53 protein-coding genes and 2 pseudogenes (2 of these 55 cut by a window edge) are annotated in these 55,355 nt (G+C 63.0%); 27 read left to right on the forward strand and 28 right to left on the reverse strand.

All coding sequences use genetic code 11. The features are described from left to right. Together X760_RS79100 and X760_RS55175 are read left to right on the forward strand one after the other, a co-directional pair. A protein-coding gene (locus X760_RS79100; RefSeq protein ID WP_348633220.1) for an OmpA family protein crosses the window boundary here: on the forward strand, nucleotides 1–1,227 show its 3' portion. Its footprint begins 57 nt before the window's first position; only the last 1,227 of its 1,284 coding nucleotides appear in the window; its start codon lies beyond the left edge, outside the window; the stop codon is at nucleotides 1,225–1,227. Nucleotides 1,228–1,464: 237 nt separating this feature from the next. Continuing rightward, nucleotides 1,465–1,980 (forward strand): TIGR00645 family protein, encoded by a 516-nt coding sequence (locus X760_RS55175; protein ID WP_023719323.1) that lies wholly within the window; start codon nucleotides 1,465–1,467, stop codon nucleotides 1,978–1,980. Between the two features lie 54 nt (nucleotides 1,981–2,034). On the opposite strand, the gene X760_RS55180 is transcribed toward X760_RS55175, so the two are convergent. Continuing rightward, complete coding sequence (locus X760_RS55180) at nucleotides 2,035–2,901, reverse strand: NAD(P)-dependent oxidoreductase (RefSeq protein WP_023719324.1); 867 nt, start codon at nucleotides 2,899–2,901, stop codon at nucleotides 2,035–2,037. A 198-nt stretch (nucleotides 2,902–3,099) separates the two neighbouring features. On the opposite strand from X760_RS55180, the gene X760_RS55185 reads away from it, so the two are divergent. Both X760_RS55185 and X760_RS55190 read left to right on the forward strand, forming a co-directional pair. Next, nucleotides 3,100–3,366, forward strand: coding sequence for a type II toxin-antitoxin system VapB family antitoxin (locus X760_RS55185; protein ID WP_023719325.1), 267 nt, complete (start codon nucleotides 3,100–3,102; stop codon nucleotides 3,364–3,366). Beyond that, a complete protein-coding gene (locus X760_RS55190; protein ID WP_023719326.1) occupies nucleotides 3,363–3,752 on the forward strand; it encodes a type II toxin-antitoxin system VapC family toxin in 390 nt (129 codons plus the stop codon). Before X760_RS55185 ends, X760_RS55190 begins: the two co-directional genes overlap by 4 nt. Nucleotides 3,753–3,759: 7 nt before the next feature. Here the strand turns inward: X760_RS55190 and X760_RS55195 are convergent, their stop codons facing one another. Together X760_RS55195 and X760_RS55200 are read right to left on the reverse strand one after the other, a co-directional pair. After that, complete coding sequence (locus X760_RS55195) at nucleotides 3,760–4,392, reverse strand: helix-turn-helix transcriptional regulator (RefSeq protein WP_023719327.1); 633 nt, start codon at nucleotides 4,390–4,392, stop codon at nucleotides 3,760–3,762. A 7-nt stretch (nucleotides 4,393–4,399) separates the two neighbouring features. After that, nucleotides 4,400–5,272 carry a S1C family serine protease gene (locus tag X760_RS55200; protein WP_023719328.1) on the reverse strand — a complete coding sequence of 291 codons (873 nt, stop codon included), beginning with the start codon at nucleotides 5,270–5,272 and terminating at the stop codon, nucleotides 4,400–4,402. Nucleotides 5,273–5,447: 175 nt separating this feature from the next. Here X760_RS55200 and X760_RS55205 point away from each other — a divergent pair, with 175 nt between their 5' ends. Beyond that, nucleotides 5,448–6,398, forward strand: a complete 951-nt coding sequence (locus X760_RS55205) for a trypsin-like peptidase domain-containing protein (protein WP_023719329.1) — start codon at nucleotides 5,448–5,450, stop codon at nucleotides 6,396–6,398. On the opposite strand, the gene X760_RS55210 is transcribed toward X760_RS55205, so the two are convergent. Then, entirely contained in the window at nucleotides 6,395–6,820 is a 426-nt protein-coding gene (locus X760_RS55210) for a VOC family protein (protein WP_023719330.1), read from the reverse strand. The genes X760_RS55205 and X760_RS55210 overlap by 4 nt on opposite strands. 66 nt (nucleotides 6,821–6,886) lie before the next feature. Between X760_RS55210 and X760_RS55215 the strand changes: the two genes are divergently transcribed. Next, nucleotides 6,887–7,486: a TetR/AcrR family transcriptional regulator gene (locus tag X760_RS55215; protein ID WP_023719331.1), complete on the forward strand. Its 600-nt coding sequence runs from the start codon at nucleotides 6,887–6,889 to the stop codon at nucleotides 7,484–7,486. Here the strand turns inward: X760_RS55215 and X760_RS55220 are convergent. Continuing rightward, the gene (locus X760_RS55220) at nucleotides 7,446–8,402 is read right to left on the reverse strand and encodes a LysR family transcriptional regulator (protein ID WP_023719332.1); all 957 of its coding nucleotides are present in this window, start codon (nucleotides 8,400–8,402) and stop codon (nucleotides 7,446–7,448) included. The two genes, X760_RS55215 and X760_RS55220, sit on opposite strands and share 41 nt — an antisense overlap. A 109-nt stretch (nucleotides 8,403–8,511) precedes the next feature. Here X760_RS55220 and X760_RS55225 point away from each other — a divergent pair, with 109 nt between their 5' ends. The 4 genes and pseudogenes from X760_RS55225 to X760_RS55235 all read left to right on the forward strand — a co-directional run bounded on the left by X760_RS55225 (nucleotide 8,512) and on the right by X760_RS55235 (nucleotide 13,238). Next, complete coding sequence (locus X760_RS55225) at nucleotides 8,512–9,156, forward strand: FMN-dependent NADH-azoreductase (RefSeq protein ID WP_023719333.1); 645 nt, start codon at nucleotides 8,512–8,514, stop codon at nucleotides 9,154–9,156. A gap of 129 nt (nucleotides 9,157–9,285) precedes the next feature. Continuing rightward, nucleotides 9,286–9,723 (forward strand): hypothetical protein, encoded by a 438-nt coding sequence (locus tag X760_RS78865; protein ID WP_280940420.1) that lies wholly within the window; start codon nucleotides 9,286–9,288, stop codon nucleotides 9,721–9,723. After that, on the forward strand, nucleotides 9,702–10,670 hold the full coding sequence (locus X760_RS55230; RefSeq protein ID WP_280940421.1) for a 3' terminal RNA ribose 2'-O-methyltransferase Hen1: 969 nt from the start codon (nucleotides 9,702–9,704) through the stop codon (nucleotides 10,668–10,670). The genes X760_RS78865 and X760_RS55230 overlap by 22 nt, the downstream gene beginning before the upstream one ends. Then, nucleotides 10,667–13,238 (forward strand): annotated as a pseudogene (locus X760_RS55235) (polynucleotide kinase-phosphatase). Before X760_RS55230 ends, X760_RS55235 begins: the two are co-directional and overlap by 4 nt. A gap of 7 nt (nucleotides 13,239–13,245) precedes the next feature. Here X760_RS55235 and X760_RS55240 read toward each other — a convergent pair. Both X760_RS55240 and X760_RS55245 read right to left on the reverse strand, forming a co-directional pair. Further along, nucleotides 13,246–13,536, reverse strand: coding sequence for an HlyU family transcriptional regulator (locus X760_RS55240; RefSeq protein WP_023719334.1), 291 nt, complete (start codon nucleotides 13,534–13,536; stop codon nucleotides 13,246–13,248). A 113-nt stretch (nucleotides 13,537–13,649) separates the two neighbouring features. After that, complete coding sequence (locus X760_RS55245) at nucleotides 13,650–14,333, reverse strand: PadR family transcriptional regulator (protein WP_023719335.1); 684 nt, start codon at nucleotides 14,331–14,333, stop codon at nucleotides 13,650–13,652. Nucleotides 14,334–14,605: 272 nt separating this feature from the next. Here X760_RS55245 and X760_RS55250 point away from each other — a divergent pair, with 272 nt between their 5' ends. Continuing rightward, complete coding sequence (locus tag X760_RS55250) at nucleotides 14,606–14,863, forward strand: DUF2798 domain-containing protein (RefSeq protein ID WP_023719336.1); 258 nt, start codon at nucleotides 14,606–14,608, stop codon at nucleotides 14,861–14,863. Nucleotides 14,864–14,925: 62 nt separating this feature from the next. On the opposite strand, the gene X760_RS55255 is transcribed toward X760_RS55250, so the two are convergent. The 5 genes from X760_RS55255 to X760_RS55275 all read right to left on the reverse strand — a co-directional run bounded on the left by X760_RS55255 (nucleotide 14,926) and on the right by X760_RS55275 (nucleotide 20,946). Then, nucleotides 14,926–15,306: a DCC1-like thiol-disulfide oxidoreductase family protein gene (locus X760_RS55255; protein WP_031194130.1), complete on the reverse strand. Its 381-nt coding sequence runs from the start codon at nucleotides 15,304–15,306 to the stop codon at nucleotides 14,926–14,928. Between the two features lie 236 nt (nucleotides 15,307–15,542). Beyond that, complete coding sequence (locus X760_RS55260; protein WP_023719338.1) at nucleotides 15,543–15,836, reverse strand: GYD domain-containing protein; 294 nt, start codon at nucleotides 15,834–15,836, stop codon at nucleotides 15,543–15,545. Between the two features lie 205 nt (nucleotides 15,837–16,041). Next, nucleotides 16,042–18,063: an RNA polymerase sigma factor RpoD gene (rpoD, locus tag X760_RS55265; RefSeq protein WP_023719339.1), complete on the reverse strand. Its 2,022-nt coding sequence runs from the start codon at nucleotides 18,061–18,063 to the stop codon at nucleotides 16,042–16,044. A gap of 373 nt (nucleotides 18,064–18,436) precedes the next feature. Beyond that, complete coding sequence (gene dnaG, locus X760_RS55270) at nucleotides 18,437–20,398, reverse strand: DNA primase (protein ID WP_023719340.1); 1,962 nt, start codon at nucleotides 20,396–20,398, stop codon at nucleotides 18,437–18,439. A 158-nt stretch (nucleotides 20,399–20,556) separates the two neighbouring features. Beyond that, a complete protein-coding gene (locus tag X760_RS55275; RefSeq protein WP_023719341.1) occupies nucleotides 20,557–20,946 on the reverse strand; it encodes an RcnB family protein in 390 nt (129 codons plus the stop codon). A gap of 378 nt (nucleotides 20,947–21,324) precedes the next feature. Here X760_RS55275 and X760_RS55280 point away from each other — a divergent pair, with 378 nt between their 5' ends. The 3 genes from X760_RS55280 (at nucleotide 21,325) to X760_RS55290 (ending at nucleotide 24,632) form a co-directional block, all read left to right on the forward strand. Beyond that, the gene (locus X760_RS55280) at nucleotides 21,325–22,989 is read left to right on the forward strand and encodes a Na/Pi cotransporter family protein (protein WP_023719342.1); all 1,665 of its coding nucleotides are present in this window, start codon (nucleotides 21,325–21,327) and stop codon (nucleotides 22,987–22,989) included. A gap of 123 nt (nucleotides 22,990–23,112) precedes the next feature. Further along, nucleotides 23,113–23,322, forward strand: a complete 210-nt coding sequence (locus tag X760_RS55285; RefSeq protein WP_023678301.1) for a DUF2061 domain-containing protein — start codon at nucleotides 23,113–23,115, stop codon at nucleotides 23,320–23,322. Nucleotides 23,323–23,450: 128 nt separating this feature from the next. Beyond that, complete coding sequence (locus tag X760_RS55290; RefSeq protein ID WP_023719343.1) at nucleotides 23,451–24,632, forward strand: MFS transporter; 1,182 nt, start codon at nucleotides 23,451–23,453, stop codon at nucleotides 24,630–24,632. A gap of 2 nt (nucleotides 24,633–24,634) precedes the next feature. Here X760_RS55290 and X760_RS55295 read toward each other — a convergent pair whose 3' ends face one another. The 3 genes from X760_RS55295 to X760_RS55305 all read right to left on the reverse strand — a co-directional run bounded on the left by X760_RS55295 (nucleotide 24,635) and on the right by X760_RS55305 (nucleotide 27,031). After that, on the reverse strand, nucleotides 24,635–25,192 hold the full coding sequence (locus tag X760_RS55295; protein WP_023719344.1) for a GNAT family N-acetyltransferase: 558 nt from the start codon (nucleotides 25,190–25,192) through the stop codon (nucleotides 24,635–24,637). A 209-nt stretch (nucleotides 25,193–25,401) separates the two neighbouring features. Further along, nucleotides 25,402–26,484 carry an arginase family protein gene (locus X760_RS55300; protein WP_084642694.1) on the reverse strand — a complete coding sequence of 361 codons (1,083 nt, stop codon included), beginning with the start codon at nucleotides 26,482–26,484 and terminating at the stop codon, nucleotides 25,402–25,404. Nucleotides 26,485–26,581: 97 nt separating this feature from the next. Beyond that, nucleotides 26,582–27,031 carry a GatB/YqeY domain-containing protein gene (locus tag X760_RS55305; RefSeq protein ID WP_023719346.1) on the reverse strand — a complete coding sequence of 150 codons (450 nt, stop codon included), beginning with the start codon at nucleotides 27,029–27,031 and terminating at the stop codon, nucleotides 26,582–26,584. A 307-nt stretch (nucleotides 27,032–27,338) separates the two neighbouring features. Between X760_RS55305 and carA the strand changes: the two genes are divergently transcribed. The 3 genes from carA (at nucleotide 27,339) to X760_RS77985 (ending at nucleotide 29,330) form a co-directional block, all read left to right on the forward strand. Then, complete coding sequence (gene carA / locus X760_RS55310; protein WP_084642696.1) at nucleotides 27,339–28,553, forward strand: glutamine-hydrolyzing carbamoyl-phosphate synthase small subunit; 1,215 nt, start codon at nucleotides 27,339–27,341, stop codon at nucleotides 28,551–28,553. 346 nt (nucleotides 28,554–28,899) lie between these two features. Continuing rightward, nucleotides 28,900–29,061 carry a hypothetical protein gene (locus X760_RS77980; RefSeq protein ID WP_023719348.1) on the forward strand — a complete coding sequence of 54 codons (162 nt, stop codon included), beginning with the start codon at nucleotides 28,900–28,902 and terminating at the stop codon, nucleotides 29,059–29,061. 20 nt (nucleotides 29,062–29,081) lie between these two features. After that, nucleotides 29,082–29,330 (forward strand): helix-turn-helix transcriptional regulator, encoded by a 249-nt coding sequence (locus X760_RS77985; protein ID WP_245278595.1) that lies wholly within the window; start codon nucleotides 29,082–29,084, stop codon nucleotides 29,328–29,330. On the opposite strand, the gene X760_RS55315 is transcribed toward X760_RS77985, so the two are convergent. The 3 genes from X760_RS55315 to X760_RS55325 form a co-directional block, all read right to left on the reverse strand. Then, nucleotides 29,258–30,052: an alpha/beta hydrolase gene (locus X760_RS55315; protein WP_023719349.1), complete on the reverse strand. Its 795-nt coding sequence runs from the start codon at nucleotides 30,050–30,052 to the stop codon at nucleotides 29,258–29,260. The two genes, X760_RS77985 and X760_RS55315, sit on opposite strands and share 73 nt — an antisense overlap. Nucleotides 30,053–30,477: 425 nt before the next feature. Continuing rightward, complete coding sequence (locus X760_RS55320; protein WP_023719350.1) at nucleotides 30,478–31,743, reverse strand: tetracycline resistance MFS efflux pump; 1,266 nt, start codon at nucleotides 31,741–31,743, stop codon at nucleotides 30,478–30,480. 152 nt (nucleotides 31,744–31,895) lie between these two features. Then, complete coding sequence (locus X760_RS55325) at nucleotides 31,896–32,816, reverse strand: neutral zinc metallopeptidase (RefSeq protein ID WP_023719351.1); 921 nt, start codon at nucleotides 32,814–32,816, stop codon at nucleotides 31,896–31,898. 206 nt (nucleotides 32,817–33,022) lie between these two features. On the opposite strand from X760_RS55325, the gene X760_RS55330 reads away from it, so the two are divergent. Continuing rightward, nucleotides 33,023–35,071, forward strand: a complete 2,049-nt coding sequence (locus tag X760_RS55330) for a hypothetical protein (RefSeq protein ID WP_023719352.1) — start codon at nucleotides 33,023–33,025, stop codon at nucleotides 35,069–35,071. A 34-nt stretch (nucleotides 35,072–35,105) separates the two neighbouring features. Here X760_RS55330 and mntR read toward each other — a convergent pair whose 3' ends face one another. Then, on the reverse strand, nucleotides 35,106–35,561 hold the full coding sequence (gene mntR / locus X760_RS55335; protein WP_023678308.1) for a manganese-binding transcriptional regulator MntR: 456 nt from the start codon (nucleotides 35,559–35,561) through the stop codon (nucleotides 35,106–35,108). Between the two features lie 236 nt (nucleotides 35,562–35,797). Here mntR and X760_RS55340 point away from each other — a divergent pair, with 236 nt between their 5' ends. Together X760_RS55340 and X760_RS55345 are read left to right on the forward strand one after the other, a co-directional pair. Next, nucleotides 35,798–37,126 carry an Nramp family divalent metal transporter gene (locus X760_RS55340; protein ID WP_023719353.1) on the forward strand — a complete coding sequence of 443 codons (1,329 nt, stop codon included), beginning with the start codon at nucleotides 35,798–35,800 and terminating at the stop codon, nucleotides 37,124–37,126. Between the two features lie 151 nt (nucleotides 37,127–37,277). Then, nucleotides 37,278–37,931 (forward strand): dihydrofolate reductase family protein, encoded by a 654-nt coding sequence (locus tag X760_RS55345; protein WP_023719354.1) that lies wholly within the window; start codon nucleotides 37,278–37,280, stop codon nucleotides 37,929–37,931. A gap of 55 nt (nucleotides 37,932–37,986) precedes the next feature. Here the strand turns inward: X760_RS55345 and X760_RS55350 are convergent, their stop codons facing one another. Next, nucleotides 37,987–38,856 (reverse strand): LysR family transcriptional regulator, encoded by an 870-nt coding sequence (locus tag X760_RS55350; protein ID WP_023719355.1) that lies wholly within the window; start codon nucleotides 38,854–38,856, stop codon nucleotides 37,987–37,989. Between the two features lie 92 nt (nucleotides 38,857–38,948). Here X760_RS55350 and X760_RS55355 point away from each other — a divergent pair, with 92 nt between their 5' ends. Further along, the gene (locus tag X760_RS55355; protein WP_023719356.1) at nucleotides 38,949–39,548 is read left to right on the forward strand and encodes a LysE family translocator; all 600 of its coding nucleotides are present in this window, start codon (nucleotides 38,949–38,951) and stop codon (nucleotides 39,546–39,548) included. A gap of 11 nt (nucleotides 39,549–39,559) precedes the next feature. On the opposite strand, the gene X760_RS55360 is transcribed toward X760_RS55355, so the two are convergent. Continuing rightward, nucleotides 39,560–40,351, reverse strand: coding sequence for an SDR family oxidoreductase (locus tag X760_RS55360; RefSeq protein ID WP_023719357.1), 792 nt, complete (start codon nucleotides 40,349–40,351; stop codon nucleotides 39,560–39,562). Between the two features lie 195 nt (nucleotides 40,352–40,546). Between X760_RS55360 and X760_RS55365 the strand changes: the two genes are divergently transcribed. Continuing rightward, complete coding sequence (locus X760_RS55365; RefSeq protein ID WP_023719358.1) at nucleotides 40,547–41,005, forward strand: MarR family winged helix-turn-helix transcriptional regulator; 459 nt, start codon at nucleotides 40,547–40,549, stop codon at nucleotides 41,003–41,005. A gap of 38 nt (nucleotides 41,006–41,043) precedes the next feature. Here the strand turns inward: X760_RS55365 and X760_RS55370 are convergent, their stop codons facing one another. Then, nucleotides 41,044–42,222 (reverse strand): MFS transporter, encoded by a 1,179-nt coding sequence (locus tag X760_RS55370; RefSeq protein ID WP_023719359.1) that lies wholly within the window; start codon nucleotides 42,220–42,222, stop codon nucleotides 41,044–41,046. A 182-nt stretch (nucleotides 42,223–42,404) separates the two neighbouring features. Here X760_RS55370 and X760_RS55375 point away from each other — a divergent pair, with 182 nt between their 5' ends. Together X760_RS55375 and X760_RS55380 are read left to right on the forward strand one after the other, a co-directional pair. After that, the gene (locus X760_RS55375) at nucleotides 42,405–42,761 is read left to right on the forward strand and encodes a helix-turn-helix transcriptional regulator (RefSeq protein ID WP_023719360.1); all 357 of its coding nucleotides are present in this window, start codon (nucleotides 42,405–42,407) and stop codon (nucleotides 42,759–42,761) included. A 90-nt stretch (nucleotides 42,762–42,851) separates the two neighbouring features. Then, nucleotides 42,852–43,598 carry a metallophosphoesterase family protein gene (locus X760_RS55380; protein WP_023719361.1) on the forward strand — a complete coding sequence of 249 codons (747 nt, stop codon included), beginning with the start codon at nucleotides 42,852–42,854 and terminating at the stop codon, nucleotides 43,596–43,598. Between the two features lie 80 nt (nucleotides 43,599–43,678). On the opposite strand, the gene X760_RS73725 is transcribed toward X760_RS55380, so the two are convergent. Beyond that, nucleotides 43,679–46,090, reverse strand: a complete 2,412-nt coding sequence (locus tag X760_RS73725) for a DNA/RNA non-specific endonuclease (protein ID WP_023719362.1) — start codon at nucleotides 46,088–46,090, stop codon at nucleotides 43,679–43,681. A gap of 85 nt (nucleotides 46,091–46,175) precedes the next feature. On the opposite strand from X760_RS73725, the gene X760_RS55385 reads away from it, so the two are divergent. Further along, nucleotides 46,176–47,243 carry an SH3 domain-containing protein gene (locus X760_RS55385; RefSeq protein WP_348633221.1) on the forward strand — a complete coding sequence of 356 codons (1,068 nt, stop codon included), beginning with the start codon at nucleotides 46,176–46,178 and terminating at the stop codon, nucleotides 47,241–47,243. Nucleotides 47,244–47,468: 225 nt separating this feature from the next. Then, nucleotides 47,469–50,946, forward strand: a pseudogene (carB, locus tag X760_RS55390) (carbamoyl-phosphate synthase large subunit). A gap of 118 nt (nucleotides 50,947–51,064) precedes the next feature. Here carB and X760_RS55395 read toward each other — a convergent pair. From X760_RS55395 to X760_RS55415, 5 genes are all read right to left on the reverse strand, one after another. After that, on the reverse strand, nucleotides 51,065–52,219 hold the full coding sequence (locus tag X760_RS55395) for a branched-chain amino acid ABC transporter substrate-binding protein (RefSeq protein WP_051409674.1): 1,155 nt from the start codon (nucleotides 52,217–52,219) through the stop codon (nucleotides 51,065–51,067). Nucleotides 52,220–52,369: 150 nt separating this feature from the next. Continuing rightward, entirely contained in the window at nucleotides 52,370–52,834 is a 465-nt protein-coding gene (locus X760_RS55400) for a hypothetical protein (RefSeq protein ID WP_023719365.1), read from the reverse strand. Beyond that, on the reverse strand, nucleotides 52,835–53,218 hold the full coding sequence (locus tag X760_RS55405; protein ID WP_023719366.1) for a DUF6152 family protein: 384 nt from the start codon (nucleotides 53,216–53,218) through the stop codon (nucleotides 52,835–52,837). Between the two features lie 346 nt (nucleotides 53,219–53,564). Continuing rightward, nucleotides 53,565–54,053, reverse strand: coding sequence for a GNAT family N-acetyltransferase (locus X760_RS55410; protein ID WP_023719367.1), 489 nt, complete (start codon nucleotides 54,051–54,053; stop codon nucleotides 53,565–53,567). Next, entirely contained in the window at nucleotides 54,046–54,867 is an 822-nt protein-coding gene (locus X760_RS55415; protein WP_023719368.1) for a lytic transglycosylase domain-containing protein, read from the reverse strand. The genes X760_RS55410 and X760_RS55415 overlap by 8 nt, the downstream gene beginning before the upstream one ends. 161 nt (nucleotides 54,868–55,028) lie before the next feature. Here X760_RS55415 and X760_RS55420 point away from each other — a divergent pair, with 161 nt between their 5' ends. Further along, a protein-coding gene (locus tag X760_RS55420) for a methylated-DNA--[protein]-cysteine S-methyltransferase (protein WP_023719369.1) crosses the window boundary here: on the forward strand, nucleotides 55,029–55,355 show its 5' portion. 243 nt of this gene lie beyond the right edge of the window; only the first 327 of its 570 coding nucleotides appear in the window; the start codon lies at nucleotides 55,029–55,031; its stop codon lies off the right edge, out of view.

The following is a 55,355-nucleotide window of genomic DNA, read 5'->3' on the forward strand; positions in this document are numbered from 1 at the left end:
GCACCCGCCGAGGGTGGGCCCCCTGCTTCGGGCGAAGCCGCGGCCAACCCGAACGAGGCGCCCATACTGGACAGTCAGAAGGATGTCAGGCGCAGGCACGGCAAGGACCAAGGCGGCCAAAACGCGGGTCGCCAAAATGGCGGCAAAACGGGTGGTCAGGAAGGCAACCAGCCCGTCGAGGAGAACGGCAACCAGGCGGAAGTCTCGAAACCGGCTCCGGTCGACCAGGGGCCGCCCCCGACCGACGACCGGGCAGCGCAGCAGGAGATCAAACCTGAAAAGATCGCTCCCGTGACCGAGGAAAAAGGCAAGCGCGTCGAGCGCTCAGCCGATTTCGAGGATGTTCGTCGTCGTCGGCGCCCGCAAGGCACCAATGTCCTCAGGGAATTCGGCGACCGCGTCATCCTCCAGTTCAACAACCAGACGTTCGTCGAAAGCAGCGACGCCCCGCGTATGCACCGCGGCGCCAGGAATGTCTATTATGAGGACCTGTCGGGCGATCGCACCCGGGAAATCGTGGAGCGTGACAACGGTTTCCGGATCGTCACCATCCGCAACCGCTACGGCGACGTGATCCAGCGTTCACGCATCGCGCCTGACGGACGCGAATATGTGCTGAGCTATGTCGACGAGCGGAACTATGACGATGATGCAGACTGGCGCGACCCGGGCGACGACCTGCCGCCGATGCGCCTTACCATCCCGCAAGAGGAATACATTCTGGATTCCGAAGAGGTCGAGGATCCGGACGACTACTACACCTTCCTCGAACGACCGCCGGTGGAGAAGGTCCAGCGCCTCTATTCGATCGACGAGGTCAAACGCTCGGCCCGCGTGCGCGACATTGCCCGCCGCATCGACCTCGATACGCTCAACTTCGAATTCGGTTCGGCTTCGATTTCCGACACCGAGGTCCAGAAGCTGGAGGGTGTTGCCAACGCCATGGACAAGCTGCTGAAGAAAAACCCGGCCGAGACCTTCCTGATCGAAGGCCACACGGATGCAGTCGGCAAGCCGGAAGCGAACCTTGCATTGTCCGACCGCCGCGCCGAGGCAGTCGCCGAAGCCTTGACCAATGCCTTCGGCATCCCGCCGGAGAACCTGACGACACAGGGCTATGGCGAGGAGTATCTCAAGGTAGACACGTCGGGACCCAACCGTGAGAACCGCCGCGTCGCCATCCGCCGCATCACCTCGCTGGTGGCGCCGGTGGCCAGCGCCCAATAAGCGGAATGTGAACCGCGCGATCCGATCAACCATTGAATCGCGCGGTCACCAATCTTGAAACGCGAGGTCACCAATCCCAAATTTTGGAAAGGGCGTCCCTGCCCCGTCCCGACTCCAGCGGGACACACGAGCCCCGCCGGTTCCCCTCCCCGGCGGGGTTTCGTTTTTTAGAACCTTGCAAACCGCCGCAGCCTGCCCGAAATACGGCACTCCGACAACGGAGCCCGGAATCGCCGCATGAAGCGCCTCGAACTCGCCATCGAATCGATCATTCTCGCCTCGCGCTGGCTGCTGGTCGTCTTCTATCTCGGACTGGGCGCGGCGCTTGCCATCTATGCCGTGTCCTTCGGCAAGAAGCTGTTCGAGTTCGTCTCCGTGGCCTTCACGCTCGACGACACCGATACCATCCTGAAGATCCTCGGCCTCATCGACGCCGCGCTGGTCGCCTCACTGGTGGTGATGGTGATCATCTCGGGCTACGAAAACTTCGTAAGCCGCTTCGATGAAAATGACGGCAAGGTGCATTGGCTGGGCACGATCGATGTCGGCTCGCTGAAGGTCAAGGTCGCCTCGACAATCGTCGCCATCTCCTCGATCCACCTCTTGCAGGTTTTCCTGAACTCGGTCTCCTACACGACCGACCAGCTGATGTGGCTGACCATCATTCATCTGGCCTTCGTTCTGTCGGCACTGATGCTTGCCTATATCGACCGGCTGATGGGTCTTGGCAAAGCCAAGAAAGCCGAAGGCTGAGCACGCGTCTGTGCCGGTCTTTAAGAGATACGCCTGTCAGCTAGATGCTTTCCGTCAGTAAATACCTTTGATTTTGGTATCAGTCCGCTCGAACACCTCGTCCGGCACAAAAAAGTCGCCGGCGAGCGGGCCTGTCGCGCCCGGCGCATAGGCTGAGAAATCGCTGACGCCTTCGGCGCGCAGCACTTCTTCGTCGATGTAGAAATTACCGGTTGCCCCGCGCGACGGCCTGACCAGGATGGCGTGTGCGGCATCGGCCATGATGTCGGGCGAACGGCTCATCGCCGCCACCGTCGCCCCGCCCAGGAGGTTGCGCACCGCCGCCGTGTCGATGGTCGAGATCGGCCAGAGCGAATTGACCGCAATGCCATCCCTGGCGAACTCGGCGCTCATGCCCAGCGTGCACATCGACATGCCGAACTTCGCCATCGTGTAGGCGACATGGTTCTTGAACCACTTGGCCTTCATGTCGAGCGGCGGCGCCAGATTCAAAATGTGAGGATTTTCCGCCAACCTCAAGTGTGGAATGCACATTTTGGAGACGAGAAAAGTACCGCGCGTGTTGATCTGGTGCATCAGGTCGTAGCGTTTCATGTCGGTCTCCAGCGTGCCGGTGAGTTGGATGGCGCTGGCATTGTTGATGCAGATATCGATGCCGCCGAACGTCTCCACGGTCTTGGCGATGGCTTCGGCGACCTGCGCTTCATCGCGGATGTCGCACAGCGCCGGCAGCGCCTTGCCGCCGGCCCGCTCGATCTCTTGCGCCGCTGTGTAGATCGTCCCCGGCAGCTTCGGATGCGGCTCGGCGGTCTTGGCCGCGATCGTCACATTGGCGCCGTCGCGCGCGGCGCGCAGCGCAATCGCCAGCCCGATGCCGCGTGACCCGCCAGACATGAACAGCGTCTTTCCCTTGAGCGACATCCTCGCCCCTCCCTGTGCTACTCTCTTTTCTACCATCTTTTCTCCTTGCGATCCTTGCCTGCACCGCCGGCGGATACAAGCGCCCTTAACCCGCAGCGGTGGTGTGACGCTACGGAGGGTCGTGGATTTCGCGGGAGCGCGCGTTGAATCTGTCGGGCAAGTTGGTATATATTCTATACGAAAAGGGAGAATATATAAATGGCCTTATCGATCAAGAATATGGCGGTCGAGCAACTGGCACGTGAGCTCGCCCGCCGGCGCCAGGTATCGGTGACGGAGGCCATCCGTCAAAGCCTCGAGCGCGAGGTTGCGCGCGAGCGGCTTGTGCCGCGCGACGAGACCGGTGACCTTTTTCAACGTCTGATGGCGATTGCGGAACGAGCTGCACGAATACCGGAGCGCAAAGACGCGATGAGCGACGATGAAATTCTCGGTTATGACGAACTGGGTATCCCGACGCGATGATCATCGATTCCTCGGCGCTGGTCGCCATTTTACGCACGGAGCCGGGCTACGACCGCTTCGTTTTGGCGATCACCCAGGCTGAAAGACGTTTGCTTCCGGCACCGACACTGCTTGAAACGACAATGGTGCTCGTCGGCCGCTGGCAGGACCAGATTATCGATCGCTTCGAAACTTTTTTGCGCACCGCCTCGATCGAGACGATCCCCTTCACGGCCGACCACGCCGCGGTCGCTCGTCAGGCGTTCCTGCGCTATGGCAAGGGCCGGCATCCGGCCGCCCTCAACTTCGGCGACTGCATTGCCTATGCTGCGGCACGTATCGAAGCCATGCCGTTGCTGTTCAAGGGTGACGATTTCCGGCTGACCGACATCGAACCGGCTGTTTGATCCACGGCTAGACCAGCACCAGGCCCTGCCGCATGGCGATGGCGATCGCATCGGTGCGGTTGGCGGCACCGAGCTTCGTCAGGATCGCTGCGACGTGGAATTTCGCCGTATGCACGGAGATGTTCAGCCGCCGCGCGATGACCTTGTTGGGCGCGCCTTCGGCGAGCAGTGCCAGCACCTCGCTTTCGCGCGGCGAAAGCGTCGGCCGGACGATTTGCTCGTTACTCGGTTCCTCGTCGAACCGGTCGCTGTCATGAAAGGTAAAATCGTGCCCGTCTGACAGAGCGTGGCTGTCACGCGAAATCCGGTAGCCAGCCGCCGCCAGCCGCGCCGCAGCGGCGATCAGCACGTCGTCCGCTGCCACCGGCAGCACGGCAAACACTGTATCGGCCGGCCGCTCCCCGGCCGCTCGCGACGATAGCAGCACTCGAGGCATAGCGGCGTCGACGAGCCCGCCTTGCACCCCATGATCATCGACGATGGCGACATCCGCCGCCCAACGCCCGTCGACTTCGCCCGCCAGAAAAGGCTGCAGGTCATCGGTCGCAGCGAGAGCCGCGGACAGACTTCGCGCGCGCTCGACGTCACGGAGCACGATCAGCACCGTCAGCCGTCTGCCAGCGACCTCACCGCTTACCATCTATCCCTCAGCTCAGTGGTTTTTCACCGATGGTCAGTGAGACCTCACGGTTCTCGCCGCCGCGCACCACGCCGAGTGTCACCAAGGCACCGGCGCTGTCCGGCCCGAGCTTGCGGATCAGCTCGCGCGGGCCATGCACCGTCTCTGCGTTCCACGATACGATGATGTCGCCGAGACTGAGACCGGCGGCTTTCGCCGGGCCGCTATCGTCAAGGCTCATCACCATGGCGCCCTGTGTATCACCATTGCGGACCGGATGCAGGCCGGCACCAAGATAGCCCCTCGCCACATGACCCTTCTCGCGCAGCGTCGTGACTGCCCGCTCGATCGTTTCGTAAGGCATGACCAGCGCCCGCCGGCGTGGCCCGAACAGCAGCATGCCGATCAGTCCGCCCTTGGCGTCGAGCACAGGGCCGCCCTCGAAACGGCCGCCGGCATTGACGGCAAGGTTGATGCGCCGGTCGATCGTGCCGCCGCGCATTGAACGCCAGGCCGGGCCGACCTCGCCGACCGTGCCGAAGGTAGCGAGCGAGGTGCCGTCGCTATTGCCCGCGACGATCGCCAGATTGCCCGGCCGCACTGCATCCGCCTTCACCAGGGACGGCACGCTTGGTGCGCCGGTGGGTTTCAAAACGGCCGTGCCGGTGGACGGGTCGCGGCCGACCAGCTCGGCCTTGACGGTTTCGCCCGAAGGAAACGTCAGCTCGATCTCCTCGCCGGCCTCGACCGCCTCCTCGGCAGTGACGAAATAGCCGTCCTGCCAGTGGAAAGCGGTAGACGTGCGGTGGTGGTGCGTCGCGAAGCTGGCCGTCGCTGGAGCCGCGGCTGCGGCGATGTCGGCAATGGCGTCGGAAAATGTGCTCAGATTGAAATCGCTCATGACTTGTCTCCTGGGTTCCTCGTGACCCAGATATCGCCCGGCAGGGCGTTGGCGGATACTCGCCTGACGGCTAGTTGGGCGTTTGACTGGCCATCTGGTCAGGTCGCGGCCGGTCCGGCCGCTCCGCACATATAGGCATTGTTCATCTTGTTCCAAAAGCTACGGAGCCCCGCAGATGGCCCTGCCCGCCCAGCAATTGCAATATGACGATGCCCTTCTCGATGCCTATTCGGCGACGGTCGCCGATGCCGTCGACCGCATCGGGCCCGCCGTCTGCCGCATCGAGCGTGTCGGTGGCCCGGGCGGCCATGGCTCAGGCTTCGTCATCGCGCCGGACGGGCTGGTCGTCACCAACTTCCACGTCGTCGGCGATGCGCGCAGTGTGCGCGTGTCGATGCCGGACGGCGCCTCCAGGGAAGGCCGCGTGCTCGGCCGCGACCCCGACACCGACATTGCGCTGGTGCGCGCCGACGGCAACTTTGCCGACGTTGCGCCGCTTGGCGATTCCAAGCGTTTGAGGCGCGGCCAGATTGCAATTGCCATCGGCAACCCGCTCGGCTTCGAATGGACCGTCACCACCGGCGTCGTCTCGGCGCTCGGCCGCTCGATGCGTGCCTCCACCGGCCGGCTGATCGACGACGTCATCCAGACTGACGCCGCGCTCAACCCCGGCAATTCCGGCGGACCGCTGGTGTCCTCGGCCGGCGAGGTGATCGGCGTCAACACCGCGATGATCCACGGAGCGCAAGGCATCGCGTTCGCGGTTGCCTCCAACACCGCCAATTTCGTCATCTCGGAGATCATCCGCTTCGGCCGCGTGCGCCGCGCCTTCATCGGCGTTTCCGCCGACACCACCAACCTGCCGCGCCGCGCAGCACTCTTGTCGCAAGTGTCGAGCAGCACGGCGGTGCGCCTGCGCAGCGTCGAGAAGAACAGCCCGGCGGACAAGGCCGGCCTCAGGGAAGGCGACATTATTGCCGCCATCGACGGCCGCCCGGTCACCGGCGTCGACGATCTTGTGCGCATGCTCGACGCCGAGCGCATCGGCCGCGAGACACTGTGCACGGTGGTGCGCCGCTCCGGCATTGCCCAGGTCACGGTGATGCCGTTGGCGAGGGCAAGCTAGCTCGCTGCAGCACCCTGCGCATATTGCGCCAGGAATTCCGGGCTCGGCGGGATCGGCCTGATCACGTCGATCAGCACGCCGTTGGGATCCTTGGTGATGAAATGGCGCTGGCCGAAGGGTTCGTCGCGCAGCGTTAGCAGGATCGGCAGGCCGGCGGCGGTGATCCACTCATAGACGGCATCCGGGTCCCTGACCTCGAAATTGATCAGCACGCCAGACGCGCGGCCCCGCCCCTCCTCCGGGATCGTCTCATGATCGCCCTGGACGATGCCGAGGTTGACGCGGCGATCTTCGGCTGAGCGCAGATGGATGTACCAGTCGGCCTCGAACAGCGGCTTGAAGCCGAAATGCGCGACATAAAAGGCTGCAGTGCCGGCAACATCGCCCGTCATCAGCACCGGATAATAGCTCGTCGTCCTCATCTTTCCTTCTCCCGGCGAACAACATACAATCTGCATGTAAATGTAACTAACATACAGGCTGAATGTATGCAACAGCGATCCGCTCGCCGCTCCAACCGTGATCGCACCGAAGCGACACGCGCCGAGCTCATCGCCGCGGCGCGAAAACTGTTCACCGAAAAATCCTATGCCGAGACCAGCACACCCGAGATCGTCGCCGCTGCCGGCGTAACGCGCGGCGCGCTTTATCATCACTTTGCAGACAAGCAGGCGCTGTTTGCCGCTGTGGTCGAACAGGAGGCGCAAGCCGTGGCGGAAGAGATCGAACGCGCGTCGCCGCCTTCGCTATTTGCCCGCGATGCGCTGATTGCCGGCTCGGATGCCTATCTGGCTGCCATGCGCGCCCCCGGCCGAACTCGGCTCTTGCTGCTTGATGGCCCCGCCGTGCTCGGCCGCGCCGCCATGGATGCGATCGACAATCGCCATGGCAACCGTTCGCTGCGTGAGGGCCTTGTTGCCGCGATGCGCTCGCACTCTATGACGAGATTGCCTGTGGAAGCTCTGACCGCTTTGCTCGCCGCTGCCTTCGACCGCGCAGCGCTCGCCATTGAAGCTGGAGCATCGATCGAGGACTATCGCGCCGTTCTCATCGCGCTGATCGACGGTCTGTCTCCGGCTCCTCCTTAGGCACCTCACCCGGCTCGAATTCGTTGAAACAACCAAGCTGGCGCTTGAACTGATCGATCAGCCAGGCGGCCGCCGGTTTCGGGCTGCGATCGGCGCGGTGCATGGCATAAAGCGGCGAGCGGACTTCGCTGTAAGGCTCGAGATCGAGTTCGACGAGCCGGCCGTTCGCCAGATCATCGGCAATCAGCCATCGCGGCAGCCCGCCCCAGCCCAGCCCCTCGCGCATCAGCACGTGCTTGGTGCGCACATCCGTCAGCCGCCAAGTGCGGTAGGCGAAGACGCCATAGTCGCGCCCGCGCGTACGCTCGGACTGGTCCGAGACGACCAGTTGGATGTGTTCGCGGACATCCTCCAGCGCCACTGGTCTGGGCAGCAGCGCCAGCGGGTGATCAGGCGCTGCGGCCGGCACCAGGGAGAAGAAACCGATGCGCAGCAGATTCACGTCCGCCTCGCCCAGAAGCCCTCCGATGCCGAGATCGGCCTGTCCGCGGACAACATGATCGAGGATAAGGCCAAGCGAGCCGATATGCAGACGCAGTGTCACGGCCGGAAACTGCACCTCGAATGCCTTTAGCACCCGAACCAGCACCGGCGACGGTAGCGTCACGTCGACCGACAGCGCAACTTCCGCCTCCAATCCCTGCCGATATCCGTCGATACGCGAGCGGATGCGTTGCAGCACGCCGACCATGCGCCGCGCATCTTCCAGCGTCGCCTTGCCGACATCGGTCAGTTGCGGCTCACGCGTGCCCTCACGCTCAAACAGCTTCAGCCCAAGCTGCGCTTCGAGGTTGGCAATGGCGTAGCTGATGACCGACTGCGCGCGGTTGAGCTTACGGCCGGCAGCCGAGAAGGAACCGGTGTCGGCCACCGCAACCAGGATCTGCAGTTGGTCAAGCGTCGGGTTGGGCTGCATCTTTCAATCCACAATTTAGATGGATCATATACAAAATATACCAGTTTTTCAAATGGGTCTGCGCACACATATTTGCCGGGAGATTTTAATCCAACCCTGGAGAGTCACCATGTCCATCCTTCTTGTCACATCCAGCCCACGCGGCGCCGCCTCGCACTCGACCCGCGTCGCCAACGAACTCGCCGACAAACTGCTTGCCGCCGATCCTTCGGCCAAGCTTGTCGCCCGCGACCTCGTCGCCAACCCGCTGCCGCATATCGACCCCGACTATTCGACCGGCATCTATACGCCGGCCGAAGCGCGCACCCAGCGCCAGGCTGAGGTCGTCGGCGTTTCCGATACTGTACTGGACGAGCTGTTTGCGGCCGACACCGTCATTCTCGCCACTGGCTTCATCAACTTCAACATCTCGTCGACGCTGAAATCCTGGGTCGACCACGTCGCCCGCTCCGGCAAAACCTTTGCTTATGGCGATGCTGGCCCGAAAGGCCTCGTCACCGGCAAGAAAGTCTATATCGTGCTGGCCTCGGGCGGCATCTATTCCGAAGGTGCAGCCGTGCAGTTCGATCATGCCATTCCCTACCTGCGCAGCGTGCTCGGCTTTCTCGGCATGACCGATGTGGAGGTCATCCGCATCGAAGGAGTCGGCATGGGCGCCGATGCGGTAGCAGCAGCGCTGGCCAAGGCCTCGACCAAGGTCGACGCCATTGTGGCTGCAACCGGAAGCGCCGAGCGCGTCGCCGCCGCGGCGTAAAGCCAGCATCGTTTGAATTGAACAAGGGCAGGCGCTCGGTGCCTGCCCTTGCTGTCGTTGGCGACAACCTATTGTGGTGGGCCAACAACTGCCATTGGTTATTCCGCTTGTCTGCGCTATCGGTCGCGGATGTTCCTGTCCGTTGCCACAACGCACCGTCCGGCCACCGATCTCGGTTTCCTGCTGCACAAGCATCCCGATCGTTTGCACGAGACCGACCTCTCCTTTGGCAAAGGGTGGCTATTCTATCCCGAAGCGACCGAAGAGCGTTGCGAGGCAGCACTCCTGCTCGATGTCGACCCGATAGGGCTAGTGCGCGGCAAGGGGCGGGCGGAAGGCTTGCTGGACCAATATGTGAACGACCGGCCTTACGCGGCATCGTCTTTCCTGTCCGTGGCGCTAAACAAAATGCTGCGGACGGCGATGACCGGAATGTCAAAGGAGCGCCAGGAACTGGCTAGCGGCGAACTGCCGCTGGAGGCAGTCGTGACTCCACTGCCGATGCGCGCGGCGGTGAGGCTCTGGTTCGAAGCCTGTTCGAACCCTTGGGCTGGACAGTCGATCTGACGCCAATCGAGGGAATCGGGTCTGGTGCAGGCGAGTCCCGGTACGGCCATCTGAAGCTGACCGGCACGGGCCGGCTCAGCGCCTTGTTGAACCACCTCTACGTACTGATCCCGGTGATGGACGATGCCAAGCATTATTGGGTCGGCGAAGCAGAGGTCGACAAGCTGCTGTCCAAGGGAGAGGGCTGGCTGGAAAAACATCCCGCCAAGGACCTGATAGTTCGCCGATACTTGCGCAACCGCGGTGCCTTGGCCCGCATCGCTCTGGAACGACTGGTTCCTGAAACGGCCAGGGAGACTTTGCCGCCCGAACTGCGTGTCACACCTGAGGAAGCGCTGGAGACGCCGATCCGGCTCAACGATCTGCGCATGGAAGCTGTTGTCCGAGCCATCCAGGCAACGGGTGCAACCACGGTTGCGGACCTGGGATGCGGCGAAGGCAAGCTACTTTATCGGCTCGTGCGCGAGCGATGGGTCCATAAGCTGTTCGGGTTGGATCCAGCGGCACGCGAACTGGAATGGGCTGCAAAGCGTCTCAAGCTGAACGAGTTTGGCGGGCCGCCGGGGGGCCGGGTTACGCTGCTGCACGGATCTCTGACATACCGGGACGGCCGCTGGGCGGCAGCCGACGTCGCCGTGCTGGTCGAGGTCATCGAGCATCTCGACGAGGACAGGCTGCCCCTGGTCGAACGCATCGTTTTCGGCGAGACGGCGCCTAAATCCGTCATCGTGACCACTCCGAACGCGGACTACAACGCTCTGTTTCCCAGATTGGCCCCTGGCGCATTTCGCCATCCCGATCACCGTTTCGAATGGAGCCGGGCTCAGTTCGAAACCTGGGCGGCCAAAATCGGTGAGATCTATGGCTATGCAGCCACCTTCAGCGGTATCGGAGCCCAGGATTCTACCCTCGGCGCGCCCACGCAGATGGCGGTGTTCACCCGATGAGAGAACTGGACAAGACCGATCTCGCCATTCCTGACTTTGCCCTCGTCGTGCTGATCGGCTCGACCGGATCGGGCAAGTCGACTTTCGCGGCCAGGCATTTTCTGCCGACCGAGATCATCTCCTCGGATCAGTGCCGGGCGCTGGTCTCCGACGATGAGACCGACCAGGACGTCTCTGCAGATGCCTTCGATCTGGTGCGCGAAATAGCCGGCAAGCGGCTTAAACACCGCAGGCTGGCCGTCATCGACGCCACCAACGTGCGAGCCGCCGACCGCAAGGCCTGGATTGAGCTGGCGCGCAAGTGGCACGCTTTGCCCGTCGCCGTGGTCCTCGATCCAGGCGTCGAGGTGTGCGTCGCACGCAATGCGGTGCGAGCCGACCGGCCGGTCGGCGCCGGGGTCGCCCAGCGCATGACAACCGAGATCCGCAAGGGTCTTGGCGGCCTGCAACGCGAGGGCTTCCGCCAGGTCTGGACGCTTACCAGCGAGGCCAGCATCGACGCGGCCGAGGTGTCGCGGCAGCCGCTATGGACCGACAAGCGCGACGACCACGGCCCGTTCGATATCATTGGCGACATCCACGGCTGTTCGGATGAACTTCAGATGCTGCTCGCTCGACTGGGCTACAGCGTCGCCTGGTCTGAACATCAGGGCGACCGAACGGCCACTGTGATCCCGCCGCAGGGCCGCAAGATCGTCTTTGTCGGCGACCTCGTCGATCGCGGCCCCAACTCGCCCGACGTACTGCGCATCGCCATGAGCATGGTCGCGGCCGGGACCGCCTATTGTGTCCAGGGCAACCATGAACGCAAACTCGGCCGCTGGCTGGAAGGTCGCAAGGTCACGGTCGCCCACGGCCTCGAGCAGACGATAGACCAGTTGAACACGCAGGACCGCGGCCTGCGAGAGGCGCTGCCGGCCTTTCTCGACGGCCTGCGCAGCCACGTCTGGCTGGACGGCGGACACCTCGCCGTCGCCCACGCCGGTCTCAAGGAGGAAATGATCGGACGCGGCTCCGGCGCCGTGCGCGAGTTCGCTCTGTACGGCGAGACCACAGGCGAGACTGACGAGTTCGGGCTGCCCGTCCGCGCGGACTGGGCCGCAGCCTACCGTGGCAAGACAGCCGTAATTTATGGACATACGCCAACGCTGTCGGCCGAGTGGGTCAACAACACCCTGTGTATCGACACTGGATGCGTGTTCGGCGGCAAGCTGACGGCCTTACGCTGGCCGGAACGCGAACTGGTAGAGGTGCCGGCAATCCAGACATGGTCGGAGCCGATACGTCCGCTGGGCGGGTCCTGTCTGGGCAAATCGGCACAGGCCGACGCCGACGGCGTGCTCGATTACCAGGATGTCTCCGGTCGCCGCTGGATCGAGACCGGGCTGAGGGGCCGGATTGTGGTGGCCGAGGAGAACGCCTCGGCGGCACTGGAAGTGATGAGCCGCTTCGCGCTGTCGCCGCAATGGCTGATCTATCTGCCGCCGACCATGTCGCCGTCCGAGACCAGCAGCCAACACGGCTGGCTGGAACGTCCGGAAGATGCCTTCGCTTATTTCCGCGAACGCGACGTCGCCCAGGTCGTGTGCGAGGAAAAGCATATGGGTTCGCGGGCGGTGGTCGCGCTGTGCCGGAACGCGCAGGCGGCGCGCAGCCGGGATCCCGGGCGACGAGACCGGCGCAATCTGGACCCGCACCGGACGTTCCTTTTTCAACGACGGCACCATGACGGAAGGCCTGCTCGCTCGTCTCCGGGTCGAGGTCGACGCGGCGGATCTGTGGACGGAATTGAACAGCGACTGGCTGCTGCTGGACACCGAGATAATGCCTTGGTCGGCAAAGGCCGGCAGCCTGATCGAAAGCCAGTATGCGCCGGTGGCGACATCCTCAGCCGCCGGTTTCAAGGTCAGCCGCGAGGCGCTAGCCCGTGCGATGGCGCGCGGCGTCGATGCGGCCGGCCTGAACGCACGCCTTGAAGACCGGGCCGCCCGTGCGGCTAAATACGCCACGGCCTGGGCGCCTTACGTGTGGCCGGTCTCCTGCGTCGACGACCTTAAGGTCGCGCCTTTCCACCTGCTCGCCAGCGAGGGACGTGTTTGGTTTGACCAGGATCATGTCTGGCACATGTCGCTCGCGGACCGTCTGGCTGCCCATGTTGGCGTGGTCACGCCGACCCGATGGCGTACGGTTGATCTGGCCGACGGCAGCGCGTGTGCGGAGGCTATTGCCTGGTGGGAGGCGCTGACTGGCTCCGGCGGCGAAGGCATGGTGGTCAAACCACGCGACTTCGTCAGCCGTGGCAAGAAGGGACTCATCCAGCCGGCGCTGAAGGTCCGCGGCCCGGAATATTTGCGCATCATCTATGGTCCCGAATATGACGCGCCGGACAATCTCATCCGCCTGCGAGAACGCGGCCTGAGCGGCAAGCGCAGCCTGGCACTCAGGGAGTTCGCGCTCGGTCACGAGGCGCTGACGCGATTTGTCGCCAAGCAGCCGCTACGCCGCGTTCACGAGTGTGTCTTCGCCGTGCTGGCGCTGGAAAGCGAGCCAATCGACCCAAGGCTGTAATAACGATCTACCCGAAGATCTTCTCGCCTTGCTCATCGACCAGCTGGATGCCCTTCTTGATCGAGATGTCGACAGCGTCATCAAGCCCGGCAAAGCGATCGGCGCGGATGAATTTGTGCTCCTTCATCACGCCGTCGATCTCCTTCGAAACCACGCCGCAGGTCTGGTACTGGCCCTCCGCCTTGTAGGGCGTGGCGCTGATCAAAAATCCCTTGTGCTCGATTTGCTTTACCGGCGCCGCTGTCTTTGGCTCAGCGGCTTCGTTGCCGCCGCCGAAAAGACGCTTCAGAAAAGACATGGGGTATCCTCCAACGGCAATCATCCTGCACCACATAGCGTGGTGCAGGATGATTTTCAGTACCGGTCCTTGGCCGAGCGGGCAAGGGCCGCAGCTGGCTTGGCACTCAGGGGTCAGTCGCGCGACAGCGCTTCCAGGGCCTCTGCGGCAGCTTCCAATATGCTGATTGCCTCGGCCTGCTTTGCTTCAGGCGCATCTACGATTTCGCCGAGCGCGGCGCGCAGCCGGTGGCGCACGGCGCGGAATTCGTCGCGCTTTTCCGAGCGGCCGCGGCCGCGCCGGCCACCGTCGCCGTCATCGTTCCAGCCGAACCACTCGCGCGCCTTCGCCATCTTGCGGCCGAAGCGCTCGAGATGGTCGAGCACGTGGTCGATCATCTCGCGATTTTCGTTGAGATGCGCCTGCCCTGCCTCGGTGATCGAAAACACCTTCTTGTTGCCTTCCGCCGCAGAAACGGCATAGCCGGCCTCTTCCAGGAAGGTCAGCGTCGGATAGACGACGCCGGGGCTCGGGCTGTAGACGCCGCTGGTGCGCTCCTCCAGCGCCTTGATGATGTCGTAGCCGTGCCGCGGCGCCTCGGCCAGCAGCGACAGCGTGATCAGCTTGAGATCGCCGTCAGCCAGCATACGCCCGGCGCGGAACATGTCGCCTGGTCCGCCGCGTCCGCCGCCGCCTCTCATGCCATGCCCGAACGGGCCGAACCCGCCGCGTCCGCCGAACTTGCCGGCCATATGCATGAAAACGCGCTCGGCGTGTTCGCCAAAACGATGATGCCCGAAATGATTGTCTTTGTGCATTGTCTGCTCCTTGAGTTATGTCTTACGATATATCTCAATTAGGTGCTCGCCACGATCGAGTCAAGATATATCTTACGATGTATCTGAAAATGCGCCAGCAGGATTGATTTCGCCGGCAAGGGCAGCTAGGAAGCGCGTGAGGGTCGAAGACCCCTCCGTAAGCGTCTGACGTGAAGCAACGCATCCACCCCGGTCGTTTCCGGGCAATTACGCCGGAAGACCGGCGAATGGATGCCAATGCGACGGACCGGATGCTTCAGGGAAAAATCCAAATGACCATGAAAACCCCGCGCAGGAAGCTGCCTGCGCGCTATGCCGCCGTCCTCGGCCCGCTGGTGCTGTCGTTGCTGATGACGTTCATCGTGTCGTTCATCTCGACACTGAAAAGCCTTGGCTTCCAGCCCGACCTGCCGGCCACCTGGCTGACGGCTTGGGGCCTGTCCTGGATGGTGGCCTTTCCGACGCTGCTGCTGTTGCTGCCGGCGGTGCGCCGCATCGTTGGCTGGCTTTGCGAGCCCGTGGCTCGATAGCAGGCTGCGCCAAGGGCCCGAAGCAACTTACGGGTCTTTCAGTGCGAAGTGAACGGACACTATCACCAACGGCCTTTGCGGCGGTTCCAGGCATAGAGCAGATCGGCGAAGCGATCATAGGCATAGCGCGTCAACGGCAGCGTGGCGGGATTGCCAAACAGCGTCGCCAACCAGCCCTCGCCCGGCGTTATCAGCCAAACCGCAACGGCAACATCGGCGCCGACCAGCAATTTGCCACCGGCGTCGGTCGCATGCAGCCGGCGCCGGATATCCTCCAGCCCGATGCCGTAGCGGGCCAGCGCCGTCGGTTCGGCATTGATGTCGCGAAATTCGATCCGCCCCGCCTTGACCGCCTCGATCAGCCGCCGCTTCTGCCGGCTGATGCCGGCATCGCAGACCGGACAGCGCGTATTGTACCAGACGGTCAGCAGAGGCTTGGCCATGGTTCGCAACACCAGCGGAGGACGCGCGACGACTATCCAGCAAATGCCGTTGCGCCGCAACGTGACGCGACACCGCGGAATGTCCCGGCTTCGGCTAATGCACGTCGCCCCAAAAACATGTCCTCGGGCCTGGCCCGAGGGTGCGCGGCGGTTTGCCATACCGACCTGTTTAAAAAGAAGAGCGTAAAGCGCGTCGCAAGAGGCCGTTCAAGCGCGACGCGCTTCAGGCACGGCACTCAGCCGAGCGAGGTAATGATCTCGCGATAGGCATCCTCCGGGAAAGCCTTGAGTGTCCGCGTCCTGACGTTTCCGCCCGCCGCCAGCATCAGCGAGAAACGAGCTAGTACGGCATCGTCGGGGGCTTCGACCACCGCCACCATGTCGCAATCCCCCATGGTGAGATAAAATGCCTTGAAGGACCCGCCCATGTCTCCCAACAGCTTCTTGGCGGCATCGAGCCGCTTCGGCGACTCGCGCACGTTTTTGGCGCCTTGCTCCGTCCAGTTGATCAGCACGATGTAAGTTGTCATGGCACACCTCCCTCCGGGGCCACGGAGCACGGCGTCACAGCCGGGGCGGGCATCCGGGTTTGTCGCCCAGAAAATGCATCCGTCGCGGAATTATCCTCTCGTAGGGCACGACCCGCAAGAGCGGCGCGTCCAATCGTGATCGCCTGTGCCCAAACGGAAAAGGACGCCACCGGCGCCCTTTAAACTGCTTATCCGTCACCCAGACTCAGCTGTCGAGGAAGCTTCTGAGCTTGCGCGACCGGCTCGGGTGCTTGAGCTTGCGCAGCGCCTTGGCTTCGATCTGGCGGATGCGCTCGCGGGTGACCGAGAACTGCTGGCCGACCTCCTCAAGCGTGTGGTCGGTGTTCATGCCGATGCCAAAGCGCATTCTGAGCACGCGCTCTTCGCGCGGCGTCAGCGAGGCCAGCACGCGCGTCGTCGTCTCGCGCAAATTGGCCTGGATCGCCGCGTCGATCGGCAGGATCGCCATCTTGTCCTCGATGAAATCGCCGAGATGCGAATCCTCCTCGTCGCCGACCGGCGTTTCGAGCGAGATCGGCTCCTTGGCGATCTTCAGCACCTTGCGCACTTTTTCCAGCGGCATTGCGAGCTTTTCCGCCAGTTCTTCCGGCGTCGGCTCACGGCCGATCTCATGCAGCATCTGACGCGAGGTGCGTACGATCTTGTTGATCGTTTCGATCATGTGCACCGGAATGCGGATGGTGCGCGCCTGGTCGGCGATCGAACGGGTGATCGCCTGCCGGATCCACCATGTCGCGTAGGTCGAGAACTTGTAGCCGCGGCGGTATTCGAATTTGTCGACCGCCTTCATCAGGCCGATATTGCCTTCCTGGATCAGGTCGAGGAACTGCAGGCCGCGATTGGTGTATTTCTTGGCGATGGAGATGACGAGACGCAGATTGGCCTCGACCATTTCCTTCTTGGCGATCGCGGCTTCGCGCTCGCCCTTCTGCACCTGGTTGACGATCTTGCGGAATTCCTGGATCGAAATCGCCGTCTCGGTGGCGAGGTTCTGGATCTCGGCGCGCAGGTCGCGGATGGCGTCCTTCTCGTTCTTGGTGAACTCCTTCCAGCCGCGCGAGGTCAGATTGCCGATCGAACGCGTCCAGTTCGGATCGAGCTCCGAGCCCTGATATTCCTTGAGGAACTCCTCGCGGCGCACGCCATAGCTTTCGGCCAGCCGCAACAGCTTGCCCTCGTTCTGCACCAGGCGCTTGTTGATGTCGTAGAGCTGCTCGACCAGCGCCTCGATGCGCGCCGTGTTCAAGGACAGCGACTTCACCGCCTTGATCAGCTGGTCCTTCAGCTCCTTGAGCCGACGGTCCTGGCTTGGCGACAGCGTGCCGGCGGCGGCCAGCCGGTTCTCGACCTGCTGGTCCTGCAGCTTGCGCAGCTTCTTATAGGTGTCGGCAATGACGTCGAGCGTCTCCATCACCTGCGGGCGCAGTTCCGCTTCCATCGCCGCCAGCGACAGGCTCGCCTCGTCATCGTCCTCCTCGTCGTCGTCCACCAGGCCACGGGTGTCGCCGCCGACATTGGTGATGTCGTCCTCGTCCTCGCGCGAACGGCGCGGCTTTTCCTCGGTCTTGGCTTCCTCGATACGCTCGACCACCGGCGCCTGCTTGGCCTCCGGCCCGGCATAGGTCGCCTCGAGGTCGATGATCTCGCGCAGCAGGATCTTCGATTCGTTGAGCTCGTCGCGCCAGATGATGATGGCCTGGAAGGTCAGCGGACTTTCGCAGAGGCCCGCGATCATCGTCTCGCGGCCGGCCTCGATGCGCTTGGCGATCGCGATTTCGCCCTCGCGCGACAGAAGCTCCACCGAGCCCATCTCGCGCAGATACATGCGAACCGGATCGTCGGTGCGGTCGGTCGGCTCTTTTTTGGTCGTGGTGGCGGCGACGGCGGTGCCGGTCTGCTCGGCCAGCTCGTTGGCATCCTCCTCGGCGTCAGCGGCGGTATCGGCGGCTTCGGGCTCCTCGCCCTGCTCGTCGTCCTCGACCACGTTGATGCCCATGTCGGAAAGCATGGCCATCGTGTCCTCGATCTGCTCGGAGGTCACTTCCTCCGAGGGCAGCACCGAATTCAGCTCGTCCATGGTGACATAGCCGCGCTTCTTGGCGGCCTTGATCATCTTCTTGACAGCATCGTCGGAAAGGTCGAGCAGAGGGCCATCGGTCGCGGCCTCGCGTTCGGTCTCGACTTCTTCCTTTTCTTTTGTCGCCATAGTCTTTATTTTCTCCAAGCGGCTGAGTATCAAAGCCGCGTAAGCTGCCGGTCCGGTCAAATTGGATGCGCTCTTTCCAGAACGCGCTTTACCGGGCCAGTAACTGCATCTCTCGTTAAGTCCAGATTAACCCTGATATCTGTGGCAAGCTGACTGCCTGTCCAGTGATCAGTACCTTACATCGCTGCATTCCCGTCGATGCCGGGGCGGGTTAACGTTTCGAATCGACCTGATTCCGCCATTCTGCCGGAAGGTCAAGCGCCTCTCGCATGATTCGCATGAAAAAAGCGAATCAATTACCCGACTTAGAGCGCCGCACGCTTGATTCGACGCGCAAGCACGTCCTTACATTCAGTCTTCTGGAGGCTTCGATCTAAACGCGCCCAGCCCTGCCCGACGATACGCCAAACCCTTCGATCAGCGCTTCCGTTGCCTGCACATCACGAAATTGCGCCTGGATTTCGACCAGGTGCCGGTAGTTTTCGTCCGTGGGGTCGCTGGCGAGCGCTGCTTCCGCCTGCTTCAGCTCCTTATGTAAGGTGCGCGCGCTGCGCTGCAAGTGGAGGGCCTGGCTGAACGCATCGCGGGCATCGTCGAGTGCCGCCGTTTCCAGCGCCGGCCATTGCCGCGCACGTTTGATCAGCGCCACCGCACGCTGCCAGATCTCGCCGCAGCCGGCCCGCTCGATCGTCGCGATCACCGCGTCGCGGTCATTGGCCATATCATGCGCCATGGCGTCGAGGATCGCCGCATGCAGCCGCTTCAGATCGGAGTTGGCGAGATCGAGGAACTCGACATGGGCGAAATTCTCGTCGATCAGCACGGGATGGTTGACGAGGGCGGCAATGATCGTCGCCTCGCGTACCGACATGCCCTCGCCGCCGCGCTTGACCAACGCCGAGCGACCGAGGCTTTCGGTGATCGCGGTGCGCCCACCGGCATTGCCGCCGCGCGCAAACTGTCCGCCGGGTGCTGAACCCTTGCCCTGGAAACGTTCGCCGGGCCGTCCGTCCTGACGCCCCTGGCGTCCGCGCTGGGCACCGAAGAAGCTCTGCACCCGCTCGCGCATTTCCTGTTGGTAGTGATAGCGAAGGCTCTCGTCGCGGATACGGCTGGTCAGTTCGCGCAGCGTCTTTTCGAGCTCGGCTCGCCGTTCCGGCGTGTCGAAGATGCCGCCGGCCGTCTCGCGCATCCACAAGAGGTCGGCCAGCGGCCGCGCCTCGGAAAGCACGGCGCGGAACGCATCCGGTCCGTCACCCTTGACCAGATCGTCGGGATCCTTGCCCTCCGGCAGCAGGGCGAAGCGAACCGAGCGGCCCGCCTGGACCGCCGGCAGCGCCATGTCGGCGGCGCGCCATGCTGCCTTCAACCCGGCGTGGTCGCCGTCGAAGCACAGCACCGGCTCGCCGGCCATGCGCCATAGAAGTTCGAGCTGGTTTTCAGTCAATGCGGTGCCGAGCGGCGCCACCACGTTTTCGAAGCCGGCCTGCGCCAGCGCGATCACATCCATGTAGCCTTCGACGGCAATGACCGTGCCGCCCTTGGCCAGCGCCCCCTTTCCCAGCACTTGGCGTGCACGAGCGAAATTGTAGAGCACGTTGCCCTTGTGGAAGAGCTCCGTATCGGGCGAGTTCATATATTTGGCCAGCGCATCCGGCGCTAGCGCCCGCCCGCCGAAGGCGATGATCTTGCCCCTGGAATCCGGGATCGGGAACATAATGCGGTCGCGGAACCAATCGTAGGAAACCGGGACGTCGTCGCCATGGCGCACCAGCCCGCACGCCTCGATGTCGGCCTTGGGGACGCCCTTGGCGGCAAGATGCTCCTTCAGCGCGTTGCGGCTGTCGGGCGCATAGCCGAGGCGGAAGGACTGCTGCGTCGCCGGTGTCAGTCCCCGGTCGCGCAGATAGGCGCGGGCCTTTGCGCCTTCCGGTCCCTGCAGCCGTTCCTGGAAGAACACCGTCGCCATCTCCATGACATCGGTCAGGCTGGCGCGTTCCTTTTCGCGCCGTTCCTCATCGGCGTCGCGAACCGGCATCGGCACGCCGGCCATGTCGGCGATCTTCTCGACGGCCTCGGGAAAGCTCATCCCGTCGAGTTCGGTCAAGAACTTGAAATGGTCGCCCGAAACCGAGCAGCCGAAACAGTGATAGCGGCCCTTCTTGTCCTCGCAATGGAAGGACGGGCTCTTCTCGCCATGGAACGGACAGCACGCCCAATAATCACCGCGCGGCGCGTTTGTCTTTTTCCTGTCCCACGCGACGCGCTGGCCGATCACCGAAGAAATCGGCACGCGGTCGCGGATCTCGTCGAGGAAAGCAGGCGGAAAGCGCATGAGGGACAGCTCGTTTGGCCTCCATATAATCACACGGGCCAAGCCCGACGACTCCTAATGCGGAACCATACCCGGTTTTCACAGGCCAAAAAGAGAAGGCGGCCTGCGGGCCGCCTTCTCGATCTAATCCGGCGCAGCGCCGGTCAGCCGTTCCGCACCTACTGCGCGGCGATAGCGCCGAAGATCAGGCCCGAGAGGTTGCTGACCAGCAGATAGTCGTTGCCGACCCGGATCCACTCCTGGCCGGGACCGGGACGGCGCAAGCCGTAGTGGCGATAGTCGCGGATCGGCTGGTGACGCTTCCAGCTGGAATATCTCTGGCCGTTGCGCCAATGGCTGCGCTTCACCACGATCTTTTTCGTCACTACGACGCGCTTGTTCACCTCGACATGCTTGTTCACGTCGACATGCCTGCCGGGCTTTTGCCAGTCGACCTGGCTATAACTCGATTGCGGTGCGTTTGGTGGGTTCAATGGTGCAGCCTGGCCCTGCAAGGCCGTTGCAGCCAGCATCGAGAAGGCAATGGCGGAAAGAACGATGCGTTTCATAGCGGGTACTCCTTGGTTGTCGATGCCTCTGGAATAGAGCCGGAAGGATGAACCGAAACTGAACGCAGAGATTACGTTTTCGTAATGATTTCCTACATTTAGCACGCCTAATTCAGCACTACCTTTAAAGCGGCTGTCCGAGCACGGACGCATGACCCTCCGTAACTCCGCGGGCAATGCAACCATTTTGCCGGCCATCCATTTCCGACACGCCCCGTCGCGGGGCAACACTCGTCCGAACCGGGCAAAATTTATTATTCGGCTAAAATAAATCGGAGTAATATCAACCTCTGCAATGTCCACGATTCGCGCCCACTTTTGCCCTCGTGACGTCACGGCGCCCGCGTCGCTGATACCGGTCGGGTTGCGGGGTCGGGCATGAGCGGCTCGGTCGTTTTGCTGCACCTTGCCGGTGCGGTCGCACTGATGCTGTTTGCCACCCGTTTGGTGAAGACCGGCGTCGAGCGCGCCTATGGCGATGTGCTGCGCCACAAACTGCGCGCCACCATGCGCAATCCCTTCATGGCGGTTCTGGCCGGCTGCGGCCTGGCGGTCGCGCTGCAAAGCTCGACCGCCGTTACCTTGCTGGTCGGCTCATTCGCCGGCTCCGGCATTGTCAGCGGCATGTCGGGCCAGCTTGCGGTGCGCGGTGCCGAGATCGGCTCGGCGCTGGTGGTCAAGCTGCTTACCTTCGATCTGTCGCTGCTGGTACCGGTCTGCCTGGTCGCCGGCACCGTCATGTTCATGGCCACCGAGCGGCGCGACTGGCGCCAGTTCGGCCGCATCCTGGTCGGCATCGGCCTGCTGCTTCTGTCGCTGGAGATGATCGGCCAGGCGTCGGAGCCGCTGCGCCAGAGCACGCTGATGCCGCTCATCGTCGATTACTTCTCCGGCGATCCGGTCACCGCCTACCTTCTGGCGGCGTTGGTCACCTGGCTGTTCCATTCCTCGATCGCCGCGGTGCTGCTTATGGTGACGCTCGCCGGCCGCGGTTTCATCCCGCCCGAACTCGGCATCGTGCTGGTGCTCGGCGTCAATCTCGGCTCTTCGATCATCGCGCCGCTTCTAACCCGCAACGCAGAACCCGGCGTTCGCATCGTGCCGATCGGCAATCTCCTGATGCGCGGCATGGGCTCTCTGATCATGCTGATCCTGTTCCTGACGTTCAAGCCGCCAGTCGCCTTCTTGGGCAGCACCGTGCCCGAGCAGATCGTCAATGCCCACATCGTCTTCAACATCCTGATCCTGATCGCCGGCCTGCCGCTGGCGCGCCTGGTCTATCGTGCCTCGGAAAAGATCGTGGCGCTGGGCACCAGGCCCCAGCCCGCCAACGCGCTCGACGTCATCGAGCTTTCGGCGCTCAACGAAAGTGCGCTCGACGTGCCGAGCCAAGCACTCGCCAATGCCACCCGCGAGGTAGTGCGGGTCTGCGAGACGGTCGAGATCATGCTGAAACGGATCATCGAACTCTATGAGAGCGCCGACGCCGACAAGATCAGTGCGCTGGCCGCGCTCGACGACCGTGTCGACAGGAAGCACGCGGCGATCAAGCTCTATCTCGCCAAGGTCACCAAGAACCCGCTGAGCGAGGACGAGGCCCTGCGTTGCCAGGAGTTGATCGGCGCCTGCGTCAAGCTGGAGCAGGTCGGCGACATCATCGTGCGCAACATGCTGGTCCATGTGAAGAAGAAATTCGAGCGCGGACTGGAGTTCACGCCGGAAGGCTGGCGCGAGCTTTGCGCCTTCCACGCCTTGGTGCTTGCCAATGCCAGGCTGGCCTTCAACGTCCTGGTGTCCCGCGATCCGGAGACCGCTCGCCAGTTGGTGCTGGAAAAGGACCGGCTGCGCGACCGCGAGAAGGAAACCAGCCAGAGCCATTTCGTGCGGCTGCGCGACGGCACCGCCAAGAGCGTCGAGACCAGCTCCATCCATCTCGACACCATTCGCGACCTCAAGCAGATCAACTCGCTGCTCGCCTCGATGGCCTATCCCGTGCTTGAGGAACGCGGCCTGCTAACCGGTTCGCGGCTGAAGGCCGGATAGATTGCGTCCACAGGCCGGTAGCTTCAGAAGCTCGCCTATGCTGTGAGCCAATGCGCAAAATTACCTTTGCGCCACCTCCTGTCTGTCGGCTAAAGATCGCCAGATCTACCGGAAGGAAAGTAGATGGACACCCATTCTCGCAGCTTCGCCAAGGCGCTTTCCTGGCGTGTCACCGGTACCATCGACACGATGATCATTTCGCTCGTCGTGACGGGAAGCATCAAGCTCGCTGCGGCCATCGGCCTGACCGAGGTCGTCACCAAGTCGCTGCTCTACTACCTTCATGAGCGGGCGTGGCTGAAAATTCCTTACGGAAGGAAGGCGGCCGCGTAGCTCTTGCCGCCGCGGCCGGCACCTGACCGGTGACAAAGAAAATCTAAAGCGGCGTCGCCAATTTCTGAATTGCCCGGTGCCCTTATCCGTGGTTTGAGGTCACCTTATCCGAGGATCGCCTTCCCGCCATGCTTCCCCTCATTGCCCTGTTCATTGCCGCCTTCGCCTTCGGCACCACCGAATTCGTCATCGCCGGCGTGCTGCCGCAGGTGGCGGATGGCCTTGGCGTCGCGATCCCGACCGCCGGCTATCTCGTTTCCGGCTATGCCGGCGGCATTGCAGTCGGCGGCCCGCTGCTGGCGCTCGCCACCAAAAGGTTCTCCCGCAAGGCCCTGCTGCTTGGACTGACTGCAGCCTTTACCATCGGCCAGGCGGCCTGCGCGCTGGCGCCCGACTTCGCCTCGATGCTGCTGTTGCGGATTGCGGTGGCCGTGGCACACGGCGCCTATTTCGGCGTTGCCATGGTGGTGGCCGTCGGCCTCGTGCGCGAAGACCAGCGCGGCATGGCGGTGGCGCTGATCCTGTCCGGCCTCACCGTATCGAATGTCATCGGCGTTCCGGCCGGCACGGCAATCGGCAACATCTGGGGATGGCGTGCGACATTCTGGGTGATGTGCGCTCTCGGCGTGGTGGCCTTCGCCGCCATCGGCGCCCTGCTGCCGCGCAAGACAGGATCGTCGAGCCCGTCCGTCAGCCTTGGCAGCGAGGTACGCGTGCTCGCACGCCAGCAGGTCTGGACCTCGCTCATCATGATGCTGATGCTGATGATCGGCCAGTTCGGCCTGTTCACCTACATCACGCCGACGCTGCTTGAGGTCACCGGCCTCGACGAGAAATGGATACCTTGGGTGCTCCTGCTCAACGGTGTCGGCGCTACAATCGGCGTCTTCGTCGGCGGGCGCCTCGCCGACTGGAAGCTGATGCCGTCGCTCATCGCAATGCTATTCCTGCAGGCGGCGATGCTCGCCTCGATCTACGCCGTCAGTCCTTACCCACTGCCGATGGTGATGGCGATCTTCGTCTGGGGCGGCCTCAACTTCGCCATCGGCACGCCGATCCAGACCCGCATCCTGACCTGGACCGCGGACGCCTCCAATCTCGCCTCGTCGCTCATTCCGTCAGGCTTCAATGTCGGCATCGCGCTCGCCGCATCGCTCGGCGCGGCGATGCTCAATGCCGGCTATGGCTATCGCAGCTTGCCGGTGGTTGGCGCGATCGCCATGCTGGTCGCGGTCGCGGTTGCGCTTGCCTCGCATGTCTGGGAATGGCGGAGCCGGGCGGCGCCGCCGCTGCCGGCTGCCGCCGAATAGGGCTACAGATCGATCCGGTAACGCAGGCTTTCCGCGCCGCCATAGGAAGCATCCTCGAAGAAACGCCCGACGAGCCCGCCGCCATTGGCCAGAACGACCTTCTGCGAGGGCACATTGTGAGGCTTGCAGGTGATTTCGACGAAGGGCAGGCCAACCGCCCTCGCCTCCTCCAGCATGAGCCGCAGCGCCTCCGTCGCATAGCCGCATCCCCGTTTCCACGGCACCACCGCATAGCCGATGTGGCCGAGCACGTGCGATGGCAGCGCCGCGGTTCCGGGCTGCCAGCGCAAGCCGATCGAGCCTGAGACTTCCCCGTCCCAGATCCAGCGCCGAAATCCAGGCAGCCGCGGCACCGTCGAACCGTCCGGCAAGACGATCGGCGGTCCCTTGCCATCAGGATCGTCGAGATCGGCAAGGAAAGTCGCTGGATCCTTTTCGATAGCCGCAAGCTGCTCGCGCGTCGCGTCGAGCAGCCGCACATTGTCCGGCGACCAGCCGCGCTCGAGGGCCGCCTTGTAGGACGGCAGGTGTTCAAACGCCGGTTTGACGAGTTCGATCATGAGCGCGAGCTTTTGGCTGTCGGCCCTCAAAGGCGGGCTTGCGGCTGTAGCGACTACGACAAAACTGCCCCGCCATCGACCGTAATTCCCAAGTTTTCCGCATTGCGCCCATGTCGCGCAATGATTGCGACCGGGCGCATAAGGCTGGCTCCGCTTGGATGAGGCAAGCCGGCCAATTGCCCGCGAACGACCGTGAGATGGATCTCGAACTAGCCAAGGGCGTCTGCAAGCATCTCATTCAAGCGTGCGAATGCTGCGGACTCGTCTGGCGCATGGGCCGGATTAACTTCTGTGATGGTCAGGCCGCGCCATTGCGGCAGGGCTGTCAGTTGCTTTAGCACAAAGGCGACTTGCTCCAGTTTGAGACCGTCGCAACGGCGCACATTCTCCGCAATCGGAAAATCGATAAAGGAGAGCACATCGACATCGAAGTGGATAAGCACGCAGTCAAAGCGCGCCGCCCATTCGGCCGCGCGCGCCGACGCCGCCTCGATGTCACTCAAAGCTTTCTCACGCGATATGATCTTGATCGCGTGATTTCCGATCACGGCCGCTTCGGGCGGGGTGATGTTCTCGATGCCGAAATAGAGGAGTTGCTGAGGCACGAGCATCGGGCGGGTCGGGCCGAGCCTCGCGAGCGAAGGCTCGCATCCATGGATATTGAGCAGATGGGCGACGCCGGTCCAGTCCAAGGCGCCGTCGCTCGTGTCAGGTGTGTTGAGATCGGCGTCGAAGTCAATGTAAACGAGTCCGATCCGCGCGCCGGCCGCATTCGCCCCGGCGACCGTCCCCAGTTCCACAGTACAATCGCCACCTAAAACAAGCACGTCTTCCTGCGCTGCGATCGCCGTCGCTACGTGGCTTGCGACCAACTCACAGGCGTCGCGCACTGCTTCCAGGTTCATAGCCTGCGACCGCGAAGGGTCCGGTCGCCATCGGAACGATGCAACATCGCCACGATCCCTGATGGATCTGCCTCGGTTCGTGATCGCTTCTGCGAGCCCATTTCGCCGAAAGGCCGCGGGGGCCTGTTCCTGACCCGGCGAATAGGCGCCGGCACTCGTGGCCGCACCGACAATATTCAACAAACGCGCCGCCAAATCGAAGCTCCATTTTCGCATGATCTTCTCGCAAACGTGTCCGGAGGGAGGAAGGTTCCTCCTCGACTTGAGAGGTTGCCGCCCGGCATCGGCACGAGGCCTAACAAGCAAAAAGCTCGCCGCATCGATGCCGTCGTGAGACGCCAGACGTCGAACATACAGGTTCATTCGCGCGGCCGTGGCGATGAACATGTCGGTGCGAACTGCCGTCCGCTCCGCCCGCTCCTAGCCTGGCTCCTCGCGATGGTCTCTTCGAGTCTCATGAGCACCGCTAAGGCGCGAAAAATCCCTACTGAAGCAGGCTCTTGACGATGCCGCTCGCCTTGGAGAAATCCATCTGGCCAGCATATTTCTCCTTGAGCGCCGCCATCACCTTGCCCATCTCCTTGACGCCGCTGGCACCTGTCTCGGCGATAGCGGAACGGACGGCGCTTTCTGTCTCGGCCTGGCCCAGTTGCGTCGGCAGGAAGTCGCGGATGATCGCCATCTCGTCGCGCTCCTGCGCGGCAAGTTCCGGCCGCTTGCCGTCATCGAACGCCTTGGCCGATTCCTCGCGCTGCTTCACCATCTTGGCCAGGATCTGCAGGATCTCGTCGTCGCTGGCCGGCTCCTTGCCGGCGCCGCGATTGGCGATGTCGCGATCATGAATGGCCGCCTGGATCAGCCGCAATGTCGGCAGCCGGCGCTTGTCCTGTGCCTTCATCGCGCTCTTCAGGGATTCGGCGATTTTGCCTCGCATGGTGCTTTCTCCTTCGAATGCGGCGGACAATAGCCGTGCCGAAAGCCCAAGGCAAATTCAAGTCTGTCCGGCAAATCCCTGATATTGTTCGACGAAATAAATCCAGGCACGTACGGCGCGGCATCATTGACCGCCTTGGCGCCTTCCCCTATGTACTGTGCCTTGCATGAATTGAATTCTAGTGCACGTCGCCCAAAAGTGCGTAGCGGTTTTGGGGCAACGACATGCAGCGCGCCGAGGCTGTGAGATTGCCGCTTCGCGCTTTTTGTTGCGCCGATTGAGGAGCGCAGCCTTTAGGAGTGCCGCCATGGCAACGATGACCGCCGCATCGACCCCCCCTTGGGCCACCGAGAAGCCGACCGCCCTGCTGGTGCTGGCCGACGGCACCGTCATCGAGGGCCGTGGTCTGGGCGCTTCCGGCTCCGCCGTTGCCGAGGTCTGCTTCAACACCGCGCTGACCGGCTATCAGGAGATCCTCACCGACCCCTCCTATGCCGGCCAGATCGTCACTTTCACCTTTCCGCATATCGGCAATATCGGCACCAATAACGAAGACATCGAGGATCTCAATCCGCTGGCCCGCGCCGGCGCCGTCGGCGCCGTGTTCAAGGCCGATGTCACCAACCCGTCGAATTACCGCGCCGGAACCGGTCTCGACCAGTGGCTGAAGAAGCGCGGCATCGTTGCACTTTCGGGCATCGACACGCGCGCGCTGACCGCGCTGATCCGCGAAAAGGGCATGCCCAATGCCGTTATCGCGCACGCCCCAGACGGTATCTTCGACATCGAAGACCTCAAGCGCCGCGCCGCCGCATGGTCGGGGCTTATCGGGCTTGATCTGGCCAAGGAGGTCACCTCCGGCCAATCCTCGGTCTGGCGCGAGACACCCTGGGCCTGGAACGAGGGCTTTGGCGAACAGGCCGACCCGTCGATGCACGTCGTTGCCATCGATTATGGCGTCAAGCGCAACATATTGCGCCTGCTTGCCGGCCTCGGCGCCAGGGTCACCGTGGTGCCGGCCAAGACCGGCGCCGAGGAGATCCTGGCGATGCGGCCCGATGGCATCTTTCTATCCAACGGCCCCGGCGATCCGGAAGCCACCGGCCACTACGCCGTTCCGGTCATCCAGGATCTGTTGAAGACCGATATCCCGCTGTTCGGCATCTGCCTCGGCCACCAGATGCTGGCGCTGGCGCTGGGCGGCAAGACCGCAAAAATGCATCAGGGCCACCACGGCGCTAATCATCCGGTCAAGGACCACACCACCGGCAAAGTCGAGATCGTCTCGATGAACCACGGCTTTGCCGTCGACGCCGACTCATTGCCGAGCGGCGTCGAGGAAACCCATGTCTCGCTATTCGACGGTTCGAATTGCGGCATCGCGCTCACCGGCAAGCCGGTCTTCTCGGTCCAGCATCATCCGGAAGCCTCGCCCGGCCCGCAGGATTCGCACTATCTGTTCCGCCGCTTCGTCAACCTGATCCGCGAAAAGCGTGGCGAACCGGCACTGGCCGAGCGCTGACCAAGCCGATGCATCAGCTATAACATATCGGCGGCGCGTGATCTGGACAACTTGCCTCCGGACGTCCGCGAGCAGGTCTCAGAAAGTCTGATTTCTTACGCAGTCGGCGGTCGCGGAGATACCAAGCGCCTCGTCGGCAGGGAAGGTTACAGACTTCGGATCGGTCGCTACCGAGTCATGTTTGACGAAGACCGCGCCACGATCCTTGCGGTCTATGTCGGCAAACGCGAAACGACAACCTACCCGTCGGCCATAGTAGGACAGAACACCATGAACGCCCCGCAAATCATCAAGACCCCAACCGGTGAGGAGCTGGTCGCTATCCCAAGGGGACTACGAGATCCTTTTGCGTGCCGCCGAAGAAGCTCTGGAAGACGCTGCCGATGCGGCGATCTACGACGAGCGTAAGGCCGATCTCCGAGCGGAAAAGGCACTGCCCGCGGACGTGACCATGGACATCTTGCGGGCTCCAGCCGGCTCAAGGCGCTGCGCAACCGGCGGCGGCTGACGCAAGCCGATTTGGCGGCCATGATCGGCGTCAGCCAGGGTTTTCTGTCGCACCTGGGGTCCAATCGCCGCAAACCATCGGCGCAGACAGGTGCAATGCTGGTCAAGGCGCTCGACATTCCAAGCGAATGGATTGAGCACCAGGTGATGCTACACTGGTTTGCGGCTTCTTCTCCCTTGGTTTTAGCTGATCCCGGTCATGGCGCGCCGGCGCCGGCGCGCTTCTCGATCAGTTCGGCAACCGCATCAGGATTGTCGGCCAGCACATAGTGGCTCGCATCGGGGATCTCGGCGCGCTCGACATGGCTCATGCCCTTGGCGCGGTAGCCGGCGAGGAAGGTCGGCAGCAGCGCAACAAAGGGGGACTTCTGGCCGAAGGCGATGACGAGCGGAACGGTGCTCGGCGCCGTCTGGGCGGCGTTCCATTCGGCATCGCTGGGGAAGGCGCGGTAGATCTCGAACGCGGCATGCAGTTGAGGCGCTCGATAGATGCGAAAATAGTATTTGCGTTCCTGCCTGGTGAATTTGCCGAAGTCGAGGAACCAGCCAAGCACGGCGGCCTGCCGACCGGGAACCACCTTTTCGGCGAGGCCGCCGGGCGCCTGGATGAAACCGATATGCCACGTGCCTGATATCGCCTTGTCCCAGCCGTCGATGCCGGGCATCGGAACATCGAGGATCATCGCACCGCGCAGCGTGTCGGGAAAGCGCCTGAGATAGGCATAGGTGACGATGCCGCCAAGGTCGTGACCCACCACATAGGGTTTTTCCAGATGCAGAGCGTCGGCAAGCCCATGGATCTGCGCCGCAAGATTGGCGGCTTCATAGCCGCCCCTGGCAGGCTCCGAGCGGCCTATGCCAGGCAGGTCGACGGCAACGACGGTGAAGCGTTGCGCCAGTCTCGGCATGACGGCCTGGTATTCGTTCCAATCTTCCGGAAATCCATGCACCAGGATAAGGGCTGGTCCGTGCCCGCCACGCAGGTAGTGCATGCTGCTGCCGTTCACCGCGGCTTGGCCGAGGTGAACCCGGGCGGCACCTGACCTGCCCGTCCAGCAGGCGCCGCATGAGCCGCCACTACAACGAGCACCGCGCAGACAGCCACAGCCATGAGCGCCGCGCGATGAAGTATCCGGTTCAACATGTTGCTCTCCTCTCGTCTTCGATCCAGGCCCCGCGTTTGTTGCTTCTGACGTAAACTAGGGCGGGAGTTCGAATGGTCAGAGTTACAAAATGCGGCGCGAATGCCTCGAGGCCGGACTGCGCGATTACCGGAGTTGCGTTGTTGCCCTCATTCCTATCGCCTTTTTTCAATGAAGCCATTAAAACCGGTCGAAGAACCAGTGTGACGGGCATTTCGTTGGCCGGATCTGTCTCCACAGCCCGTCCTTGGTCAGGGCGATGCGGCCGTCATGGCTCATATCTGTGCTCCGTCTTCAGCAACGCCGGACGTGACGTTTCTGAGCGCCGCCGGCTTGGCTACTTTCGTGACGAAGACGATGAGCGCCAGCGTCAGGAAAATCGCGCCGAGCAGGTAGGGTGCGCCGCCGAAGGTCACGGGCGCGTTCGGCCCCGTGAACCAGGAAAAGATCGCCGTATAAAGCAGCGGCGTGATGATCGAGGTGATCGAGAAGATCGACGTCATCGCGCCCTGGAGTTCGCCTTGTGCCGAAGGCGGCACCTTGGCGGCGGCAAGGCTCCTGAGCGGCGGATCGGCCAACGCCTCGAGGCAGCCGACGACGATCACTGCATAGATCATCCAGCCTTGCGACGCGAATGCGTAGCCGAAGGCGCTGAGTGCCGTAAATGCCAGACCGATTACCGCCGTCTTCCACTCACCGAGCTTGGGGATCACGCGCGGCAGGACCGTCGCCATGACGATAGCCCCGCACAGGCCGAAGGCACCGAGCGAGAAGCCGATCTGTTGTTCGCTCCAGCCATAGCGATAACTGGAGACGAACGACCAGACCGCAGGATACATCATGTGCCCCAGCGTCATCAGAAAGAAGACAAGCCCGATCCAGCCGATGCCTTCGTAGTTGCGCATCTGGACGAGCGTGCCGACCGGGTTCGCGCGTTTCCACTCGAAGCGGCGACGATGCTTGCTATCAAGCGTTTCCGGCAACAGAAACAGCGCGATCAAAAAGTTTACGAAGGCAAGCCCGGCAGCGAAATAGAACGGCACGCGCGGCCCGAACGTGCCGAGCAACCCGCCCAGAACCGGCCCGATGACGAAGCCGACGCCGAAAGCGATGCCAAGCAGGCCGAAATTCTTCGCACGGTTCTCGTCGGTCGAGATATCGGCGATGAATGCCGATGTCGTGGAATAGCTGGCGCCGGAAATGCCGGCCAGCACACGCCCGATGAACAGCATCGGATAGGACCAGGCGATGGCACAGATCAGATTGTCGATGGAAAACGTCAGCACGGAGGCGAGCAGAATCGGCCGTCGTCCGAACCGGTCGCTCAACCCGCCCATCACTGGTGCGAAAATGAACTGCATCGCCGCATAGGCGAAGAACAGCCAGCCGCCCTCGATAGCCGCCTCACTGATGCCGACGCCGGTCAATTCTCTGAGATAGGCCGGCAGCACCGGCATGATGATGCCGAAGCCGATGATGTCGAGCAGCAGGGTGGTGAAAACAAGCGCAAGGCCCCGCCTGGCGGTTTTGGGGTCTATCATGATGGTATCTCCTCGGGCCGCCCGGGGCGAAGGCGAACGCACCTTATAGGCGAACACATCGCTGGGAACAATGAGGGAACGGGCAGGGTGTTTTCATCCTGACATCCCCTGACTGCTATCCAGTCTCTCGGATTCGCGAGAAAACCGTCGGCTCAGATCGGATTGTTGAACGTGTCGCAGTCCGAAAGCTTGCCGTTCTGGAAGCCTCGCGCCAGCCAGGCCTGCCGCTGCTGCGACGTGCCGTGGTTGAAGCTTTCCGGCACGACGTAGCCCTGCATCTTCTTCTGCAGCGTGTCGTCGCCGATCTGCTTTGCGGCGTTCAATGCCTCCGCCATGTCGCCCTGTTCCAAAATGCCCTTCTGGCCGGTGAAATGTGCCCAGATGCCGGCAAAGCAGTCGGCCTGCAGCTCGACCTGCACCGACATGTGGTTGGCGTCGGCCTCGCTCATATTCTGCCGCATCTGGTTGAATTTGGGCAGGATGCCGACGAGGTTCTGCACGTGATGGCCGACCTCATGCGCAATAACATAGGCCTGTGCGAAATCGCCCGAGGCACCGAACTGCTGATCGAGTTGCTGGAAGAAGGTGGTATCGAGATAGACCTTGCGATCGTTGGGACAGTAGAATGGTCCGGCCGCTGACGAGGCCGAACCGCAGGCGGAGCGAATCTGGCCGCTGAACAGGACCAGTTTTGGATCTTGATAGGTCAGGCCCTCGGACTGGAAAATACCAGTCCAGGTATCCTCGGTCTCGGCCAGCACGGTCGACACGAACTGCTTCATCTCGTCGGAGGCCGGCGCACCGGTACCGCCGCCTTGCTCGCCGCTATTGTCGGTGATCTGGCCGCCGCCGCCGGGCTGCAAGCCGCTGTTATCGAGGATCTGACTCGGGTCGAAGCCGAAATACCACCCTGCCAGGAAAATCAATCCTACGATGATGATGCCCGACATGCCGCCGCCGCCGGCGCGACCTCCGATCGGGATGCGAAACTGCCCCGGCCCGCCGCCAAGCCCGCCGCTCTGGCCGCGCTCGTCCTCGACGTTGTCACTCTGACGACGGCCCTTCCAGAGCATGGCAACCCCCGTGATGCATGTTTGCAATCAACCCGCCGATGTCCTGGCCGGTTCCAACCCAGCAAACAATTATCCCAATGGTTACGCCAAGTCACAGTATTTTTCGCGCTAATAAGCAATGCCGGCTGACGCGGGTCTGCTCTGGCTTAGACGTCGCAAGGTCTGTAGCATCCACCGTGGCTGTGGAAGCGAGGGGGCGCTTGCGGATGATCGGGCGGGTTCTGTTGCTGTTTGCGGCATTGTCTTGCCTAGGCCCCGTGCCGGCCAGCGCCGTCACTCTCGATTCCAGTGTCGCAATCACCGATCCCGAGACCTTGCAGGCGCTCGAGCGCGGCGGGCTATCGATCAGCCGTCTGCTTGGGCCAGCGCTCGGACTGACACGCGACGTCGACAATCGCGGGCTGTTTTCGGTGCGCGCGCTGAGCCCGGTCCGCAACGCCGTCAAACAGCAGATCGTAGACGAACCAAGGAACAGCCCCGACTCCTATGTAACCGCTCTGGCAAACTCGAAAGACATCACCCAGAAGTTCAATCCGAAATACATCGACGACGACGGTTCGACGCTGGACCTGACCGGCATCGTCAATCGCATGGATCGCGGCTATCTCGGCCACACCGAATGCGGCGAGATCAGGCTGATCTACCGCTTCCACTATTCGGTCGAGGAGAAGCCTGGGCAACGCATCTCGTCGCGCCTGCCGCTGACCCTGAGCCTGGTCTTCAACGCCATACCGGCTTCGGCACAGATTCGCGCCTCGAAGGACCGTCCGCGCTCGGCTAACGGTTCCTGCGCGGACGTGGCGAAGCGCTGGCTTGTCGCCGGGCAGAAGAATCTGGAGCCGGATCAACTGGCGGCCTGGCTGCGCTCGGAAGAAGGCCCGCTTTCCAGCGCGATGTTGAATTCTTCGCAGATCATGCGGCTCGAGCTCAACATGCAGGTCGTGCGCCTATCGGCTTCGAGCCGGCGCGATTTCGGCGGCCACGCTGAGTATCTGTTGAAGATATTCAAGTGGGACCCGGCCAAAGCCATTTTCCAGGAAGCGAAAATGGAGAACCAGATCGACCGCAAGCTGGTGCTGGCCGACAGGCAAACCTTCGAAAGATGGCTGCTCACCGATCGCAACATCTATGATCTCGACCGTGGCCGCCTGGTGATCGACGAAAAATTCCTCGCGACCACCGCGGTTTCGGTGGCACCCGGCGGTATGAGCCGGTCGCAAAACAATTTGGCTTTTGGGCTGCTCGACGACGATGCTATCGACAAAGCGCTCAAGGACTATGTCGCAAAGGGCAATACGCTTCGCACCGTCAAATCGGTGGCCGGCTTCAATCTGCGCCTCAACGAGATGACCTGCACCGGCTGTCACCAGACGCACGGCATCGCCGGGTTCCATTACACCGGCGCCGACCCGGCCAGCGAACCGCGCCGCAACGCGGTGTTCGTGCCGGGCTCGGCTGTGTTTTTTGCCGACCTGCCGCGCCGCCGCGCCATTGTCGAGTCGTTCGCCGCTGGCAGACACCCGGATTTCAGCCGCGGCTTTGCCGGCCGTCCGGAGGCAAAATACGCCGAAGCGCTGAAAGGCACCGATCTCTACAATGGATGGGGCTCGATCTGCTATCGCGGCGCCGACCCAAGTTTCGTGGACTGGACCTGCGACGAAGGCCTGCGTTGCGCCGGGGTCCACGAGAGCGCCATCCATCCGGGCTTTGGTACCTGCGTCAGCGAGGCCGGCACCGCAGTCGGCGATCCGGTGGAGTTCGGCGAGATCAGGATGTCGAAATGGGGCAACGACCAATATTGCCGTCTGTCACCGGCAACCGCGAAGGCCTGCGCCATCGACCCGGCCAGGGACAGAAAACCGCCGATAAAGCTCGCCGGCTATGGCGCGGCGCGCCAGCGTTACGATAATCCCGAGCAGAAGACTGGCGGCTTTCCCGGCGGCATGCTGCGCAAGGCGACCTGCGAAAAGCTGCCCGACGAGGCAAGCTGCGGCCGCCTCGCCAAGACCGGCTTCAACGACTGCATAGGCTCCGGCAAGGACCACGAATTCTGCACCAGGGAATTCACCAAGACCGCTGGCCTGCGTGCTTGCGACAAGGCCCATCCCTGCCGCGAGGACTATATCTGCACCGCCGGTTTTGACGATCTGCCGGAAGCAAAGCCCGGCAAGGGCACTTGCATCCCACCCTATTTCATCTTCCAGTTTCGCGTCGATGGTCACCCGCGCAACTGGGTGCAGGATACGAACGAGTGAGCAGGTCAGTCGCACTGCATATCGCTTCGATCAATCAGCGGGCGGCGATTATTGCCTTGCGAAAGGCTTCGAGCGTCTCGGCGCTGACATGGTGCTCGATGCCTTCGGCGTCGATGCGCGCCGTCTCGGCGCTGACGCCGAGCGAGCGCAGGAAAGCCTCGACCGTCTGGTGGCGAATGCGGCTCTCTTCCGCAACCTTCCGCCCGGCATCGGTCAGGAACACGCCGCGATAGGGTTTCCGGGAGACCAGCCCGTCTGCGCACAGCCGCGTCAGCATTTTCGCCACCGTCGGCTGGGCGACGCCGAGCCGTGCCGCGATGTCGACCTGGCGCGCCTCGTTGCCGTCCTCGATCAGGTCGGCGATGAGCTCGACATAATCCTCGACCAGCGCGCTGCGGCGCGCTTCACGCGTCTGCCGGAACCCTTCCGAGTGGATTTCTGCGTCAGGCAGCGGCTTTTCGCGAGGAACCGGTCTTTTCTTCAGCGCCAATACGCGCTCCTCCCGGCAGTTTGAATCGGCATTGCAGTCATAACACGGAACCCTATTGGTTCTGGCCGTTTATTTCCATTCGGTGGCCGGCGCAACCGGCGTTCACTGCCGTTCCGGTCGCACCGTCAAGTGGGCACACGAAAAAGCATGAACAATGAAATATAGCATATTGCATAATGTTCAGCCGTGGCATAGATAAGGAGACAACATCGATCGTTCCAGTGGAAAGCCATTTCATGTCGGAAGCCGAAGCCACCTCAGCCCCCCGATCCATGTGGCGATTTGCCCGCCCGGAAGACGACGAGCAGCCCAGCCTTCGCGAAGTCAACGCAACGATCGCGGTGCCGCACTCGGGGATCTGGCTTCGCCGGCTGTTCGCCTTCGTGGGGCCGGGCTACATGGTTTCGGTCGGCTACATGGATCCGGGCAATTGGGCGACCGACCTCGCCGGCGGTGCCCAGTTCGGTTACACGCTGCTATTCATTATCATGTTGTCGAACCTGATGGCGATCCTGCTGCAGGCGCTCGCCGCCCGGCTCGGCATCGCCACCGGCCGTGACCTTGCGCAGGCGTGCCGCGCCTATTACCCGCGGCCGGTCAATTTCATGCTGTGGGTCGCTTGCGAACTGGCCATCATAGCGTGCGACCTGGCCGAGGTCATTGGCACGGCGATCGCCTTGCAACTGCTGTTCGGGATTCCGCTGATCGGCGGCGCCATCATCACCGCGCTCGATGCCTTCCTGCTGTTGTTGCTGATGAACAAGGGCTTCCGTTTCCTCGAGGCCTTCATCATAGCGCTTTTGATTATCATCTTCGGCTGCTTCGCCATTCAGATCTTTGCCGCCGCGCCGCCGGTCGGCTCCATCCTGCACGCCATGTTCGTGCCGTCGTCCGAGATCGTCACCAATCCGGCGATGCTTTACATTGCCATCGGCATCATCGGCGCCACGGTGATGCCGCACAATCTCTACCTGCACTCCTCGATCGTNGACGCCATCAAATGGGCGACGACCGACTCGACCATCGCGCTGATACTGGCGCTGTTCGTCAATGCTTCCATCCTGATCGTGTCGGCGGTGGCGTTCCACGGCACCGGTCATCATGACGTCGCCGAGATCGGCCAGGCCTTCGAGCTGCTGTCGCCGCTACTCGGCCTCGGCATTGCTTCCATTCTGTTTGCCGTGGCGCTGCTTGCCTCCGGCCTGAACTCGACGGTGACGGCGACGCTGGCCGGCCAGATCGTGATGGAAGGCTTCTTGCGGCTGCGCATCCCGCAATGGGCGCGCCGCCTGCTGACGCGCGGCATCGCCATCATCCCGGTGGTGGTCGTCACCGCCCTCTATGGCGAGAAGGGCACCGGCCAGTTGCTGGTCTTCAGCCAGGTGATCCTGTCGATGCAGCTTCCCTTCGCGGTCGTCCCGCTGGTGCAGTTCGTCTCGGACAAGCGCAAAATGGGCAATTTCGCCATTTCCCGCGCCGTCGCCGTGCTGGCCTGGGTGGTTGCCGCCCTCATCCTGGTGCTCAACTTCAAGCTGCTCTACGATACGGTCGTCGGTCTGGGCTGAGCGTCTGCTCCAAACTGACGCAACTAAGGTCGGCAGTCATCCGCCCTTCCAGCCCTGGAAATTTGCCGGCCGCTGTCGGACAAATGTCCGTTCGCCCGTCCTTGGCTCGAAGTCCGGCCATGACGGCACGGATCAGGGAAAGGGAGCTCCAATGAGGAAGATCATTGCCGCAACATTCGTCAGCCTCGACGGCGTCATGCAAGCGCCCGGCGGCCCGCACGAGGACCCGGTCGGCGGCTTCAAGTTCGGCGGCTGGACGTTCCACTACTGGGACGATGTGATGGGCGCCTCCATGGGCGAGACGTTTTCAAAACCGTTCGCGCTGCTTCTCGGCCGCAAAACCTACGACATCTTCGCCGCCCACTGGCCTTATCAGAAGAATGACCCGATCGCCGACAGCTTCAACGCCGTCACCAAATATGTGGCGACGCACAGGCCAGATACGCTGTCCTGGCAAAACAGCCAGCCGCTCGGCAGCGACGTCGTGGCGACATTGCGCCGGATGAAGCAGGAGGACGGCCCGGACCTGCTCATTCAGGGATCGAGCGAACTGATCCAGACCTTGCTCGCCAATGACCTGATCGACGAGATCAGCCTGCTGATTTTCCCGCTGGTGCTGGGCAAGGGCAAAAAACTGTTCGGCAGCGGCACAATACCTGCCGCCTTCAAGCTGACCCGCTCGCAGGCATCGACCACCGGTGTCATCATGGCGAGCTATGAACGCTCCGGCGAGATCAAGACCGGGTCCTTTGCCACGGAGCAGCCGTCCGAAGCCGAGATCGAGCGGCGCAAGAACTGGAAATAGAGGCTGCCGAGGCGATCAAGGACGGCTGAACACTGGCCGTCCTTTTTGCTGTTTTCTAAGCCGCCTCCCGTCGCCGTGCCAACCCATCGCGGAGGTGGCCTGCGAACGCCAGTGCAGCCGGCGCAAGGCCGTGCTTCGGCAAATGCAGATTGATCGAAAAATTCGGCAATGACGGCAGTTCCGGATCGTTGGCCAAAATATCAAGGTCGGCAGGCACGGTCGATGCCAACCAGGTGGTGACGGCCAAGTCCGAACGCACCGTCGCTGTCGTCGCGTCGATGCTGCCGTTTTCGAATACGGTGCGCCATTCCAGCCCGTGCTCGTTAAGCGCCTCCAGCACCACCGGGCGGAACGCACAGGTCTCGGCCACCATCGAAACCGGCAAGGGGCGCTTGCTGCGAGCCCCGCCGCCTTTGGCGCCGACCCAAACCAGCCGGTCGACAACAAGGCATTCGCCGGCCGACCGACCGATCGGCTCCTCGATCACCGCGAGCTCTATCGTGCCGGCCGCCAAGGCCGCAGCCAACTCCGGCGACGAAGCACAGATCAGCGAAATCTCGACCTGCGGATACGCCTCGGCATAGGCCTTGAGCACCGGCGCAAGCAAGGTGCCGACAAGGTCATACGGCACGCCAAGCCGCACCTGACCGGCAACCGCATCGCCCGCCATCTCCGCCAGGATCTCGTCATTGAGGGAAAGCAGGCGCTTGCCCTTGCCGAATAATCGCTCGCCGGATCGGGTCAACCGCAATCCACGCCGGTCGCGCTCGAACAGCCTGCAGCCGAGAACCTCTTCCAAACGCTTGATCTGCTGGCTGACGGCACCTTGCGTCAAATGCAGCGCATTCGCTGCTGCCGTCATGCTGGCCTTATCGGCAACGGTGACGAAGGTTCGGATCAAGGCGGTATCGAGATTGCGAGCCATCTGACTATTATGCTTCTTAATAGCGACCATCGCAAACATTGCATTTACTGATGAGCCAAAAGACCTACCGTGCAGGCTTCAAAGGAAGCAGCATGCTTGAAACCATCCTTCCCCTCGTGCTGTTCGCGCTGGTCTCAACCTCAACGCCCGGCATGGCCACGACCTTGTCGACGGCGTCCGGCGCGCAGTTCGGCTTTCGCCGCTCTATACCGCTGATGGCCGGAAGTGCGGCCGGCCTGGCCACGGTGGCTGCGGCAGGTGCTGCCGGGCTCGCCGGTCTGCTGGCCGCCGCCCCTTCTTTGCAACTGGCAATGAAAATAGCCGGTACCCTCTATCTGGTATGGCTTGCCCTCAAGATCGGCCGCAGCGGCCCGCCCAATCTGGACGTGACCATGGCAAAGCCGAACAGCTTTTTGGGCGGCGCCGGCCTGCAATGGATGAACCCAAAGGGCTGGGCCATGGGGCTGGGAGCGGCGGCATCTTTTGCCGCGCTCGCCAGCGGGCCACTGCAGCTCGCCTTGCTGCTCGGCACGGTCTTCGGCCTTGCCGCGGCGCTATCGCTGGCGGCGTGGTGCGTGGCGGGCACGCTGCTCGCCCGGTTGCTGCGAACCGAGCGGCAGTGGCGCATCCTCAACGCCGTGCTTGGCTTGCTGCTGGCCGCCTCGATCATTCCGATGTGGCGGACAGCGTAAGACCAGTTATTTCAGGCAGCGTAGCGTGCCGCCGGCTTGCCGGCCAGCAGGCTACCGAAGAAGCCTTGTCGGACGCCAAGAAAGGCATCCACCCCGGCAACATCGGCAAGACCCGGTGCCGTGAACGCTTCACCCTTGGCCAGGCCGGCAAGCGCGGCATCGACCAGATCGTCCGCAGTCATGACAATCTCTTGGGGCACATTGGCAATATCGCTTCCGGCGACTTCCCAGAACTCGGTCCGCGTAGCCCCCGGCAGCACGACCTGTACGGCTACACTGCTGTCGGCGACTTCCCGCTGCAGGGCCTCGGTGAAGTTGACGACATAGGCCTTGGTGCCGCTATAGATGCCGCCGAACGAGGTGTCGAAGGCCAGCACCGAGGCGATGTTGACGATGGCGCCGCGGTTGCGCGCCAATAGTCCCGGCAGCACCGCGCGCGTCAGCCGGGTCAGCGCCACCACATTGACCTTGATCATGCGCTCGGCGACATCGGCGTCGGCCGTTGCCACCACCTGCGCGCCGCCAAGGCCGGCATTGTTGACCAGCAGCGTCACGCTGTCGTCGGTTGATATCGCCTGTTCGACCCGTCGCAGATCGGCGTCGTCGGCCAAGTCGGCGCTGATGACGCTGACCTTGATGCCATACGCGTAGCGGAGCCTCTCCGCCAATTCCTCCAACCGGTCGGCGCGCCGCGCCACCAGCACCAGATCGTAACCTTGGCCGGCGAGCCGGTCCGCATAGATCGCGCCGATGCCCGACGAGGCACCGGTGACGACCGCCGTGCCTTTGTTCTGTTCGCTCATTGTCTTGTTCCTTCTGGTTCGATTCCAATGCCGGTGCCGCAGGGCAACACCCTTGCTTCGACCGGCAGGCTAATTAAAGGCATATGCCACTATTCGTACGTAGGCATATGCCACCATCTTGTCAATCCGCGGAGTAAGGACTATTTCTGGTTCGCATCAAGGGTCCCTTCCGGTCCCCTCATCGGAAATCCGCCAATGTCCCGAACCACCCTGCCCGGCCTGGTGTTTTGCAACAACGCCATGCTGCGCCGCGCGACGCGGAAACTCGGCCAGTTCTATGACGATGTGCTCGCACCCTCGGGCATTAAGGCCACGCAGCAGGGCCTGCTCTATCAAATCCACGTCGGCAATGAACCGACGATGGGTGCCATTGCCGCGGCCCTCGTCATGGACCTGTCGGCCCTCGGTCATACGCTGAAGCCGCTGATCCGGGACGGTTATGTCGAGGCCTTCGCCGACCCTGCCGACCGCCGCATCAGGCGCGTCAGGCTGACACCGCAGGGCCGGACCAAGCTCGAAGAAGCTCTGAAGCTGTGGCAAGTCGCCCAGCAGCGCTTCGAGGAGATGTTTGGAAAAGAGCAGGCGGCAAGCCTGCGAGCGGCGCTGGACGAAATCGCCGCGTTGGATTTTGACGCAGGGCCGGCCGCGAGTTGAATTATCGGCGGCCGGCAGCCAAGCTTTGCTAACAAGCCTTATTCGGCCGGCATCGCCACCGGACGTGCGGCCAGGTGTCCCGCCAGCATCACGCCCAAACCAATGATCGGGAATGCCGCCGCGACCACGCCGAGGTCGGCCGGTGCGCCATAGCGCAGCACCGCGGCGCCAACCACGGCACCCAGTGCGACGCCGAGATAGAGTGCCGAAGCGTTCAGCGACAGCACGATGGGCGCGGCATCGGGCGCCAGCTTGATGATGCGGCTGGCTTGCGCCGGCGGGAATGCCCAGCCGACGATGCCCCACGGCACCATCATGGCCATCAGTGCCGGCCCGGCGATCTCGCGCGGCAGGAATGTCGGGATCAGCGAAAACGTGACCAGCATGGCGGCACTCAGCGCCAGTGACCAGCAGACGGTGCGCGTCGCGCCGAAACGGTCGGCGGCCTGCCCACCGCCGATATTGCCGATGACCGCGCCAACGCCGAAGGCGAGCAGCATTCCGGGTAGCGCGATCGGGCTCAGGCCGCCGCCTTCGATGGCGAGCGGCGCGACAAAGGCAAAGACAGTGAAGGCGCCGATCAGTGCCAGGATCGTCGTCACCAGGATGGGCATGACGCCGGGGCGGAGTGCCGCTGCCAGCCGCATCCGGAGCGGTAGCCTGGTGCCGACGATGCCGCGCGGCAGCCGGTACCACAGGATCGCGCCGGCGAGCGCGCCAAGGCCGGCAATGGCAAAGAAGGTGCCGCGCCAGCCGGCAACCGTCGCAACAAGCGCGCCAAGCGGCGCGCCGACCGCCACCGCAACCGTGGTGCCGCCGACGACCACGGCAATGGCGCGGGCGCGGTGATGATCGTCGACAAGCGCAACGGCCGTTCCCTGCGCGGTCGCCGCGAACAGGCCTGACGACAGCGCCATGACGATGCGCGCGATCAACAGCAATTCGAAGGAGGAACTCAGCGCCGCGGCGACGTTGCCCAACACGAAGAACACCAGCGTCCACAGGATGACGCGGCGCCGGTCCCATTCGCCAGTCAGCGTTGCCAGGATCGGCGTGCCGATCGCATAGGCGAGCGCAAACGCCGTGATCAGCGTGCCGGCGAGCGGAACGGAGATGGCGGCATCCTTTGCAATGTCGGGCAAAAGGCTGGAGATGACGAAACCTTCGGTCGAAATCGTGAATGATCCGAGCGCAAGCCAGATGAGGCGCTTATCCATGGCAATTTCCTTAGTTCAAAGGTCATTGAACAATTGGACATAACAGGGCATGATGTCAATGAGCTTGTGCAGACTAATCGAACCCTACTGACAGCCCTGTGTCAGGACAGGCCCGAATACCACCAGAACCGCGAAGGATCAGATGCGTTGAAATCGGCCCCGAATGTGCTTAATTCCTGGTCATGACCTTGCCCCATCCCACCGCCGACCAGATCAGCCTGCCGAACGTGCTTGCCGTGCTCGGCGACCCGACGCGACTGGCCATCGTGCGCTATCTCGCGAGCAAGGAGGGCGTGCCGCTGAATTGCAGCCGGTTCCTCGACCTCTGCTCGAAGACCAATCTGAGCTACCATTTGGCCAAGCTGCGTGAGGCCGGCGTTACCCGCACCGAGGCGGTTGGCACCAGCCGGCTGATCACGCTGCGCCGTGACGATCTCGACCGCCGCTTCCCGGGCCTGCTCGACAGCGTGATTGCCGCGGCCGGCGACGATGCATCGTTGCCGGCGGTCGGCGGCCATGAGATCGAAGTCCGCGCCTAGAGCGACCCCGAAGCTGCATTCCGCTCTCGCCCGCTTCGCGAGGTGAGGAAGATAATTGTCCTCCAGCCATTCCAACAAACGGAGCCTGCCATGCGCATCGCCGTCCTCGCCGACATCCACGGCAATGTCCTGGCGCTCGACGCCGTGCTCGATGATCTGCGGCGACGCGGCGGCGCCGACCTCATCGTCAATCTCGGCGATTGCGTTTCCGGCCCGCTGTGGCCGCGCGAGACCATGGAGCGGCTCGAGGCACTCGACCTGCCGACGGTGCGCGGCAACCACGACCGCCGCGTTGCCTACGACACCGCCGACGAGACCATGTGGCCTTCCGACCGCTACGCGCATGAACGGCTGACGGCAGCCCAGCGCGAGGCGCTGTTCGCGCTGCCCGTCACGCTGGAGGTGGCGCCTGGCGTGCTCGCCTTCCATGCCCGGCCCGACCACGATGAAAAATACCTGGCTGACGCGATAGTCGACGGCCGGCTGGTGCGCGCCCCACTGGCCGCCATCGAACGGCGACTCGGCGCGATCGATCCCGCCTGCCGCATCATGCTTTGCGGCCACAGCCATCGTAGCGAGCTGGTCCGCATTCCCGGCGGTCCGGTCATTTTCAATCCAGGCAGCATCGGTTGCCCGGCCTATCACGACGATACGCCGCCGGCGCATGTCTCCGAACAAGGCTCGCCGCACGCCCGCTACGGCATCATCGACCTGCATCCCGATCGTTTCGAGGCCATCGCCGTCGACTATGACCACGAGGGGGCGGCGCGTCGGGCCGAGCAGGCTGGACGGCCCGAATGGGCTCACGCGCTGCGCACCGGCTTCATGCCGGGCTGAGCTTGCTCATGCCAGGCTGAACGGATGACCGCCTTCGAGCGGCAGGCAAGCAGCCTCGATGGCCGCGACCGGTCCAATCTTCACTTGTCGGACGCGGATCGCTTCGATCGCCTGGCAGGACGTCGGGTTCTGGCCGCCGAAGTCTTGGCCGCCGAAGTCTTGGCCGATGAAGCCTTTGGCCGTGAGGTCTTGGGCGCCAGTTGCGTTGGGTTGAAAGTCTGTGCAGGAGCCGATTCGGATCCGGCCCGAATGTCGGCGTCGCGCACCTGCTGGCCAAAGTTCAGGCCGGTCAGTTCTTCAATCTCGGCCACCGTCGAAAGGAACTCCGATACCCTGGCAATTTCAAGCGGGTCGTCGAATGCCTCGGCACGCCCACCGAACGCTTCGGGCATCACTTCCAAAACCGGCTTCTGGTCCGCCAGCAGCGCGATGGCGCGCAGGCCAGTTTGATCGGACCACAGCGCGATCTTCCAGAACTTGAGCGGAATATGGCTGTCGAAGCGGTAAGGAGGATCGTCCTCGCGGAACACTGGGCCTGCAAACACCGTGACACGGCCTCGCGTCGTATAGGCGTTGCGCAGCACATAGGTTTCCACCGCGCGCCATCTCAGTTTCCCCTTGGAGCCGGGATGGTCAAGCGAGCTTCCCTGATTGAAAAAGCCGACTTGCGGCGCAGCATTGGGATAGAAGAACGTGTCCCGTTCTGCCGCGACCGCCTCCTGATCCACTCCCCATGCAGGGTCGCCGCGAAGCGTAATATGGCCCTTCTGGAACATTCGAGCTATTCGTTCCTTGGATTTTGGGACGGGAAATCCAGGCACATTCTGGCTCGAATAGAATTCCTGGGTCATCTGCTCGCCAGGGTCGATGCGACGGTCGGGCCGGAAAGCGTCGCTGGCTTCCGAACCGGAAATCGACTCTACCCCCAATTCGACAAGCGACGGGTTGTCGATGACGGTCTTGTCCTCACGATTGACCGCCTTGGTGCGGGATCCATCGATATTGCAGGCTGTGACGAAGGCAAGCCTGCGATCGGCGTTCATCAAGATCGAAAAATGATGATAGCGCAATTCGTGTGGGTCCTCGCCCGGTTTGGCAAGGAGGTTTTTGGCCAACCGGTAGGGTGAATTGGCAACCGTCGGCATTGGCAGGACAAAGCCCGCTATGAAGCCGGGTTCATACCCTCCGCGATCGTCGAAATCCTCCGTTTTCCAACCCGCGGCCTCGGCGATGGCCACCTTCGCGGGTTCGCTTGCCGGGCCTTTGCCGTCGTTTCGTCTTGCATCGCCTCCGTCGCGGTCGATCAAGGGCGCCCGGACATTTATCTCGACGGGAAAAGTCCAGGTGACCGAGCCATCGGCGTTGTGTCTCGTCGCCGGTGGATTGTCATCCGGTTCCGGCCGCTGCACCGACTTGTCCAGCACATCTTCGCGAATGTCGGCGTTCAGCCGAACTGTCTCGTCCATCATGCGCGGCGTGCCGGCCCAAATCGCCAGAGCTTGCGAAACCGCCGATGCCGAGGAGCCCGGCAGCCTGGACTTTCTAGCGCCCAGATCGTCAACGATGGCGCTGATCCTTATGCCTTCGTTGATCTCGCGCGTCAGCGCATAGCCACCTATGCCCGTCACCTCGTGGAATGGCCCTGCCCAATGGTGCAGGGCAATTGGCTCCCATTCATTGTTGAAAACCGGTGAACCGGAGGAACCCTGTTCGGTATCGGCAACATAGTGCAGCACTTGAACCGTTTCGTCGCGGGCCACCAGCCGGTTTTCACGCAGCACCAGTTCCTTGAAGCGGCCATCGGGGTGCTGAACGATGTTGGCGATTTCGCCAAGCATATGCTTGTCGCGCGCGTCCGACAGCGAGATAAAACCGAACTCCTCCAGTTCCTTTGGGCCGGAACGCCGCTCACCGACCCCGATCAGCGTATAGTCCAGACCCTCTATGCTATCGGTCACGAAACAGAATTCAGGATCGAGCAGGAACGTCGTCGGCGTGCGCACGGCATTCGCACCGTCCTGCTCATAATCGAACTGGACCTGGAAGCGCCGGGAATCTGCCGGCGACGAAATCACATGGTTGTTTGTGAGGAACAGCCTTGGCCCGACCAGAAAACCCGATCCTTGTGGATTGCCGTTGAGAAAGGCAACGCGGCCGACCGCATCGGCCACACGGCGCCCACGCTCCAGAAATGCGACACCGATGAAATCGAGCGTTGGGCCGAGAATTGCCTCCGGTCCTGGCTGTTTGGCGGCGGCCTTTCTCTCCCCGGCAGACCTCATGTCGATTGCTGCCGATATCATCTCCGCTTCGGTGCGGCTGAGCGACGCTTTTACCTGCAATCTGTCGAGTCGCCTGGAGAGGGTCTGTTCGGCGGCCAGCGGATTGCCGTTGGCGATGTGACCAAGTGAAGCCTCAATTTCCGCGCGCGTTTTCTTGATACGCTGGCGAACTATGTTTTCCACCTGCGCAAAAATTTCAAGGTCGACCATATTGCCCTCCTCAACCTTACTTGAGAGAGTGCATATTTACATGAAATGTGCAATATTTTGCCGGCTTTTAGTTCACGAAAGTGGCTTGCTCCGCGATTCAACACGCGGCACCTTACTCATTTTCGGGCTTACGCAGCGCCGCCTCGTCGCCTATAAAAACCGGCTGGCGTGCGATGGCGTTTCCGTGCCTGGCCGCGCCTTCGGCAATGCAACCTACCGCCCATGGCAGATGATTAGGCGCACAATAACACTCCGATCCCCGCTGCTTGCGCTGATTGCCGCTCCGCTGATGTTGGCGGGCCCGCCGGCCAGTGCCCAGGAGCCGGAGCCCATCATCTCGATTGTGACTGGTCTCGCTCCGGGTGATCTCCTGAACGTGCGCGCCACGGCATCGGCGATGGGCAAGATCGAGGCGCGGCTGCCGATTGGTTCGAGCGTCAAAAATCTCGGCTGCGGCGACGTCAGCGGCCATCGGTGGTGCAAGGTTGAAGACATTGACGACCCCAAGCTGAGCGGATGGGCGCCCGCGCGCTACCTCGACCCTATCAATCCCCAGCAAGTGACACCCCAGGCGACGGCCAATACGGAGAGCCCTGCCTCCCAACCGCTACCCGATCTGACAACGCGCCTCGGCGCGACCGCTCCCGAAACGGCGCTGAGCTCCGCTGACGCAATCGGCAGGGTGGCGATCGAGGATGCTTACCGCCTGGCCCTGGCCGCTGGAAACCCCTCGACTGGACAGGTTGATGGATCGGCGCCCGCGGCTGCCGACCCCGTCCAGAATTTCGGCGCGGCCAACGCGGCGCCTCCGCCCGACGCACAGACCGTTGCGCGGCTACAGCCGCCGGGGACACCGGTCCCTGGGACCGGCAACGCCATCCCCTGCGCGCGCTATCTCGGCCAGCCGATGACCAGTTGCAAGGCGGCGGTCGTGCGCACCGGCGACAAAATCGACGTGACCGTGACCTGGCCCGATGGCGGCACGCGCATCATCAGCTTCCGGGCCGGCAAGCCGGCCGGTGCGGACGCACCCGGCGAATTCCGCTTCACCCGCGAAGGCAGCCTGAACATGATCCGCATCGGTGCTTCCGAGCGTTTCGAGATTACGGATGCTTTGGCGTTGGGGGATAGTGGTAAGGGAATAAGGCAGTAGGGCAGTAGGGCAATATGTTTAAAGGGCGCTCGAACCTACTGCCCTACTGCCCTACTGCCCTACTGCCCTACTGCCCTACTCCCCTACTCGCATTTTAGGGGGTTACATCCGGCAAAACTCTTCCCTATAAGGCCCTCCTAGCCTGATACCAGAATCGCGAGCACAACCGGCCGGGTCATCCCGTCCGGCTTTTTGTGCAAGCCGCCCGCCGAACGGACCCTCGACATGCCAAGACGCACCGACATCAAGTCGATCCTGATCATCGGGGCCGGCCCCATCGTTATCGGCCAGGCCTGCGAGTTCGACTATTCCGGCACCCAGGCCTGCAAGGCGCTGAAGGAAGAGGGTTTTCGCGTCATCCTGGTCAACTCCAATCCGGCCACCATCATGACCGATCCGGAGCTGGCCGACGCCACCTATATCGAGCCGATCACGCCGGAAGTTGTGGCCAAGATCATCGCCAAGGAGCGGCCGGACGCGCTGCTGCCGACCATGGGCGGCCAGACCGCGCTCAACACCGCTCTGTCGCTGCGCCGCATGGGCGTGCTCGACCGCTATAATGTCGAGATGATCGGCGCCGACGCCACGGCCATCGACAAGGCCGAGGACCGCGCTTTGTTTCGCGAGGCGATGAACAAGATCGGCCTGGAAACGCCGAAGTCGATGCTGGCCAACGCCACCGACGTCAAGAACGCCGACCGCAAGACGCACGAGGCCGAGCGCGCCGCGCTGAAGGCCGAGAAGCCCGAAAACCTCGACGCCGCGCTCGACGCGCTGGAGACCAGCTGGAATCTCGGCGAAGGCGACCGCAAGCAGCGCTACATCAGCCACGGCATGGCGATTGCAGCACAAGCGCTCGACCATGTCGGCCTGCCCGCCATCATTCGCCCGTCCTTCACCATGGGCGGCACCGGCGGCGGCATCGCCTACAACCGCGCCGAATTCTACGANGCCGACCACCGAAGTGCTGATCGAGGAGAGCGTGCTCGGCTGGAAGGAGTATGAGATGGAGGTCGTCCGCGACAAGGCCGACAATTGCATCATCGTCTGCTCGATCGAGAATATCGACCCGATGGGCGTGCATACGGGAGACTCGATCACCGTCGCCCCGGCGCTGACGCTGACCGATAAGGAATACCAGATGATGCGCAACGCCTCGATCGCGGTGCTGCGCGAGATCGGCGTCGAGACCGGCGGCTCCAACGTCCAGTTCGCCGTCAACCCGGCCGACGGCCGCCTGGTAGTCATCGAGATGAACCCGCGCGTCTCGCGCTCGTCTGCGCTGGCCTCCAAGGCGACCGGCTTCCCGATCGCCAAGATCGCGGCCAAGCTCGCCGTCGGCTACACGCTGGACGAGCTGGAGAACGACATCACCGGCGGCGCGACGCCGGCCTCGTTCGAGCCGAGCATCGATTATGTCGTGACCAAGATCCCGCGCTTTGCCTTCGAGAAGTTTCCCGGCGCCGAGCCGGTGCTGACCACCTCGATGAAATCGGTCGGCGAGGTCATGGCCATCGGCCGCACCTTCCAGGAATCGCTGCAGAAGGCATTGCGTGGACTGGAAACCGGCCTCACCGGCCTCGACGAGATAGAGATCCCCGGCATCGGCCATGGGAACGCGCCGGCCAGCCATGTCGATGACCGCAACGCTATCCGCGCCGCTCTGGGCACGCCAACGCCCGACCGGCTGCGCATGGTGGCGCAGGCGATCCGCATGGGCACCTCGCTGGAAGACGTGCACGCAATGTGCAAGATCGACCCGTGGTTCCTCGAGCAGATCGCCGGCATCCTCGACATGGAGGCGCGCATCCGCGAGCACGGCATCCCGCAGGACGCCGCCAATCTGCGTATGCTGAAGGCGATGGGTTTTTCCGACGCCCGCCTCGCATCCCTGGTGAGGAAGGACGTCGAAGAGATCCAAAAAATTCGCGAAAAACTCGACGTTCATCCGGTTTACAAGCGCATCGACACTTGCGCCGCCGAGTTCGCTTCGCCCACCGCCTATATGTACTCGACCTATGAGGTGCCGTTCGCCGGCGCGCTCGCCAACGAGGCTCAGGTATCGTCGCGCAAAAAGGTCGTTATCCTCGGCGGCGGCCCCAACCGCATCGGCCAGGGCATCGAGTTCGACTATTGCTGCTGCCACGCCGCCTTCGCGCTGCGCGACGCCGGCTTCGAGGCGATCATGATCAACTGCAACCCGGAGACCGTGTCGACCGACTACGACACCTCCGACCGGCTCTATTTCGAGCCGCTGACGCCGGAGGACGTGCTGGAGATCCTGCGCGCCGAACAGGCGTCGGGCGAGCTGGTCGGCGTCATCGTCCAGTTCGGCGGCCAGACGCCGCTGAAGCTGGCGGATGCGCTGGAAAAGGCCGGCATCCCGATCCTCGGCACTTCGCCCGACATGATCGACCTCGCCGAAGACCGCGACCGCTTCCAGAAGCTCTTGCACAAGCTCGGCCTCAGCCAGCCGAAGAACGGCATCGCCTACTCGGTCGAGCAGGCCCGCCTAGTCGCCGGCGAACTCGGCTTCCCGCTGGTGGTGCGCCCGTCCTATGTGCTCGGCGGCCGTGCCATGCAGATCATCCACGACGAGAGCATGCTGCAATCCTATCTGCTCGACACCGTGCCCGGCCTAGTTCCGGAGGACATCAAGCAGAAATACCCCAACGACAAGACCGGCCAGATCAACACGCTGCTCGGCAAGAACCCGCTGCTGTTCGACACCTATCTGTCAGGCGCCATCGAGGTCGATGTCGATTGCCTCTGCGACGGCAAGTCGACCTACGTCTCCGGCATCCTGGAGCACATCGAGGAGGCCGGCATCCATTCCGGCGACAGTGCCTGCTCCCTGCCGGTGCACTCGCTGCCCTCGGAACTGGTCGACGAGCTCGAGCGCCAGACGGCAGCCCTTGCCCGCGCGCTCAATGTCGGCGGCCTGATGAACGTGCAATATGCGATCAAGGACGGCACCGTCTATGTGCTGGAGGTCAACCCGCGCGCGTCGCGCACCGTGCCGTTCGTCGCCAAGACCATCGGGCGGCCGATCGCCAAAATTGCCGCCCGCATCATGGCCGGCGAAAGCCTGGAAGACGCCTTCGCCCATTACGGCGCCATGCCCGACCCGCGCAATCCCGGCCACATCGCGGTCAAGGAAGCGGTGTTCCCCTTCGCCCGCTTCCCCGGCGTCGACATCTTGCTCGGCCCGGAAATGCGCTCGACCGGCGAGGTCATGGGCCTCGACCGCGATTTCGCGCTTGCCTTCGCCAAGAGCCAGCTCGGCGCGGGTGTTGATCTCCCCCGCGCGGGCACGCTGTTCGTCTCGGTGCGCGATGAGGACAAGAAGGGCATCCTGCCGGCGGTCAAGCGCCTTGCCGGCCAGGGCTTCAAGGTGCTCGCCACGTCAGGCACCGCCCGCTTCCTCGCCGAAAACGGCGTCGCCGCCGAGAAAATCAACAAGGTGCTGGAAGGCCGCCCGCACATCGAGGACGCCATCCGCAACCGCCAGGTGCAGATCGTCTTCAACACCACGGACGGCCAGAAGGCGGTCTCGGACTCGAAGTCGCTCCGCCGCGCCACGCTGATGCAGAAGGTGCCGTATTACACGACGCTGTCGGGCGCGGCTGCGGTGGCTGAGGCGATTGCGGCGCTGCGGGCGGGAAGCCTCGAGGTGAGACCGCTGCAGGAGTATTTTGCCTAGGGCGATTAGCCAATCTCCCTCCTTGTGGGGGAGATGGCCGGCAGGCCAGAGGGGGGCGCTGTCCCGCCGGCGCTTGTGAACCTGCCACTATCCGCTCAGCGCTGATACCGACAAACGATTAATCCGCCGCATCCAGCATGAAACGGCGGTCGGCTTGCTTCCTCCAAACATACATCCTCACGTCACGCTCACGCCGATCGCCTTTTGCATCGAACGTCAGATCGCCAACCACGGTAGGGATCGGCTGGCCTGATCTTATGGAAGCAGCAACAGCCCTTGGTGCCTGGACTCCAGCCATTTTGATACCATTGGCGATCACTTGAACAGCCGCGTAAGTCTTCAACGTATAGGCTTCCGGCTCGAAACCTTGCGATCGAAAGCGCCTGACGACGTCCTGTGCGGCTGGGTTATCACGGTCCTCGAATGAAAACATGATCAGGGTGCCTTCAACTGCCGGCCCCGCTATTGCCGACAGATCTTTGACCATAGCCCCGTCCCCGGAAATGAACTGGACTTTCAATCCGGCCTCGCTGGTTTCCCGAATAAGCCGCCCGAAATCATCGGCGAGCCCCGCGAAAAAGACCGCTCCGATCTTTGCGGCCTCGATCTTGGCGACGAGTCTGGAGAAGTTGGCTTGTCCAGGCTCAATCCTACTGAACAGCTTTTCGGGTCGGCGCTTGGCCAACAATGCCTTTCTCGCTTTTGCGGCTAAGCCATCGCCATAAGGTGTGCCGTCGCTCACAATCGCCAGATTTCTTGCGGAAAAGTGTCCTGCCATATACTCGCCAGCAAATGTGCCCTGCACATCGTCTCGTCCCGCCGTACGGATGGTGTTCCATAGCTTGGCGTCGGTGAGTGCAGGATTCGTCGATGCCGGACTCACCATCAACGTGTTGTTCTTCGCGTAGATGATCGAAGCCGGGATTGAAGCGCCGGAATTGTAGTGGCCAATGACGAAGCGAACACCGCCTTTTGCCAGCTTCCTAGCGACGGAAATTGCCGCGTCCGGCCTGCCCTCGTCATCAAGAAATGTGAGTGTTATCTTCCGCCCACCGATGCCGCCCTCACCGTTGATATCGTCCGCTGCCAGTTGGGCACCACGCCGCATCTCCTCGCCATAGACGGCCCAATCTCCGGTCATCGGCCCGACCACCGCCATAGGGATGTCGGATGATTCCGCGACGGCAAGGCGGGGTGCAATTGTCGCCAGCAAGGCAAACACCGCCAATCCAAGCAAGCGCAAAAGGACAAATCTCTTCGGCAATTTGCTCAATGACTCACCCTCCGTATCCCCGGGCGAGATCTGAGGAGGAATTCACTTGAAACACAAGCAGAAATTGCCGCTTTTCTCTAGGCACCATATGATCCCAGCGCGTAAATAAAAACAGCTCAGCCGCCTGCTGTCCCACCCCGATCAGTTGGACTAGCCGAGAAAACCAATAAACCGCCCCGCAAACAGCACGGACGTCCACAACACCAGCGAAAGCGCCGCCAGGACGATGGCGACCCCACCAGCCGGCTCGTCACCGCCTTTTGCGCGGCGCATGAAGACGAGGAAATTGGCGCCGGCGAGGAGGATGAGTGTCATCTTGGCGAGGAAGATCGGCATCGCCGCATATTCGCTCGCCCTGACTGAAAACAGCAGCGAGCCCGTGACCAGCGCACCGCCGAACGCGCCCAATGCGGTGCGGCGCAGCAGCGCCACGAACGCCGGCTGCGGCAGTGAGCGGAAGGCGCCCAGGATCCTGAGGTCCATCAGCCAGACGCTGGTCAGCAGCGCGCCGATCGACATGATGTGCAGCGCGTTGACAATGGGGTAGGCGACGAAGGAGGCCTTCAGTCCCCGCACAAGCGCGAGTTGCTCGATGCCGGCGAAAAACCCGTCCATTCAGGCCGGCGGCACGCGGTCGGGATAGACATCATAGGTCTTGCCGCCGACGATGATGCGGACTGCCTTCATGCGCTTTTCGCTCTCGTCGCGCGAGCGGTGGCCGATCGCGGTCACCTCGTCGCCGACCTTGGCAACACCTTCCGTGAAGCCGGCGGCAATGGTGCGGGAGGGCGGAGCCATCTCCACCCGCCAGACCGCTCCCTCGGCGTCGACATCCAGCGTGGCGTGCGGATTGCCGATATAGATGGCCGTGATCCGGCCCTTGAGTTCGAAAAACCCGTCCTGCGTCCACGACCAGCCATGATGGGCATAGGCTGCGGTGGCGGCGGCCAAGATCACCGCCGCGGCCAGCGCGACGCTCCGGTTGAAAGGTGACTGCATCGCTCGTCTCCTCGGTTCCGGCATTAGAGGGTAGGTCAGCGCGCGGCAGCGTCAAATCACATGAGGGCCTTTTGGGGCGCTGCGCTCCACAGCCATGGTAACGGCATGGATCCTAGGGTCTGCGCTCCGCTTCGCGTTCGCTCCGCCCTAGGATGACGAAGCGAGGGGAGGTTTCCAGCCAATCTCCAACGTCCGCGATTGGCCTTATGCACTGTACCTTCGTCATCCTAGGGCGGAGCAGGAGCGAAGCGACGTCGCGGAGACCCTAGGATCCATGCCGTTACCTTCGAGCGTCGGAGCCTCTGCTGAGCATCGCCGCACTTACCGAGGCGCTTGCCCCGACCTCTCACCCCGCCCAATCCACCTCGACCATCCCCAGCCGCTGATAGAGCCTGACGGCGGCGGCGTTCTCGACCGTGTTGGTCTTGAGGTCGACATGCACCGCGCCCCTTGCCTGAAACACCGCAAAGGCGTGCCGCATCAGCGCCTCGGCGATGCCCTTGCCGCGCGCCTCGGGATGGACGGCAAGGTCCTTGACGAAAGCCCGCGTCCAGCAGAGTGCCGCGCCCGCCAGCCGGCCCTTGCGGTCGATGACCAGGAAACACAAAGCGGGATCGAATTCGGCGTCGCCCGAAATGCGCGGCCACCATTCGTCGAACGGCCCGTCGGCGCCGTCGTCGAACACCGCGGTCAACAGCGCATGCAGAGCAAGCGCATCGGCGGCTTCGAAGCCGCGCATGAAAAAACCTTCTGGCCAGCGCGGCGCCAGAAGCGTGTCGTCGAGGACCTTGCGCAGTCTTATTTCGTTTGGCGCCGGCGGACGCGGCTCAGGCATCGGGCTGCATGCGGCGGCGCAGGCGGTCGCTGCCGAGGCCGGTTTCGCCCAGCATCCCCCTGCGTTTGGCGTCGTAATAATAGCCGCTCTGGTAGAGCCGGTCGGCGCGCTTGGGGTTGCCGCCTGAGACCAGCCAGGCGCCGCGCAGATATTTCACCGCATATTTAAGATTGGTCTCGGCGTCGAACAGGCCGCTCGCCGGCCCGTTATAGCCCATGCCGCGCGCCGTCGCGTGCTTGATCTGCATCAGCCCCCAATGGCCGCGATTGTAGGCTTTCGGGTTGAAGGTGCTCTCGCGGTTGACGACGCTGCGCACCAGATCGACCGGCACCTGGTAAAGCGCGGAATATTTCTCGATCAGCCGCTCGATCTCGCTGCGGCCGCCGGCGTTCGACTGGCCCTCTGCCAGGTCGGTCGCGGCCAGAGCGGCCGGGTTCTGCGGCACGGTGTACGAAACCGGCTGAACGCCGGGCATGGCGGCGGTCTGTTCGGTGACCGGCATGGCGACAGCGGCCGTTGCGATGGCTGGCTGGGCATCGGCCGTCATGACGGCTGGCGCAGAAGCCGCCAGCGGCGGCGGCCCGGCAAAGGCGGCGGCCGGCTCGACCGGCAGCGCTGCCGTCTGGGTGAGGCCGGACGGTTCCGGCAGGACCGAAACCGTGTCGGGCAGCGCCAGCGTGAAGCCGGCATCGGTGTTGGCAGAGTTTTCCGTGAAGGCGGGCGCCGAGGTCACCGGCGAAGTCGAGGTGCAACCGCTGAGAGCGGCCACGGCCAACACCGCCGCAAGGACGGGAAAGAGGAATTTTGCTGGCAAGCGGCGCTCGGGTCCGGTTCGTCGGGTGTTAAGAAGTCCTTACACCAGCATCTTTCCCCCGGCAATCCGCGGGAGACGGTGGTTTTCGGGTGGCGAGCCGGGCCGGGAAATGCGATATTGTTCTGGATTTGTACTTCGAGGGATTCCGGAAGGAGCACGCCATGAATGCATCTCATGCCACCGCCGGCCACGCGGTCTTCGAAACCGTGCTCGGCTTCATGGGCATAGCCTGGAGCGATGCAGGGCTGACCCGGCTCTGCCTGCCGCAGCGCAATCGCGACGCGGTGGAGCGCCGGCTGCTGCGCCATGCCGCCGCCGACCAGGCAGCCAAGCCCGAGCCGCAATGGGTTACGGAGCTGATCGCCTCGATCAAGGCCTATGCCGCCGGCGAGGATATCGATTTCTCCGGCGTGCCGGTCGATCTCAGCGGCGTCGACGAGTTCCGCCTGGCGATTTATGACGCGGCGCGAAAGCTCGCCTTCGGCGAA

It is taken from the genome of Mesorhizobium sp. LSHC420B00 (assembly GCF_000503055.1).
In the GTDB taxonomy this organism is placed as follows: Bacteria; Pseudomonadota; Alphaproteobacteria; order Rhizobiales; family Rhizobiaceae; genus Mesorhizobium.

What these genes read in the sequence shown, in the direction of transcription:
- X760_RS55175 (WP_023719323.1), top strand. Translation starts at nt 1,465, where the DNA reads ATGAAGCGCCTCGAACTCGCCATCGAATCGATCATTCTCGCCTCGCGC.
- X760_RS55180 (WP_023719324.1), bottom strand. Translation starts at nt 2,901, where the DNA reads ATGTCGCTCAAGGGAAAGACGCTGTTCATGTCTGGCGGGTCACGCGGC.
- X760_RS55185 (WP_023719325.1), top strand. Translation starts at nt 3,100, where the DNA reads ATGGCCTTATCGATCAAGAATATGGCGGTCGAGCAACTGGCACGTGAG.
- X760_RS55190 (WP_023719326.1), top strand. Translation starts at nt 3,363, where the DNA reads ATGATCATCGATTCCTCGGCGCTGGTCGCCATTTTACGCACGGAGCCG.
- X760_RS55195 (WP_023719327.1), bottom strand. Translation starts at nt 4,392, where the DNA reads ATGGTAAGCGGTGAGGTCGCTGGCAGACGGCTGACGGTGCTGATCGTG.
- X760_RS55200 (WP_023719328.1), bottom strand. Translation starts at nt 5,272, where the DNA reads ATGAGCGATTTCAATCTGAGCACATTTTCCGACGCCATTGCCGACATC.
- X760_RS55205 (WP_023719329.1), top strand. Translation starts at nt 5,448, where the DNA reads ATGGCCCTGCCCGCCCAGCAATTGCAATATGACGATGCCCTTCTCGAT.
- X760_RS55210 (WP_023719330.1), bottom strand. Translation starts at nt 6,820, where the DNA reads ATGAGGACGACGAGCTATTATCCGGTGCTGATGACGGGCGATGTTGCC.
- X760_RS55215 (WP_023719331.1), top strand. Translation starts at nt 6,887, where the DNA reads ATGCAACAGCGATCCGCTCGCCGCTCCAACCGTGATCGCACCGAAGCG.
- X760_RS55220 (WP_023719332.1), bottom strand. Translation starts at nt 8,402, where the DNA reads ATGCAGCCCAACCCGACGCTTGACCAACTGCAGATCCTGGTTGCGGTG.
- X760_RS55225 (WP_023719333.1), top strand. Translation starts at nt 8,512, where the DNA reads ATGTCCATCCTTCTTGTCACATCCAGCCCACGCGGCGCCGCCTCGCAC.
- X760_RS78865 (WP_280940420.1), top strand. Translation starts at nt 9,286, where the DNA reads ATGTTCCTGTCCGTTGCCACAACGCACCGTCCGGCCACCGATCTCGGT.
- X760_RS55240 (WP_023719334.1), bottom strand. Translation starts at nt 13,536, where the DNA reads ATGTCTTTTCTGAAGCGTCTTTTCGGCGGCGGCAACGAAGCCGCTGAG.
- X760_RS55245 (WP_023719335.1), bottom strand. Translation starts at nt 14,333, where the DNA reads ATGCACAAAGACAATCATTTCGGGCATCATCGTTTTGGCGAACACGCC.
- X760_RS55250 (WP_023719336.1), top strand. Translation starts at nt 14,606, where the DNA reads ATGACCATGAAAACCCCGCGCAGGAAGCTGCCTGCGCGCTATGCCGCC.
- X760_RS55255 (WP_031194130.1), bottom strand. Translation starts at nt 15,306, where the DNA reads ATGGCCAAGCCTCTGCTGACCGTCTGGTACAATACGCGCTGTCCGGTC.
- X760_RS55260 (WP_023719338.1), bottom strand. Translation starts at nt 15,836, where the DNA reads ATGACAACTTACATCGTGCTGATCAACTGGACGGAGCAAGGCGCCAAA.
- rpoD (WP_023719339.1), bottom strand. Translation starts at nt 18,063, where the DNA reads ATGGCGACAAAAGAAAAGGAAGAAGTCGAGACCGAACGCGAGGCCGCG.
- dnaG (WP_023719340.1), bottom strand. Translation starts at nt 20,398, where the DNA reads ATGCGCTTTCCGCCTGCTTTCCTCGACGAGATCCGCGACCGCGTGCCG.
- X760_RS55275 (WP_023719341.1), bottom strand. Translation starts at nt 20,946, where the DNA reads ATGAAACGCATCGTTCTTTCCGCCATTGCCTTCTCGATGCTGGCTGCA.
- X760_RS55280 (WP_023719342.1), top strand. Translation starts at nt 21,325, where the DNA reads ATGAGCGGCTCGGTCGTTTTGCTGCACCTTGCCGGTGCGGTCGCACTG.
- X760_RS55285 (WP_023678301.1), top strand. Translation starts at nt 23,113, where the DNA reads ATGGACACCCATTCTCGCAGCTTCGCCAAGGCGCTTTCCTGGCGTGTC.
- X760_RS55290 (WP_023719343.1), top strand. Translation starts at nt 23,451, where the DNA reads ATGCTTCCCCTCATTGCCCTGTTCATTGCCGCCTTCGCCTTCGGCACC.
- X760_RS55295 (WP_023719344.1), bottom strand. Translation starts at nt 25,192, where the DNA reads ATGATCGAACTCGTCAAACCGGCGTTTGAACACCTGCCGTCCTACAAG.
- X760_RS55300 (WP_084642694.1), bottom strand. Translation starts at nt 26,484, where the DNA reads ATGTTCATCGCCACGGCCGCGCGAATGAACCTGTATGTTCGACGTCTG.
- X760_RS55305 (WP_023719346.1), bottom strand. Translation starts at nt 27,031, where the DNA reads ATGCGAGGCAAAATCGCCGAATCCCTGAAGAGCGCGATGAAGGCACAG.
- carA (WP_084642696.1), top strand. Translation starts at nt 27,339, where the DNA reads ATGGCAACGATGACCGCCGCATCGACCCCCCCTTGGGCCACCGAGAAG.
- X760_RS77985 (WP_245278595.1), top strand. Translation starts at nt 29,082, where the DNA reads ATGATCGGCGTCAGCCAGGGTTTTCTGTCGCACCTGGGGTCCAATCGC.
- X760_RS55315 (WP_023719349.1), bottom strand. Translation starts at nt 30,052, where the DNA reads ATGCACTACCTGCGTGGCGGGCACGGACCAGCCCTTATCCTGGTGCAT.
- X760_RS55320 (WP_023719350.1), bottom strand. Translation starts at nt 31,743, where the DNA reads ATGATAGACCCCAAAACCGCCAGGCGGGGCCTTGCGCTTGTTTTCACC.
- X760_RS55325 (WP_023719351.1), bottom strand. Translation starts at nt 32,816, where the DNA reads ATGCTCTGGAAGGGCCGTCGTCAGAGTGACAACGTCGAGGACGAGCGC.
- X760_RS55330 (WP_023719352.1), top strand. Translation starts at nt 33,023, where the DNA reads ATGATCGGGCGGGTTCTGTTGCTGTTTGCGGCATTGTCTTGCCTAGGC.
- X760_RS55345 (WP_023719354.1), top strand. Translation starts at nt 37,278, where the DNA reads ATGAGGAAGATCATTGCCGCAACATTCGTCAGCCTCGACGGCGTCATG.
- X760_RS55350 (WP_023719355.1), bottom strand. Translation starts at nt 38,856, where the DNA reads ATGGCTCGCAATCTCGATACCGCCTTGATCCGAACCTTCGTCACCGTT.
- X760_RS55355 (WP_023719356.1), top strand. Translation starts at nt 38,949, where the DNA reads ATGCTTGAAACCATCCTTCCCCTCGTGCTGTTCGCGCTGGTCTCAACC.
- X760_RS55360 (WP_023719357.1), bottom strand. Translation starts at nt 40,351, where the DNA reads ATGAGCGAACAGAACAAAGGCACGGCGGTCGTCACCGGTGCCTCGTCG.
- X760_RS55365 (WP_023719358.1), top strand. Translation starts at nt 40,547, where the DNA reads ATGTCCCGAACCACCCTGCCCGGCCTGGTGTTTTGCAACAACGCCATG.
- X760_RS55370 (WP_023719359.1), bottom strand. Translation starts at nt 42,222, where the DNA reads ATGGATAAGCGCCTCATCTGGCTTGCGCTCGGATCATTCACGATTTCG.
- X760_RS55375 (WP_023719360.1), top strand. Translation starts at nt 42,405, where the DNA reads ATGACCTTGCCCCATCCCACCGCCGACCAGATCAGCCTGCCGAACGTG.
- X760_RS55380 (WP_023719361.1), top strand. Translation starts at nt 42,852, where the DNA reads ATGCGCATCGCCGTCCTCGCCGACATCCACGGCAATGTCCTGGCGCTC.
- X760_RS73725 (WP_023719362.1), bottom strand. Translation starts at nt 46,090, where the DNA reads ATGGTCGACCTTGAAATTTTTGCGCAGGTGGAAAACATAGTTCGCCAG.
- X760_RS55400 (WP_023719365.1), bottom strand. Translation starts at nt 52,834, where the DNA reads ATGGACGGGTTTTTCGCCGGCATCGAGCAACTCGCGCTTGTGCGGGGA.
- X760_RS55405 (WP_023719366.1), bottom strand. Translation starts at nt 53,218, where the DNA reads ATGCAGTCACCTTTCAACCGGAGCGTCGCGCTGGCCGCGGCGGTGATC.
- X760_RS55410 (WP_023719367.1), bottom strand. Translation starts at nt 54,053, where the DNA reads ATGCCTGAGCCGCGTCCGCCGGCGCCAAACGAAATAAGACTGCGCAAG.